We start from the raw sequence: 57,671 nt of genomic DNA on the forward strand, positions 1-57,671 counted from the left end.
GGCTCAGAGCCCCATCTGCTTGGCGATAATCTCGTTCATGATCTCCCGCGTACCACCACCGATCGACAGGATTCGGTTATCGCGATAGAGACGCTCCACCAGGCTTTCACGCATGTAGCCCAAGCCGCCCATGATCTGCACCGCGTCATAGGTCAAGCGATCGGCGACATCTGTGGCAAAGTTCTTGGCCATCGAGATTTCCTTGATCACGCTCTTGCCCGCCGCCATTTTGGATGCCTGGCGATAGGTGAACTCGCGGGACACCTCCAATTGGGTAGCCATCTCAGCAAGGCGATGTTTCTGGACCTGAAACTTACCGATAGGCTTACCGAACGCCTCTCGCTCACGCGCCCACTTCACCGCCTCCTCCAAGGCCAACTGGGCTGTCATGTTGGCCATGATGGCAAGGGACAACCGCTCGCTCTGAAAATTGGCCATTATGCAGGCGAAGCCCATATTCTCAGCACCGATGAGATTCTCCGTTGGCACTCGACAATCGTCGAAGAACAGTTCAGCGGTGTCGGACGCCCACCAACCCATCTTCTTCAGCTTGCGACCCACACTGAAACCCGGAGCCCCCTTCTCTACTAGTAGTAGGCTCACCCCACCGAATCCATCCCCACCAGTACGCACCGCCACCGTGTAGTAGTCAGCGCGCACACCGCTGGTTATGAAGGTCTTGCTACCAGTAACTCGATAGAAGTCGCCATTACGCACAGCACGAGTCTTGAGGTTGGCCACATCAGAACCGCCAGATGGCTCAGTGACCGCCAAGGCCATGATCTTCTCGCCCGCCAGCACCTGGGGCACGATGCGCTCACGCAACTCAGGCCGCCCCCACTTGATCACCGGCGGCAATCCGATATCCAACGAGCCAAGCCCAGCCACCAACCCGCCGGACCCACTGCGCATCAGCTCTTCACTGGCCGCCACCTTGGCAAAGATATCGCTCTCGTGACTGCCACCGAACACTTCCGGATAGCCGATGCCGAGGATCCCGGCAGCTCCAGCCTTGAGGTATAGCTCGCGCGGAAACTCCTCGGCCTCCTCCCATTCGGCGATATGGGGCAGAATTTCGCGGTCGACGAAGCGACGGACGGAGTCGCGGATCAGCTGATGGGTCTCATCGAAGTATTGCTGGCAGGCGGACATGGCAAAGCTCCAGGCAAGTTCAATCGAACTTACCAAGCGCTTGCTTGGCTATCAAGCCGCGAGTCACGCCATCAAATAGGGCTTTTCAGCCGCGCCTCTCCGGTAGAGCTAACAAACCATGGAGGCGACCAAGAACCTCCGGGTAGGCACCAAAAACTTGGCGGACGGGATCTGTTGTGAGTCTATTTCAACAAGCTGGAAAAGTAGCAGCTACGACGGGCGGGGACTCAATGTCCGATCGGACGACGTCCAGCGAGGGCATGGGCCAGCGTGCCGCCATCAACCATCTCCAATTCCCCGCCCAACGGAACGCCGTGGGCGATACGCGAAACCGTGATCGTCTTGGCTGCAAGCATCTGGGCAATGTAATGAGCAGTAGCCTCACCCTCGACCGTGGGGTTGGTGGCAAGGATCACCTCACTGAAGCTGCCAGCCTCGATGCGAGCCATCAGTTCGGGAATGCCAATAGCTTCCGGCCCTAGCCCATCCAAAGGCGAAAGATGCCCCTTGAGGACAAAAAAGCGACCTCGATAGCCAGTCTGTTCGACAGCAAATACATCCAGCGGCCCTTCGACCACACATAACAATGTGTCGTCACGGCGGGGGTCAGCACACTGCGGGCAAAGCTCTTCCTCACTCAGGGTACGGCAACGCTGGCAGTGCCCTACACCCTCCATCGCAGCCGTCAGGGCCTGCGCCAGACGCAAGCCACCGCTGCGGTCGCGCTCCAGCAGCTGCAACGCCATACGCTGAGCAGTCTTCTGCCCTACCCCAGGCAGGATTCGCAGAGCGTCGATCAATTGGCGGATCAGAGGACTGAAGCTCATGGATTTCTCGCAATAAAAAGCGGCCCATTGGCCGCGACCTCCCTTCTCCCATACATAGGCGAGGGACCGTGGGAGAAGTGGCACAGGCATGCACTCCTCCCCACCCCTCCCCCGTCAACGGAGAGAGGGAGCCTGAATCAGAAGGGCATCTTGAAACCGGGGGGGAGTTGCATCCCCGCCGTCATACCGGCCATCTTCTCCTGATTGTTCTGCTCGATCTTGCGCACTGCATCGTTCACAGCCGCGGCGATGAGGTCTTCAAGGATTTCCTTGTCTTCCTGCATGAGGCTGTCGTCCAGTGTCACGCGCTTGACGTCGTGACGACCGGTCATCACCACGCTCACCAGGCCGGCGCCGGACTGCCCGGTCACTTCGGCATTGGCCAGCTCTTCCTGCATCTTCTGCATCTTTTCCTGCATCTGTTGGGCCTGTTTCATCAGGCCTGCCATGCCACCCTTCATCATGGTGAATTTCCTCAGCGTTCCAGGGGTTCAATGGTATCGGCGCGAACAGAGGCGCCAAACAGTTCGATCATTTTCAGGACCAGTGGGTCGCTGGCAATGGCCTCTTCGGCCTGCCGTTGACGAGCAGCGCGCTTGCGCGCGGCGGCTTGCGCCGGCGTTTCCTGCTCAGGACGGCGAACCTCGACCTCCAGGGTCAGGTTGCGCCCATGGTATTGGTCAAGGGCGTCGTTCAAGCGGCGCTGTTGGTTCGAGTTGAACAGTGCACTCTGGGCCGGATCCAGGTGCAAACGCCAGACATCACCCTCTACCGCGACCAGTGTGCAGTTGGCTCCGATGTTGCCGGTCATACCCGAAAGACCAAGGCGCGGGAACAAGTCCAGCCACTCGGCAGCCAGCCCTGTCGCCGGCGCCGCGGCGGGCTCGACTTGCGGCTCGACAATAGCCTCCACCGTCGGGGTCAATTCATCCAGCAAGGCAATGCTTTCGGCATCTGCCTCGTAATAATCGTCGTAATCACCGGGCGGAGGCTCGTCGTCCGCGTCATCCTGGACAACCACAGCCTCAGGTAAAGACTGCGACACCACTGGCGCCGACTCAGGCTGAGTAGCGGGTATTGGCTCAGCGACCGCCAACGTTTCGACAGCAACTTCAGGCTCGGCCGGCGCCAAGTCAACAACGGTTTCGACTGGTGCAGACACTTCCCATGGCAAGTCGATCACTTCGGCCTGCGCGACAGGTTCGGGAGCAAGCTCCTCCGCTTTGTGCTGATACTGGGGTGTAGCAACTGGTTCATCAGCAACAGTGGGTTCAGCGACGACCGCCACTGGCGCCGTAGCCACAGATTGAGCCGAGATCGCAGGCGCCTCGACCATCAGAGCCGCAGCCGGTTCGCGCGACACGGCGGGCGGGACAACATCGGCCGGCGGAGCCGACGCGCCAACGGAAACCGGAGCCGACAAGACGACTCCGGCCACTGGGTTTTCCTTGGGATCAGTCGTGGCCTGACTGATCCCCGGGTCCTTTAGTATGGTCCTCGGTACGCCATCAGCATCCGCCGGACGGAACGCCAGCATCCGCAACAGCACCATTTCAAAACCACTGCGCGGATCGGGTGCGAGCGGCAGATCGCGACGACCGATCAACCCCATCTGGTAATAGAACTGCACGTCTTCACCAGGCAAGGCCTGAGCCAAGGCCAGCACGCGGTCACGGTCACCCTGGCCGTTATCGACGGCATCCGGCAGCACCTGGGCGATGGCCACGCGGTGGAGCACGTTGAGCATTTCGGAAAGTACGCCATTCCAGTCCGGACCCTGCTCAGCCAGCTGCCGCACTGCCTCAAGCAGAGCGCGCGCATCGCCCTGCAGCAGCGCGTGGAGCACCCCATACACTTGACCATGGTCGAGAGTACCGAGCATGGCACGCACATCCGCAGCCAATACCTTGCCATCGCCGAAGGCGATAGCCTGGTCGGTAAGGCTCATGGCATCTCGCATAGAACCATCGGCAGCACGGCCCAGCAGCCAGAGCGCATCCTCTTCGAATGGGACATTCTCGGCGCCCAGCACATGGGAAAGGTGCTCAACCACCCGCTCCGGCGGCATGTTCTTCAAAGAGAACTGCAGGCAACGCGAGAGGATGGTAACAGGCAACTTCTGCGGGTCCGTCGTGGCCAGCAAGAACTTGACGTGCGGCGGTGGCTCTTCGAGGGTCTTGAGCAAGGCGTTGAACGAGTGCGTGGAGAGCATATGCACTTCGTCGATCAGGTAGACCTTGTAGCGACCACGACTGGGAGCGTACTGCACATTATCGAGCAACTCGCGGGTGTCTTCGACCTTGGTGCGGCTGGCAGCGTCCACTTCGATCAGGTCGACGAAGCGTCCTTCATCGATCTCGCGGCACACCGAGCACTGACCGCAGGGCGTCGAGCTGATGCCAGTCTCACAGTTCAGGCACTTGGCCAGGATCCGCGCGATTGTGGTCTTCCCCACGCCACGCGTACCCGTGAACAGATAGGCATGGTGCAGGCGCTGGTTATCCAGGGCATTGATCAAGGCCTTCAGCACATGGGTCTGGCCGACCATTTCGCGAAACGAGCGCGGGCGCCATTTACGTGCAAGAACCTGATAACTCATTGAAAACCGTCGCGTCTGAGAAGCAGAAGGAGCTAATGCTAGCGGAGCGAACCGCAAATTGCATCCGATGCGAGTGAGCGGGCTTCTTTCTGCTCAACGCCAGTTACAGCGTCGCCGTTGGTCACGCAGCGCATCGGCGCCCTGACTGAAAAGGAGCCGATACGAAAATGTGGTGATGAAGGTTTCTGAATGGCCATTGATTTGCTGATGAAAGAGCCAGGCCCAAAGGGAGGCCGGCGTTTAGCCCTCGCCCCATAGCGGCGGGCTCATGGTCGTGTCGTACGAGGTGAACATGACGTTGAAACTTACGCTGACACGTAGGCGGGCGCTTGTGTTCACGGACACTGAATGCGGCAGCCAGGCCGGGAATATGAGAAGGGTGCCGTCGCTGACGGTTACCACCACCTGATCGGTGTTGTATGCCATCAATGCGGTGACCGGCGGACGAATGACGGCAGTTTGGGGGCGCGGGTCATGAAAGTTGATCGTGTTTGCGCCTTCCTGCGTTTGCACATAGTAGACGCCGCTCAGAAAATTGTTGGGATGGCTGTGCATCGCGTGTGCCGCCCCAGGCCCCAGAGCATTGGCCCAGCAGCCAGTGATGCGGAACGGAGCATCGACTACCTTGATAAACGCGAGCACATTGCTCACGGCGGCCTCGATGTGCGTGACCAGGGCAACAAATTCTGGCTGTTGATGTAGCACGTACCCAGATTGCCAGGCGGCGCCTGTGTAGGCTCCGGCGCCCGCCCCCATTAGCATGCGGACATGTGCGAGGAGATCCCGGTTAAGGGGTTCGTAGCACGCAAGTTCAAGCCGGCTCTGCCAGACGAAGCTCGGGAACAGGCGTACAACGTCAAAGGTGGAGGCCGGCATGGCTGCTCACCGGATACGGGAGTTACCTACCAGTTTAGTCTGAGTAAGAATGTGCCCCGCCGTGACTTTCTCCAGCCCCACCCGGCCGAGCTCGCCCCGAGCGGGCAGCACCTTGTCGAGCACAGCATTATACTCTGCACGTCTTCCGACAAAGTCATGGATGAGAAGAGAATGAACGAGGCATGCAACAGAGCCCGCATTGCATCAAGGTGCACAGCTTAAGTGTACCGAGACTCTGTTTCACTCTGCGTTTCTGGCTGATAAACCCTCGTAAAAACAAGGATTTATAGATTGGAGGTGGACCCCACCAGCCACACCCCGGCACACAATTTCACCGCTGCGGCTGCTCCCTTCCGGGCCTGACCGGGTTCACGGCTGATCGTTGCGGGGGGACCGGCAGGGCCACCATCACGAGACTCGCCAGATCGGCGAGCCGCGCCATTGTACCGGCTCCGCGCCAACTTACAACCGCTAAAAACGTTTTTGTGACAAGCACTTGCAATCACCCCACGCTTCGCGTTGCTGGACGCGGGCTCACGCTGGGTGAAGCCGGCGTAAACCCAACCCAGGTCAAAGGTCAGCACGCTTTTTCCATGCTAGGCTCGGCGGGCTTTCGCCCCTGCGACAGCCTGCAATGGCACTCTACGCGATTGCGCCTGTCTCACTCGACGTTGGACTGACCAACCCGGCCACAAGCCGGACTCACTGAATGGAGCTACACCATGGCAATCACCAAAGACCAGCTGATCACCGACATCGCAGAAGCGACCGAAAACACCAAAGCCAGCGTACGCGCTGTGCTTGAGCAGCTGAGCGAGATCGTCAACGACACTCTGGAGAACAGCGATGAGATCACCCTGCCAGGCATCGGCAAACTGAAGATCACCGAGCGCCCGGCACGCACCGGTCGCAACCCGCAGACTGGCAAGACCATCGAGATCGCTGCAAAGAAAGTGGTCAAGTTCGTGCCAACCAAGGCCCTGACCGACGCAGTCAACAAGTAAGGCCACACATGCAGAGGGCAGGCCTATTGCCTGCCCTCTCAAACGGCACTGATCATGCTCGTTACGGCACCGTCGCCGTGTTGACCACGACAGCCGGCGCAGCTCCAGCCTCGACAGCACTGGGTACTGCAGCAATCGGCGCAGCGTCAGGCAGCTCCGCCACTGCCGCCGAAATGGTAGCAACCGGCTCGGCTGCTGGCACTGACTCGGGCATTGCGGCAACCGGCTCAACTACCGGTGCGCTCCCTCCCAACTCACGCAGCTTACGAATCTGCTGGACCCTGTTCAGGTTGTCCCAGGCTGTACCGTAATGCGCTGGCGACTGTTCGATTGCGCTGCGGAAGAACTGCTCGGCCATATCCAGGTTGCCTTCCACCAGGCAGATGTAGCCGACATCATTGCTTGCTTCAGGCCGCTTCTCCACTTGCTCGAACGCGGAGATAGCTTCTTCATAGCGCGCCATCCGGGCCAGCAGGAGTCCGTAGTTGCGCCATAGTGGTTGGTAGGACGGCTCATAGCTGATACCGCGCTTATATGCCCGCTCAGCCTCGGGCCATTGACCCGCCAGGTAGTACGAGTAACCCAGGCTGTTCTGCACCAGCCCAGACCGCGGCTCGATCTGCAATGCCAGTCGATAGAACTGCTCCGACAACGGGTAGTTGCCGCGTAGATCGGAGAGCACGCCAAGGCCGTTATAGGCCTTCAAGGGAGACTTGCTATCGACCTTCAAAACCGCGACGTCTGCCAGGCTGACCTGCTGCTTACCGCCAAGGCGCTGTTGATCCTCACCCACAGCCTTGAGCAGAAACTCCTCAGCCTGTTCATGATGCCGAGCAGCCAGATTGAGTAGCCCCATTTCGGCAAGTGCGTCGAGGTTTTTCGGCTCATCATCCAACACATCGGCAAAAGCCATTTCCGCTAGCTGGGCATTACCGCGCTCACGGTGAATCCGCCCGATCCACACCAACGCCTGATAGCGTTTCGGGTCCAGTTCGATCGCGCGCAGGTATTGGAACAGCGCCTGATCCAGGTCTCCGGCCTGGTAGGCCCTGCTTGCCATCAGCATGGCCTGGTCCGGCGAGTCGACCTGTTTCTGAACCTGGTAGAGCACTGAATTGTCGCCGCTATAGAGCGAGCGGACGCCACTCGCCTTTTCCGGCCCCATTGTCTGACATCCCGACAGCACGGCCATCATGGCCAACAGCAGACTGGCTCTGTTCATGTCACAGCTTCCCGAATAGTTTGAGTATCCCTACGATGACGGGGCCAATGGCTACCAGGAAGAAACTGGGCCACAGACAGAAGATTAGTGGGAAAACCAGCTTGGTACCGATTTTTGCTGCCTGCTCTTCGGCGGCCTGGGTGCGGCGGTCGCGGAACTCCTCCGCATAGATACGCAGCGTGTCAGCCACACTGGTACCGAAGCGAATGCTCTGCGCCAGCAAGCTGACCAGGCCCTGGACATCCTCGAGACCGGTACGCTCAGCCAGATTCTTGAGCGCCTGTGCACTGGGGATACCTGCGCGGATCTCCGCATTGACCAGCGCCAACTCCTCAGCCAGCTCCACCTGGCTTACGGTCATTTCTTCGGCCACACGCTCGATGGCTTGGGGCAGTGCCAGCCCTGACTCTACGCAAACGACCATCAGGTCGAGGGCATCAGGGAAAGCAGCCCGGAGACGATTCATCCGAGCCTCCTTGCGCTTGTCCACGTACACCGCGGGGACCAACCACCCTATACCCACAGCACCGGCAGCAAACAGCAAGGCGATCGTGAGTGAAACCTTGGGCAGCAGCGGCAGTGCCAGCACCGTAACACCAAGAAGCAGCAAAGGCAGCAACAGGCGGATGGCCCAATAGACCTGCACGGCAGAAGCTGAGCGGTAACCGGCATGGGTGAGCAACGTCCGGGTTCCGGAAGTACGATTCTGTTCGTCATTGCCTAGCCGTTGTCCGACCTGCTCCAGAAGCAACTGGAGATTGCCCGGGGGCCGTTGCCCAGGCCCCAGATCAGCCTGTCCGCGCTTGATCAATGCCAGACGCCGCTGTACCGGATTCTGCAAACCGAGGATCAGCAGTCCGAAGGTGGCCACAGCAAGGATTGCACTCAAGCCGACAGCCCCGAGAAAGATAAGTCGAGCGAGCTGCTCGTTACCCACTGACGCGCTGATCAAACCAAGCAGATAGTCCATGACTTGCACCCCCCTCCGACTTCTACGACTCAGACCTGGATCCGAATGATCTTTCGAATCCAGAAAATGCCCAGGACCATGGCAACAAAAGCGGCCATCACCAGCTTCTGGCCAATCGGTTCATTGATCAGCAGCGGCAGGTATTTGGGGCTGGTCAGCATAATCCCGGCCGAAAGTACGAATGGAATCGCGACGAGCACCCAGGCAGACATCCGCCCTTCGGCCGACAGTGTCTTGACCTTCCGCTGGAATCGAAAACGCCCGCGGATCAAGCTGCTCAGCCGTTCCAGAACCTCGGTCAGATTTCCGCCAGTTTCCCGGTGGATCAGGATTGAGGTCACCAGCATCATCACCGTCATGCTGGGCATGCGCTCCAACAGGCCGAGCATTGCCCGGCGGACATCATTGCCGTAGTTGATGTCAGCGAATGTCAGCCCAAACTCATGGGCAACCGGCCCTTTGTGCTCTTCGGCCACCAGCCGAAGGGTCTCATTGAAAGGGTGTCCAGCACGCAGGGCCCGGCACATGGCGTCCAGAGCATCGGGCAAACCCTCTTCGAAGGCGGCGAAGCGCCGACTGCGATCACTGGATATCTTGAGGACCGGTATCCAGAACACCATCGCTCCCAGTATCAATGCCGCCCACCAGAGTTTCAGCAGCAGCCACACGCAAGCACTCGCCACGAGCGCCAACACCACCCCCAGGAGCAGCACCCGGTAGGCTCGATACTCATGCCCGGCCTGCTCGATCATCTGCGCCAAGCGCTCCATGAATGGTAACTGCTCAAACGCTGCCTCCAAGGGTGAGAGGCGCTTGAGGTATTTTTGCCGAAGCACCGTCTGCATGTTCGGAAGGTTACTGGCATGCTCCAGCACATCGAGCCGTGAACGTATCCGTTTGCGAATCTTGCTCGCCTCACCGAATACGGGGACGACCAGCCCCTGACTGAGGAGGAAGACAGCAACGAACACCATGCCAAGGAAGGCGAGGATGAATTCAGTGGGCAGTTGGCTCATGATCTCAACCCTCCATCCATTCCGGTCGGAACAGGTTGAGCGGCAACTCGATACCGCGTTTGGCCAGCACATCGCGAAAACCTGGAACCATCCCGGTTGGCCGGAAGTCCCCAAGCACTTCGCCATGCTCGCCAATACCACGTCGCTCGAAGCCGAAGATCTCGGTCATGGTGATGATGTCGCCTTCCATTCCGTTGATTTCCTGCACGCTGACCAGGCGCCGCTTGCCATCTTCCTGGCGCTCCAACTGGACGACGACATCAATCGCCGAGGCTATTTGCTGACGCAGGGCCTTGATCGGGAAGGTGGCGCCGGTCATGGACACCATGTTTTCGATGCGCCCCAAGGCATCGCGCGCGGTATTGGCGTGGATGGTGGTGATCGAGCCGTCGTGACCGGTGTTCATCGCCGTCAGCATGTCCAACGCCTCGGCACCACGGACCTCGCCAATGACGATCCGGTCCGGGCGCATGCGCAGGCTGTTACGCACCAGCTCGCGTTGGCTCACTTCGCCGCGCCCCTCGATGTTTGCTGGACGCGTTTCCAAGCGCACCACATGGGGCTGCTGCAGCTGCAGCTCTGCCGAGTCTTCGATGGTGACGATCCGCTCGTTGTGCGGAATGAAGCTGGACAACACGTTGAGCATGGTGGTTTTGCCGGTACCAGTACCGCCCGACACCAGCACATTCAGGCGCCCACGCACGATGGCCTTGAGCACCAGGGCGATCGCCGGGGTCAAGGTTCCCATCTGCACCAGGCTTTCGGTATTGAGCAGATCGACCGCGAAACGGCGAATGGAGATGCTCGGCCCGTCGATGGCCAGGGGCGGGATGATGGCATTGACCCGCGACCCGTCCTTCAAACGCGCGTCTACCAAGGGGGACGACTCGTCGATGCGCCGCCCCAGGCTGGAGACAATGCGGTCGATGATATTCAGCAGATGCTGGTCGTCACGGAAACGCACATCAGTGCGTTGCAGCTTGCCGTGGCGCTCGACGTATACGGAAGCGTGCCCGTTGACCAGGATGTCGGACACGCTGTGATCGGCCAGCAGGGGCTCCAGAGGTCCCAAGCCGAGTACCTCATCAGTGATCTGCTTGATGATCAGTTGGCGGCAGTTGGAACTCACGGGTGCAGAATGTTCATCCAGCAGGCGCTGGCAAATATCACGGATCTGCCGAACCGCGTCCGCTGGTTCGAGTGAATCCAGCAAGGACAGATCCATGACCTTGAGTAGCTGCTGGTAGATCTTCTCGCGCCATTCGCCTTCCACCGGGTTAAGCTGCGTCCTGGTTTCATAAAGCGTATCCGGCGTACTGACCTCCCATGCCATGAGCGAGCTGGCAGCATCGTCGTTTTCCACCTTCTGCTGGTCGGCCTCTTCTTTCTTGGCAGCCGGCTGACGCAGGCGATTCCGAAATTCGCTAAGCATGATCTACCCCCCGAACAGCCGGCCAAAGGTACGTTTCAGCAGACCCTGCCTGGCCTCTTCGGCCCCCAGCAATTCCTGCACAAGCTCCCGCAGCGCAAGGCTAACGGGAGCTTTTGGAGCATGAAGCGCCAACGGTACGCCAGCGTTCTGGCTCTCACTGACTACGGCATAGTCATTAGGCAGCTTCTGCAGGTCCGCACATCGCAATGTCTCGGCAATATCCTTCAGGGTCACCGGTGAGGCCTTGTTGTAACGGTTGACCACCACCTGCAAGCGACCGCCCTGCACGCCGAGATCGTCACGAAGAATCCGCATCAGACGGGTAGCGTCTTTCAAATGGCTGAGGCTTTGCTGAACAACGATATAAACGTGGTCGGCCTGCTCCAGCGTAACGCCGGTGATGTGGTCGATCTGCCTTGGCAGGTCCACCACTACCCAGTCATAGGTGCTGCGGGCCAGGCTCAATAACGCTTCCAGCTGCTCCAGGCGAACGTCTTGTGACAGGCAAAGCTCGCTCGAACGCCCGCCCAGCACATGCAGATTGGGGCTGAAGTGACTACAGAATCCGCGCAGCGCCACGCTATCCAGCTCATCGACCTGTTGCAGCACATCCAGATGGCTGTGCGAGGCTTGCACGTCCAGGTAGTGGGCCACGCTGCCGAACTGCAGGTCCAGGTCCAGCAGCAAGGTGCTCTTGCCCGCAGCACTGAGCTGCTGTGCAAGGTTGCAGGCCAGCAGGGTTGCTCCCGAACCGCCCTTGGCATTCATCACAGCGATGAGCTTGCCGCCTGTGGTCGTTCCGCTCCGGGACTCCACCAGCATGCGACCCAGTGCAGCACGCAGTTCCTCCTCCGAAACAGGCTCGGGGAGGAAGTCTCGGGCGCCGGCCTGCATGGCCAGCCGAATACCCTCACGCTCGTCCAATGGGCCGCATATCAGCAGCGGTGGACGCTCCTGAGCCGGTCGCTGCAGAAGCGCAGCCAACTCCTCGCGCCACAGGTGACTGACCCGCAAGAGCAGGAAGTCGGGCATCTGCTCCAAGCCATACAATGGATCCGTATGGCCGTTGGTGACCAGGCGCGTATTGACCAGCAGGCCAGACACACGCTGACAGCATCCTTGCAGATGCCGCAAGGCCTCGGCATCGCGGCTGCTGATCAGTAATCTCAGCCCCTGCTTGCTCGGTTGATTGCTTGTGGAAGACTCTCTCGACGTCAACATTCTGTATCCCCCTCCACACTTCGCCCGAGACTCTCCCGGGGCAGGGTTGCCCTGAACGCAGGCAGGGTGATCGTTTGCCCCAACGTGGGGATCATCAGATCGAAGGTAAAACCTTGCACTTCCAGGTGAACGTAACGTATGGCACGAAAGCCGTCGGTGCCCGTTTCATCGGCGGGATTGCCGACCTGGGCACCGTTCTCGTCCAGATAGGTCAGGGTCACCTGACTGGTAGCCAGCCCGCCCACCAGCTCACTTGAACCGTCGCTTCCCTCCATGTCGAAGACGGCTCTCTCGAGGATCACTTGCTCATCGATATTGCAAACCGCTGCCAGGCGGGCACCACGACGAACGACCTCATTGAGCGTGTTCACGGTGAAGTAGAGACGGCCCATCTCCAGCACGCCGAACAGCACGACAAACAAGAGCAGGCCGATGATGGCGAACTCCACGACATACACGCCCCGCATGCGCCTGATGTTCATCACAGCGCCCTCATCACGGTGGTCGCGACCAGGGGAAAGCTCAACGACATGCCATCGCCAAGTACATCCGGGAGACCACCACCCAGCAGAGGGACGAAGGTAAAGCTGGTGCTGACCTGGACATGTTCTGTACCCACAGCCGTAACCTGCACATTCGCGGTGGTCAGCCCCTGCACCACAGGCTCCGTGCCCGCAGGCACCACTGGTAAACCGTAGACCGCCAGGTTCTTGGCCTGGTTCTGCAAGTCAGTAGTCAACGCAACCTGTCCGAGCGTCGGGTTCCAGGCCTTGCCAGCCACATATCGCACGGCATCACGGTTGGCCTGCATCAGGCTGTTGTACTGGAGCAGCATGCGGCCAAACTCACCAATGGCGAACAGCAATAGCAACAACAACGGCAAGGTAATGGCGAATTCCACCATGGCCACCCCACGCTGCGCCTGTACGCCCATATATTCCTGACGTCTCATGGCGCCCCCTAGGAGTCTTTACTCACAGTGCTGGGATCAAGATAGGTTTTGTACAGCTGGATGACGACCGGCCCAACATCGTCTTCCGGTGTCGGCCCAGGCACGTTATCCCCTTCGCACTCTTTGACGAACTGGCCGAAGATCTGTGCCTCGTTGCCCTGCTGGGCGACCGTCTGCAACAGAAAGAAGCAGGCGAATCCGAGCACGGGTACAGACGTCTGGCCACCCGATTCACCGTCACAGTTGCCCACCACAATCTTCATCATCCGCCGCTCGAAGACACCGTTGGATTCGCACCCGTTGGGGCAGTTGCCAACAGCCTGGCGCCAGTCGTTGTAGTCCAGCAGGGCGGTGTTCGCGGTAGAAAGGTCTCCGCCGTTCGAGGTCACGACCTGCCCCTGGTATTCCACTCGAGCAGGTGAAACGCTGTCGTTGTAGGTCATCTTCGGATTGCTGAAGCTGGTCACCAGGTCTGGCGGATAGGAGCCGGAGCTATTGGCCATCGGCCCGGTGTATTGCCCGAAGCGCGTATTGATCCCTTGAGCGACTGGGCCCACCGAGTTGCCGGGCTCGGTTTCCACCTCGTCACCGACGGTGTTGCACTGGTCGATGCCACCAGCCAGGGCATTGCGGATATCTGCAGCACCGGTATTACTCCCCAGCCGAATCAGCTGAAAGTTACCAGGGCCAATCGCAGGCGCGTTACCAGCCGCACTCTTCAGCACCTCCAGGTCACCGAACTGATAGCCCCAGAACATGCCGGTTTCTGGGTCGTACTGGTCGGGTTCGCCACAAACCATGAGGGGCGCGATATCGCATGGGCTGGTTGGGCTGGGGCCGGCCGTGGCGATAGCAGCCACAGCTTTGTCCGGGGTGTCGCCATCACCGATGGCACCTAGGATTCCCCAGAAAAATCCAGCGAGCGGGTAATCCGGCACCGACACCCTGACGTACCTGGCGTCGGCCGGCCCCGGAAAAACGAACGGGCCGTAAACGCTGTTGGACAGCTCAACCACAGCGAATCCGGCATTACCCGCCATGGCCGTAGCCAGCTCGCCGTTGCCCGGTGCCGATGCATTGAGGCTCAGCGTCGCCAGTGCTGCATCCCGCGCCAAGGTTGAGGCATTACCCGATCCCATCACTTGCTGCAGGGTCTTGGCGCCACTCAAGGCTGCCGCATCCACCGCATTCTGCAGGCGTGTCTTGTTGAGCAGCATGTGGCTGCCATCCAGCGCCAGCGCCGCCATGGCCAGCATGGCGAGCAAGGCAATGACCACCAGCACCAGCACTGCACCCCGTTGGCGCCTCGGCGGAGAAGAGAACGACCTGGGGATACGCGGCTTCATGACCTGCTCCTCAGTTTTCAATGTTGATCTGAATCGGCTGCCCGACCTGCTCGGCATCGCCAGTCACACCCCGATAGCCGTCCATGACTCGCTCCGTGAGCGGACCATCGACGCCATCTGGAGAAACTTCCGTTCCCGGATTGGCCGCCCGCTCCTTATCAGCAATCTGCTGGTAGGTGGTCTGGTAGACGCTGTAACCCAGCGTCCCTACGCGGCCCTCTTCATAGGTCATGCACCCGGACAGCCCGGCGACCAGCAAACACAGGGGAATGATGCCTTTCATGCTCGTGGTCTCCAGCTAGTTGAGGTCATGGCCGAACTGGCCTTCGCTGACGCCGAGACTGACTGGCACCGGACGCCCAGCCTCGCGGCCCTTGGTCTTGCCGAGCAGGTAGAAATCCACATCACTCGGCTCGACGAACTTCTCGGTAGGCAGGCGCACAGCCTTGGCGTCTACTGGCTTGGCCAGGTGAGGGGTCACCAGGATCACCAGCTCGGTCTCGCCATTCTGGAACTGCTGGCTGCGGAACAGATGTCCCAGCACCGGCAGGTCACCAAGCCCCGGGAAGCGGCTGACGAAATCGCGGGTGTTCTCGCTGATCAAGCCGGCGATGGCGATGGTCTGGCCATTGCCAAGCTCGACAGTGGACTGGGCGCTGCGCTTGGTCAGCGACGGGATGATCTGAGCGACGCCATCGCCCAGGACGCTGTCCAGGCCGGTATCCAGCACCAGTGAGTTGGCATTCGACAGCTCACTGACCGAGACATTGAGGTTGAGATTGATGCGTCCGGCATCCAGCACCACTGGAAGGAACTTCACGCCCACCCCGAACTCCTTGAACTCGATAGTGATGCCATCATCCTCGGTGATCGGTACCGGGAACTCGCCGCCGGAGATGAACTCGGCCTGCTGCCCGCTCAAGGTGGTCAGGGTAGGTTCCGCCAGGACCTTGGCCGATCCATTGTCCTTGGCCGCTTCCAGCACCACGTTGAAGAGGAACTCGTCCGACAGGAACTGGGCCAGGAACCCTTTACCATTCCCGAAGAGAGTCGTCGGGTTGACATTGCCATCAGCATCGAAGCCCAGACCGTCTCCATTATTGAAGCCGCCAGTGGACCAGCGGCTGGACGAGCCAAAGTCCAGGGCGTTGAAGCGAACATCAATGCTCTTGAACAGGCTGCGCTGCATCTCCGCCACCTTGACCTCAAGCATCACCTGCTGGGTGCCGCCGACACTGAGCAGATTGATCACATCCAAGGTTTGGGCCGGCGTCGCCTTGGCCTCTGAGCCCTCCCCTTGCACCACGCTGGCGGTTTGCGCGGCATAGGTCTTGGCCACCTTGACTGCAGTGTCCATCACCGCTGCGCTGGAGACTTGGCCACGAAGGACCAGGGAGCCCTGGGCACTGAACACCTCGATGCGCTCGTTGGGCATCAGCTGATGGAGCTTGTCCTTCAGGCCACTGAGGTCATGCACCACGTCCAGGTCAAGGCTGTCGATCAGTCGGTTACTGCCGTCCCACAGCAGGACGTTGGTGCTACCCAATGAGCGCCCCAGCAGGTAGAGCTGGGTAGGGGTGGTAATCAGGATGTCAGCAATTTCCGGGTTGCCTACCGAGATCCGCTTGACCGGCGCACGCGTGTGAAGCACTCGCGACTTGTAGATAGGCACCTGGATACTGCTGGTATTGGCCGCCGGCATCGCGGATACCACCGGGCCCGACTCGGCAGCGATCAAAGGAGCCGGATGCATCGCCCAGGCCAGCAGGAACACCGCAACAGAACCAACTTTCCGAATGCTTCGCATATCCCTCTCCTTGTGTCACTGGTCACTGCCCTGGGCAGCCGGATGTCCGACTCCAAACAAGGTAGACCTAAAGCTGAGCCTTCACGGTATTCACTTCGGTGCCACGAATGATGGTCACGCCCCCTACCCCGCCGCTGCGCCGCACGACCGGCTTGGGTGCCACGACCGCAGGTACCGGCTTCTCTACAGCTGCAACGGCCGGCTGTTCCGGTTTCTTCTGATCATCCAGCGGATTGCGCAGGGCTAACTGCAGCTTCCCCTCAGTCATGGCCTTGACCAGAACCTCTGCCTCTTTGGGGGTCATTTCCAAGGTCACAGCGCGAACCACCACCGGCTGGGTCTTGTCGGTGCTGGCGGTCTGGTCTACAGCCAGCACGCGCAGGTCTTCGAGAATGGTCTTGGACTCGGCATCCGAGTTGTTGCCACCAATTTTCTTGGTGGCCAGCACGTCAACCCGATTGCCTGGCAGCAGGAATCCGCCGACTCCCACCACGTCATCAACCCGCACCGACACCGCGCGCTTGTCAGACGCGATCAGCGAAGCCAGGGTGCTACCCCCGAGGTGTTCAGCCAACCGGGCCCCGCGCACGATGTCCCCGCGCAGCATGGAGAAGGTGGCAATCTTGCCGACCACCTTTTCAGTGGAGTCGAAGGCATCATCCGGCACCGTGCCCTTGGGCATGCGTACCAGGGTCACTTGTTGGGCCTCGACCATCTGCCCGAAGGGAATTTCCACCGTGGCGACGACCACGGCCTGAAGGTTGTCATCCGGTGTGGCATTGAGCTTGGCGCTCAGCCAATTGTTGGCCATCCAGGCGGCGCCCAGGCCAAGAACCAGGGACAGGGCAACGAGGGTCAAGGTACGCGCACTCATGTCTAGATCTCCTCAGCCAAGCGAATCGAGCTGGACGAAGTAGTTCTGCCAGGCCCATTCCAGCTCACGGGGTGACAGCGGGCCGGAATCGTCCAGGTAGCGCTGGCGATCCAGCGCCATCCCGAGCAGGTCCCGTGGGTGGCAAGGCACTAATGGCATGCCTTGAGGTTCATAGAGCCCCATCAGCACATAACGCAACAGGACTGGGTCGAAGGGGATGCCCAGACGCTCGGTTTCCTGGCGCCAGATGCGTTCGTACTCTTCCGGCTGCAGGTAGTTGAAGTGCAGCTTGTAGCCAATGCGCCGCAGGAAGGCCTCATCGGCTAGCTCCAGTGGGTTCAGGTTGGTGGAGAACACCAGGACCAGGTCAAAGGGCAGCTCGCAATGGCGCCCGCCCCCCAGATTGAGGAAGTCGCGCTTCTCCTCCATCGGGACGATCCAGCGGTTGAGCAGCTGGGCCGGCGCCATGCGCTGACGCCCCATGTCGTCGATGATGAACAGGCCATTGCTGGCCTTGAGCTGCAGGGGCGCCTGGTAGAGCCGCGAAGACGGGTCGTAGCGAATATCCAGTTGCTCCATGCTGAGCTCACCGCCGGTGATCACGATGGGCCGTTTGCAGCAGACCAGACGCCGGTCGATTCCCTCGTCCAGCAGCAACTTGTTCTGCTGCGGGTTGTCATCCAGGCGCTGGTGAACCTGCGGGTCATAGACCTCGATCACCGCCTCATTGACAGCGATGGCATGGGGGACCCAGATGGCTTCGGCGAACAGGCGGATCAGCCGACTGCTGATATAGGTCTTGCCGGTACCTGCCGGCCCGTAGATCATGATGGCGCGGCCTGAGTTGAGGGCGACCCCCAGCTTGTCCAGCATGCTGTCGGCCAGCACCACACCCTGGAAAGCCGAATGCATGTCTCGTGCAGTGACCCTTCCGTGGTGAATGGTCTGCACCTTGAGCAGCGAGCGATAGGCGCTCACCGGAAACGGTGCGGCACCGATATAACCGCTGCGCCCAAGTGCATCACGAGCGGCACCGCGACCACGCTCGGTCAGACCGTAGCGCATGGATTGACCACCCGTCTGGCCAAGCACTTCGATGCGCCCATCCTTGCGCAGGAAAGCGAGGATTTCCTCCAGTACCGTCCCTGGTAACGCCAGGCGCTCCACCAGGCGCGACATGTCGAGTACACCGGCATCATGCAAGTGCTTGCACACCAGATCGCCCAGGAAATTATCGGCGAGGCCGGTATCTCGGACGGTGCGCGGTTGCGGAGCCAAGCGCTGCACCGACTCCCTCTCGTTGGGGAAGGCATCGCTGTCGCTGATCGCATACATGATTCGCCTCCTGGCTCAAAGCCCCAATGGCTGCCAGAAAATACCGGTCAAGGATCCGAGCAGGATTGCGACCGAGTAAGGGAACGGCTTGCCTGCAGCCTCGTCAGATGCAGGCGCCAGGTAAGTGCGAGTCCTCAGCATCAACCCATACCGCCCAAGGGTCTGGAACATCTGCCCACGGAAAAGCACGATCAGGAATCCGCAAATGCCGCCGGCAATCAGGCTGTAGAAGGCGATCCATGCGGCATCCTGGTAGAGGAAGAAGCTGCCGACCATAGCCATCAGCTTGACGTCACCGGCCGCCATGCCCCCCAGGATGTAGAGGGGGAGAAAGAGGACGAAGCCGGTCAGCATGCCCAGCAAACCTATGCTCACCCCGCTCAACCCAAGGGAATGAAACTGGCTGCCGAGCCCCAATACGATCCCCGTCAACACCAGGAGGTTCGGGATGCGGTGGCGGCGAAGATCGCTCACCACCGCAATCACCAGCAGCCCTAGCAGCAGAATGACGGGGTACATTTGCTCTATGGACATCGCTGCGCCTCTCTAGACAGGTATCACGGGGCGCAATCGTCGCCCATGACAGCGTTGCCCAGACAGGTAATCTGCTCAGCTACGTTTTCACCGAGGGTGATGAATGCGGCAACAGCGCCCAGGGTCACCAGGCCACCTGCTACGGCGTACTCGACGATGGTCAGTCCATCTTCGTCTTTCACAAATTTCATCACCGATTGTTTGATTGCTTCAAAAGTCATTTCGCCCACCTCACTCACGTTTGTCTTTGCAAGGATTCAGCGGCACTGCTCGCCCCGCCTGTGATGGACCCTAGACCTGCCCAAAATCAGCGGTTAGGAGTTTTTTGCGGATCGATAGGACTTTTTTGCGGATTACAACGGAGCGGAAATCAATGGAAGTCAGGCCGGATGCGGTCTGGGCAGGCGTGGCACCCTGCATAAAAAGAACCAAGGTGATTGGTCGGGCGACGAACGGAGTGGTCGTGCGGAAATCCCCTAGAAATGGGGGTCCCGGGCCTGGCTAGAACAGAATGTGCAGGGAAACCTGACGGACAATAAGGGTTCGTTCTTTACACTGGTGGCACAGTGGCAATACTGCATCTCGGGGAAGGGACAATAACGAGTGCAGGGTTCGATCATGCAGTCCTACTCAGCCGGTAGACCAATCTTGCTTTGGCTTGACCTGACGCGCGATAAGTCAACACACAAGCTCATGCAGCAGTTCGAGGATTACTGCGAATGCAGGCGGGGCGACGTTTCGCTACCTGCTGGCTGGGAAGGCTCCAGGCAGGTGGACATGCTTTGCATCCACTTCGACAAGCCCGACGCGAACGGCCTGAACCTTCTGCTGGAAATCAAGCGGACAAACCCATCGATCCCGATCACCATGTTCACCGTGCAGCACTCCGAAGAGCTCGCCGTGTGGGCCATGCGCGCCAGGGTATGGGAATACATGGTGCTGCCGCTCGCCGGCGAGGATAAAAGCCGCTATCTCCATTCGCTTCGGCAACTTCGCGAAGTACGGCGGGACGTTCCCAGCCTGGGCAGGAAGCCACTGGTTGACCACAACCCTTCCCTGCCGGGCAGCATCCGCCTGACGTCGAACCATCAGAAGCACAAGGCGCTGGGCAGGATCATGCCGTACATCGACCAGAACTTTCGCGAGAGCATCGACCAGAAGGAACTGGCCCGACGTTGCGGCATGACGCCCTTTCGCTTCAGCCGCCTGTTCAAGGAGGTCAACGGCGTCGGCTTCATGGAATACGTCCTCGGCAAGCGCATGGAGTTCGCCAAGGACCTGCTGGCGAACAGCCAGATGCCCGTCACCAGCATCGGCTACGAGGCAGGATTCAAGGATCCGTCCTACTTCGCCCGCGCCTTCAAGCAGTTTGCCGGCTGCACGCCCAGCGAGTTCCGGCAACGCCTGCGTCAGGAAGAAAGCGAGAGCGAGGTACTCGATGATGCCACCGCTGCGAAGCTGGAACAGGTGATCAAGAGCATCACGGCCTAACGGCCTCCGCCCAGGTCTGCCAGCCGGGCAATCAACCCGGCCTCATCCAGTACCTTGACGCCCAGTTCGCTGGCCTTGGCCAGCTTGGAGCCAGCCCCGGGGCCCGCAACCACACAGTGAGTGCGCGCGGAAACCGAGCCGGCCACTTTGGCGCCCAAGGCTTCCAGCTTCTCTTTGGCCAGATCACGGCTCATGGTCTCCAGGGTACCGGTCAGCACCCAGGTCTGGCCGGCGAGTGGCAACCCTTCCACGATCTTCTTTTCGCTCTCCCAATGCATGCCGAAGTCGCGTAGCTGCACGTCGATGGCCCTGGCCCGCTCGATGTTTCCAGCATCACTGAAGAACTCGCGCAGCGCCTGCTTGGCCTTCTCGTTCAGCCCCTTCATCACGCTCAGCTCCAGCCAGTCCCGGCTCAGCGCAATCACGCCATCGAGGCTGCCACCCTTGTCCGCCAGGTTCTTCGCGCCAGTGGCCGCGATGCCCGGGATATTCAGCTTGTCGATGAATCCCGCCAACGTTGTGCAAGCCGCAAATTCGGCCGACACATCACCCTCGTCCTGCAAGGTCACGCCTCGCGCCAACAGGTCGCGAATGACCTGCTGGTTGTGCTCGTCGGCGAAGAAACTGTGAATCTCGTGGGCCACTTCCAACCCCACATCCGGCAGGTAGGTGAGCACTTCCGGCAAGGCACGCTGGATGCGCTCGAGCGAGCCCAGGGCACGCGCCAGGAGCTTGGCGGTTTCCTCACCCACGTCAGGAATGCCAAGTGCGTAGATGAAGCGCGCCAGGGCCGGCGTGCGGCTGTCTGCTATCGCGCCAAGCAGGTTCCGAGTCGAGAGGTCGGCGAAACCCTCAAGTACCACGACCTGGTCATAGGTCAGGGTGTAAAGGTCGGCTGGCGAAGCAACCAATCCAGCATCCACCAGCTGCTCGACGATCTTGTCGCCCAAGCCTTCGATATCCAGGGCACGACGCGAGGCGAAGTGGATGATCGCCTGCTTTAGTTGGGCTCCACAGGCCAGGCGACCGACACAACGGTACACCGCGCCCTCACTGACGGTTTCCTTGCCCTTGCCACGCTTGACCAGTTGGGTCCGCTCCACTGCCGACCCGCACACCGGGCAGTGTTCGGGGATATGCACGGGGCGCGCGCCTGCGGGGCGACGCTCAGCCACCACCTGCATGACCTGCGGAATCACATCGCCAGCACGACGAATGATCACGGTGTCACCGATCATCAGGCCCAGGCGGGCTACTTCGTCCATGTTGTGCAACGTGGCGTTGGAGACGGTCACGCCTGCCACCTGGACGGGTTTGAGACGTGCAACCGGGGTCACCGCGCCAGTGCGGCCCACCTGGAACTCAACGTCCAGCAACTCGGTGAGTTCCTCGCGCGCCGGAAACTTGTGGGCAATGGCCCAGCGAGGCTCACGGGCGCGGAAGCCCAGCTCGCGCTGCCAGGCCAGGTTGTTGACCTTGAAGACCACGCCGTCGATCTCGTAGGCGAGGCTATCGCGACGCTCGCCGATAGCCTGGTAATACTCGCGGCAACCCGTCGCGCCTTTGGCCAGCTTCAACTCTCGGCTAATGGGCATGCCCCAGGTCTTGAGCGTTTGAAGAACTTCGTACTGGTTGCCAGGCAATTCGCCATCTACACGGCCAATGCCGTAGGCGCAGAACTCCAGCGGGCGGCTGGCGGTTATCTTCGCATCCAGCTGGCGCAGGCTGCCGGCAGCCGCGTTGCGCGGGTTGGCAAAGGTCTTGCCGCCGCTTTCCGCGGCGCGGGCGTTCAGCGCATCAAAGCCGGCGCGGGACATGAATACCTCGCCACGAACCTCCAGCACCACCGGCCAGCCCTCGCCCTGGAGCTTGAGCGGCACATTGCGAATGGTCCGGACGTTGCTGCTGATGTCCTCGCCCGTCGTGCCATCGCCACGAGTGGCCCCTCGCACCAACAGGCCATTTTCGTAAAGCAGGCTGACGGCAAGGCCATCCAGCTTCGGCTCGCAGGTGTATTCCACGTCGACGCCGCCGCCAAACAGGTCGCCGGCCGGCAGCAGGTCCCCCAGCCCCTCCCGCACGCGCCGGTCGAAGTCCAGGAGGTCCTGCTCTTCGAAGGCGTTGCCGAGGCTTAGCATCGGTACCTCATGACGCACTTCGCCGAATGCTGCCAAGGCAGCGCCGCTGACCCGCTGGGTCGGGGATTCGGGGGTCACCAGCTCGGGATGCTCCGCCTCCAGGGCCTGCAGCTCACGGAACAGGCGGTCGTACTCGATGTCCGGAACGCTCGGCTGGTCCAGTACGTAGTAGCGGTAGTTGTGCTCATCCAGTTCGGCGCGCAAATGGAAAATGCGCTGGGCGGCAGTCTGGGCGTCGGTCATGGTTCTGGCTCTTTCTCTTGAAACAAAAGGCTATGTCAACGTTAGCTGTTGCCAGGTCAGAGGCGTCAAACGGAGCGCGCCGTAGGAGCGAGCTTGCTCGCGAATCCGCGACATTCGCCAGCAAGCTGGCTCCTACAAGGAGCTCAGACATTCGCCAGCAAGCAGGCTCCTACTAGGAACTCAGTCGGAGACAACGCTTAGTGCCGGCATAGCCAAACGAAAAGAGCAGCCGGGGCTGCTCTTTTGGTCACTGGCGCGTGCTCAGCGTTTCTGGGTCAGGTGCTTGCGCTCGAACTCGACGATGCGCTGGCGGTAATGCTCGATGGTTTGCGCAGTCATCACGCTACGTTGGTCGTCCTTCAGCTCGCCATTCAGTTCCTGGGACAGCTTGCGGGCAGCGGCCACCATCACATCGAAGGCCTGCTTCGGATGACGAGGGCCAGGCAGGCCGAGGAAGAAGCTGACGGCGCGGGTGCTGAAGTGGTCAATGTCGTCCAGGTCGAAGGTACCCGGCTTGACACCATTGGCCATGGAGAAAAGCACCTCGCCATTACCCGCCATGCTTTCGTGACGATGGAAGATGTCCATCGAACCAAAGCGCAGGCCACTTTCCAGGATGTTCTGCAGCAGAGCCGGGCCCTTGAAGCCATCGACGTCGCGGGCGACCACGTTGATCACCAGCACTTCTTCGACTGGCACGTCTTGGGCTTCAGGCTGGGCCTTGGGATGCGACTTGCCGTTCTTCTTGCCCTCATCGACGGGCGTCAGCAGGGTCGGCACTGGCTCGTCGAGGTTAAGGTCGCCTTGCTGCGGCTCGCCACGACGCTTGTTGAGATCGCGCGCACTCAGCGACGGCAGGTCCTCCTCGTCGAGCGATGGTTCTTGATGCTGCTTGTCCTTGACCCGCACCGGGCCCAGCAGGTTTGGATCTTCTTCGTCATCCGGGGCATTGGACAAGCTGCGGTCCAGTTTGAACTTGAGCTTGCCTTTGCCGCCGCTCATGCGGCGCCAGCCATCGAACAGAATGCCGGCAATTACGATGATGCCAATGACGATCAGCCACTCGCGCAGACCGATATCCATGTAGTCCTGTATCCCCTGGTAAAAATGACAAAAGGTAAAGAAAGGACATCCCGTCCCCTGAAACGTGGCGCCCAACTCCATGTTCTGAATGGCGTTTTCCACGTGCAACAAATTTGGGCATTAAGCTAGCACGGCCAGCCCAGCAGAGAAACCTCTGATAGGGCCCTACACGGCTCGATGGGTGAATTTGTCCCGAAGAACCTACACACCTGCCGATCAGGCTTCGACCAACGACAAGGCCTCCTCCACGTCCACCGCCACCAGGCGCGAGCAACCCGGCTCGTGCATGGTCACGCCCATCAACTGGTCAGCCATTTCCATGGCGATCTTGTTGTGGGTGATATAGATGAATTGCACTTTCTCCGACATCTCCTTCACCAACCTTGCATAACGACCGACGTTGGCGTCATCCAACGGGGCATCCACTTCATCCAGCATGCAGAAGGGTGCCGGATTGAGCTGGAAGATGGCGAAGACCAACGCCAGCGCCGTCAGCGCCTTCTCGCCACCGGAGAGGAGATGGATGGTGCTGTTTTTCTTGCCCGGCGGGCGCGCCATGATAGCGACGCCTGTATCCAGCAGGTCTTCGCCGGTCAGTTCCAGATAGGCATGCCCGCCGCCGAAAACCTTGGGGAACAACGCCTGGAGGCCAGCGTTGATCTGGTCGAAGGTTTCCTTGAAGCGGTTGCGGGTTTCCTTGTCGATCTTGCGGATGACATTTTCCAGCGTCTCCAACGCCTCCACCAGGTCATCGTTCTGCGCGTCCAGGTAGCGTTTACGCTCGGATTGTTGTTGGTACTCGTCGATCGCCGCCAGGTTTATCGGCCCCAGACGCTGGATGCGCGCAGCAAGGCGCTCCAGCTCTTCTTCCCAACCGGCCTCGGTAGCCTCACCGGGTAAGGTGGCGAGCACGCCGTGCAGGTCGTAGCCATCTTCGTGAAGCTGGTCCTGCAAGGCCTTGCGGCGCACGCTCAGGGCCTGCCATTCGAGACGCTGCTGCTCCAGCTGGCCACGCAAGAGCTGCGATTGCTGCTCGGCCTGGGAGCGGCGTTTCTCGGCATCGCGCAGTTCGCGGTCGGCATCTTCCAGCGTCAATCTCGCCTGCTTCAATTCCTCTTCGACGCTCATGCGTTTTTCCAGCAGCTCTTCCAGCTTCATGCGCAGCTCTTCGAGCGGTGCGGCGCCCTCCTCCAGGTTGAGGCTGAGCTGCTCGCGGCGCTCGTTGAGACGCTCGAACTGCAGGGCGAGGCGCTCCAGGGCCTGACGAGTGGAATCGTGCTGCGCCTTCAGCGAGCCGACTCGCACGGCCAACTGGTGGGCATGATCCTTGTGCTGCCGAGCTTCCTGACGGATGCGATCAAGCCGTTCGCGAAGGCCGTCACGCTGCGCCAATAGCTGCTCGCGCTGCTCGGTGTCGCTGGCCATGGCATCCAGGGCGTCTTGCAGGGTCAGGCGCGCTTCGCCCAACTGCTCGTGTTCGAGGGCGCGCTGCTCATCCAGTTCGCGCAGCTCATCCTCGAGGCGACGCCGACGCAGCGTCAGCTGCTCGATCTTGGCTTGCTGGGCAGAAAGTTGCGCCTTGAGCTCACCCTGGCTACGGGATTCTTCCTGCAACAGACGGCGTTGCTGCTCGCGGGATTCCTCTTGCTGGCGCTGACTGTCGCGCAATTGTTGCAGGCGCTCTTCAAGCAGCTCCAGCGAAGCCTCGCGCTCCTCGCGCTCGGCCTGCAGGCGCTCCAACTCTTGCCCGCGCGCCAGCAACCCGCTCTCGGCCTCGCTGGCACGGCGCACGCGGAGGAAGTGGCGGCCAACCCAATAGCCATCGCGGCTGATCAGGCTTGCGCCCTCCCCCAGACTCGCGCGCTGGGCCAATGCCTGGTCCAGGCTCTCCACCGGAATGACCTTGGCCAACCAGGGTGCCAGGTCGATCGGCGCTTCCACCTTGTCCAGCAACGTTCCAGGCGCTCTAGCTCCGCTATGTGCGGCGTTCACCAGGCGCAGCTCACCCTGGCTGAACCCGCTCAGGTCGAGGCCAGCGAAGTCGTCCAGCAGTACCGCTTGCAGATCGGCGCCCAGCACCGTTTCCACCGCCAGCTCCCAGCCCTGCTCGACGCGCAGACCTTCCGCCAAGCGCGGTCGCTCAGCCAGTTGTTGATCACGCAGCCATTCGGCAGCGCCCGTGCCGGGATTCAGTGCGGCCTGCTGCAGCGCCTCCAGAGACGCAATGCGCCCATTCAGACGTTGCAGCTCGCCTTGGGCCTGCTGTTGAGACTGGCTGGCCTGTTGCAGCTCTTCGCGTAACGTTTCGAGTTGCTCCACCAGTGCCAACTCGGCGACCTGCAGCTCCTCCAGACGCATTTCGCTGACGGCCAGTTGTTCGCTGAGATCAAGTGCTGCGGCATCTTCCGGGTCGGCGGCCAGTTGGGCACGCTCCTCGTTGAGCCTACGTCCGCGTTCGTGCAGGCGTTCCAGGCTCTGCTCGAGCTGCTGGATCCGCGACTGTTGCACTTCCGCCTGACGGCGCGGCTCGGCGCTGCGCTGGTTGAACCCATCCCACTGCTCCTGCCAGGCGTGCATGCCGCCTTCAGCCTCTTCGAGCTGGGCCGTGGCTTCTTCAGCAGCGGCGGCGCTCATTTCCTGCTCGGGGCCGAGCATGTCCAACTCTTCGCTGAGTGTGGCCAGCAAGGTACGATCGTGCCCGAGATGGGATTCGGTTTCCTGGCGCGAGCGCTCGGCATCACGCAGGTCATCCTGCAACTGGCGAAGCCGCTGCTGGCCGTGCTGGATACTCTGCTCGACGCGGGCAATATCGCCGCCCACGGAATAGAAGCGACCCTGCACCTGGTTGAAGCGCTCGGACAATTCATGGTGGCCGTCACGCAGGCGCTCGATGCTGGCATCGGCATTGCGCTGCTCGGCCACCAGGGCCTCGAAACTGACCTCCTGGTTGCCGATCACCGCTTCGCGCTGACCGACCTGCTCATTCAGCGCACGCCACTTCAGTGCGGCGAGTTGGGCCTTGAGCTGGCGCTCCTCAGCCTTGTATTCCTGGTACTTCTCGGCGGACTGCGCCTGGCGGTGCAGGCGCTCGAGCTGGCGTTCGAGCTCTTCACGCAGGTCAGACAGGCGTGCCAGGTTTTCCTGGGTGCGGCGGATGCGGCTCTCGGTTTCGCGGCGGCGCTCCTTGTACTTGGAGATGCCGGCGGCTTCCTCGATAAAGTTGCGCAGGTCCTCGGGCTTGGCCTCGATCAGCTTGGAGATCATGCCCTGCTCGATGATCGAATAGCTGCGCGGCCCGAGGCCAGTGCCGAGAAAGATGTCGGTGATGTCACGACGACGGCACTTGGTGCCGTTGAGGAAATAGGTGTTCTGCCCGTCGCGGCTGACGCGGCGGCGAATGGATATCTCGGCGAAAGCCGCGTATTCCCCAACCAGGCTGTTGTCGGAGTTGTCGAAGATCAGCTCGATACTGGCCTGGGCCACTGGCTTGCGGGTGTTGGAGCCGTTGAAGATGACGTCGGTCATCGACTCGCCGCGCAGGTTCTTCGCCGAACTCTCACCCATCACCCAACGTACGGCGTCGATGATGTTCGACTTGCCGCAGCCGTTGGGGCCGACCACCGCCGCCATGTTGCTGGGAAAGCTGACCGTCGTCGGGTCGACGAAGGACTTGAACCCGGCCAGCTTGATGCTCTTCAACCGCATCGGCGCGCCCTGCTCAACGCTCGGCCAGGGCTGCGAGCACCAGCGCGCAGTTCTGTTTGCCGTAACCGATCAATACTTCACGGATCCTGGCGGGATCGCGGGCAATCACCGCCTGCAGCAACTCGGCGAACACCTCGATGAACTGCCCCATCTCGCCTTTACGACGCTCCAGGGCAATGTGGTAGGTGCGGCTGATGGCCGGCTGCAGGTTGTCCAGGGTCTGCTGCAAGTACGGATTGTCGGCAAAAGGATAGGCGGCCTGCATGATCGAGAAACTGGCGTCGACGAATGCATTGATGTCCTGCTTCAGCAAGCTATCGGCCAGACGCTGCTGGATGACCAGGAAAGGCGCAAGATCGGCCTCGACTCGCCAGCGCTCGGCCACGGCATTGCCCAACAGGATGTAGAGCTCCATTACCAAGGTGTAGAGGCTACGCACATGCTGCGGGGTGAGCTCGGAGACCTGAGCACCGCGGCGCGGAAGGATATTGATCAGGTGGCGGCGTTCAAGGATCAGCAGCGCCTCTCGCACCGAACCGCGACTGACATTCAGCGACTGGGTGACTTTCTGCTCCTGAATGCGCTCCCGCTCCTTCAGCTCCCCGCGAATGATGCGTTCGGCCAGGTGGTGGGCAATCTGCTCAGCGAGGCTGTCCGGTGCCTTGAACGTCATGGTTTTCCTTCGAACTTGAAAACGGCTGCACAGTGCGCCGAGGGGTTTCCACGGCAACGCTCCAGCGCCGACAGTACTACGGGTACCGGCAGGGAATGCAAGAGCGTGCGGGGTGTTGCCAGGCGCTGTAGCAGAACGCGTACAGGCGGCGAAGTGTAACACAGGGTGTTATGGGCTAAAGGTGACCGGTCGCGAGGTTTCAAACCTGAAGACCGAGCGCGGAACGGGTCGACCGGCGCAATGATCGTCCGACAATCCAACATCAGTACACCGCCCCACCTGCTCCTCCTCCACCTGCAACGCCACTCCGACCACCACGTCGTTGCCAAAGGGCGCTACCAGGTGTTGCAGCATTTCGAAGACAACCCCCAGCGGCCCAATGGCTATGCGGGCATGATCGTCCTCGCACTGATTCCGCCGCCGTGGCGTCGCGTCATGCCCCCAAGGTCCGGGCCCACTGTGCCGGCGCGGGGCACCAGCTGACCCAATCGCAGCAGGCTTGCCCGCTCCCTCAGCTGATGCCTCCCCTGCCTCCCTCAAGCTAAAGCCCCCTGCACGAGCGCTTTGGCGTTTCTACACTGTCAAATAGGTGGCACGAATTGCGCTTGTGCTTGATCTAGAGCGGGTACGTAGGGCTAATAACTGAAACACATGAATATTTCCTGACTCAAGAGTCAAATATTTATTGACCCCAAAGTCAGACAATCTTAAATTTGCCGCCATACGAGCCCTCGTAAAAACAATAAGTGCCTGGAGGTCGTCCTTGATCCAGTTTTTACTCAATCGGGAGCTGCGCACCGAGCATGCCCTCGACCCTAATGTCACGGTGCTCAACTACTTGCGTGAGCATGTCGGCAAACCCGGTACCAAAGAAGGCTGCGCCTCCGGCGACTGCGGTGCGTGCACCGTGGTGGTCGGCGAGTTGGAGGGCGATCGCGTCCGCTACCGCACCCTCAACTCCTGCCTGACCTTTGTCTCCTCGCTGCACGGCAAGCAGCTCATCACCGTCGAAGACCTCAAACACCAAGGTCAACTGCATTCCGTGCAACAGGCCATGGTGGATTGCCACGGCTCGCAGTGCGGTTTCTGCACGCCGGGCTTCGTCATGTCGCTATTTGCCTTGCAGAAGAACAGCAACGGCTACGACAAGGCGCAGACCATGGAAGCGCTGGCCGGCAACCTATGCCGCTGCACCGGATACCGTCCGATCATCGATGCCGCCGAACAGGCCTGCTGCCAGAAGCAGCCGGACCAGTTCGATGCCGCTGAAGCCCAGACCGTGGCCCAGCTGAAAGCCATCGCCCCGCGCGAAACCGCCGAACTGAACAGCGGCGACAAGCGCTGCCTGGTGCCACTGACAATCGCTGACCTGGCCGATCTCTACACCGCCAACCCACAGGCGCGCCTGCTGGCCGGCGGCACCGACCTTGCCCTGGAAGTCACCCAGTTCCATCGCGAGCTGCCGGTGATGATCTACGTCGGCCATGTCGAGGCCATGAAACGCATCGACGAGACTGCTGACTTCATCGAAATCGGCGCAGCCACCCCTTTGTCGGACTGCTACGAGACCCTGGCCCGGGAATACCCGGACTTCGGCGAGCTGCTGCACCGCTTCGCTTCCCTGCAGATTCGCAACCAGGGCACCCTGGGCGGCAACATCGGCAACGCATCGCCCATAGGCGATGCCCCGCCGCTGCTGATCGCGCTCGGAGCCGAGATCGTCCTGCGCAAAGGCAACCAGACTCGCATCCTGCCACTGGACGAGTACTTCCTCGACTACAAGGTCACTGCCCGCCAGGAGGCCGAGTTCATCGAGAAGGTGCGCGTGCCGCGTGCCCGCAAGAACCAGGCATTCCGCGCCTACAAGGTGTCCAAGCGCCTGGACGACGACATCTCTGCCGTCTGCGCTGCCTTCAACCTGATCATCGAGAATGGCGTGGTGCGCAAGGCGCGAATCGCCTTCGGAGGCATGGCCGGGATTCCCAAGCGCGCCAGCGCCTGCGAGCAGTCCCTGATCGGCTCCGCCTGGTACCCGGGCACCATCGAGCGTGCCTGCGAAGCATTGGCCAAGGACTTCACCCCTCTGACGGACTTCCGCGCCAGCAAGGAATACCGTCTCCTGGCCGCGCAGAACCTCCTGCGCAAGTTCTTCCTAGAGCAGCAATCACCAGAAGTCGAGACCCGGGTGACCGCTTATGTCTAACAAACACCACATCAAGACCCAGGCCGAACTGGCGGAACTGTTCCGCGCTGACATCACCACCGGCGTCGGCCGCAGCGTGAAGCACGAAAGCGCGCCCAAGCACGTTACCGGCGAAGCGGTGTACGTCGACGACCGCCTGGAATTCCCCAACCAGCTGCACGTTTACGCCCGTATGAGCGACCGCGCCCATGCGCGCATCACGCGCATCGACACCACGCCCTGCTACCAATTCCCGGGCGTCGCCATCGCCATCACCGCTGAAGACGTTCCCGGCCAGCTGGACATCGGTCCGGTAGTCGCCGGCGACCCGCTGCTGGCGGACGGTAAGGTCGAGTATGTCGGTCAGGTGGTTCTCGCCGTGGGCGCCGACAGCCTGGAAACCGCACGCAAGGCGGCCATGGCGGCCATCGTCGAATACGAAGACCTGGAGCCGGTGCTCGACGTGGTCGATGCCCTGCGCAAGAAACATTTCGTGCTCGACAGCCACCAGCACAAACGCGGTGACTCCAGCACAGCCCTGGCCAACTCGAAGAACCGCCTGCAAGGCAACCTGCACATCGGCGGCCAGGAGCACTTCTACCTGGAAACCCAGATCTCCTCGGTGATGCCTACCGAGGACGGCGGAATGATCGTCTACACCTCCACGCAGAATGCCACCGAGGTGCAGAAGCTGGTGGCCGAGGTGCTCGGCGTGCCAATGCACAAGATCGTTATCGACATGCGCCGCATGGGCGGTGGCTTCGGCGGCAAGGAGACCCAGGCCGCCGGCCCGGCTTGCCTATGCGCGGTGATCGCCCATCTGACCAAGCGCCCGACCAAAATGCGCCTGCCGCGCATGGAAGACATGACCATCACCGGCAAGCGCCACCCCTTCTACGTCGAGTACGACGTGGGGTTCGACGACGATGGCCTGCTGACCGGCATCGAACTGGAACTGGCAGGCAACTGTGGCTACTCCCCGGACCTGTCCGGCTCCATCGTCGACCGTGCGATGTTCCACTCGGACAACGCCTACTTCCTCGAACACGCCACCATCAATGGCCACCGCTGCAAGACCAATACTGCGTCCAACACGGCCTACCGGGGCTTTGGTGGTCCGCAGGGCATGGTTGCGATCGAGGAGATCATGGACGCCATTGCCCGCAATCTGGGCAAGGACCCGCTGGAGGTGCGCAAGCTCAACTACTACGGGAAGGACGAGCGCAACGTCACCCACTACTACCAGACCGTAGAGCACAACATGCTCGCCGAGATGACCGCCGAGCTGGAGGCCAGCAGCGATTACACCAAACGTCGTGAGGAAATTCGCGTCTTCAACGCCAAGAGCCCGGTATTGAAGAAAGGTCTGGCAATGACACCGGTGAAATTCGGTATCAGCTTCACCGCTACCTTCCTCAACCAGGCCGGCGCACTGGTGCATATCTACACCGACGGGAGCATCCACCTGAACCACGGCGGCACCGAGATGGGTCAGGGGCTGAACACGAAAGTCGCCCAGGTGGTGGCTGAAGTGTTCCAGGTCGACATCTCGCGCATCCAGATCACCGCGACGAACACCGATAAGGTGCCCAACACGTCACCGACCGCGGCTTCCAGCGGTACCGACCTGAACGGCAAGGCCGCACAGAACGCCGCCGAGACCATCAAGCAACGCCTCGTGGAGTTCCTCGCCACCCACTTCAAGGTGACGACCGAGGACGTCGAGTTCAAGAACGAGCAGGTTCGCGTGCGCAACCAGTTCCTCTCCTTCGAGGAAATGATCCAACTCGCCTACTTCAACCAGATCTCGCTCTCCAGCACCGGTTTCTACCGCACCCCGAAGATCTACTACGACCGCGACAAGGCCAGCGGCCGCCCCTTCTATTACTTCGCCTACGGCGTCGCCTGCGCCGAAGTGATAGTCGACACCCTGACCGGCGAGTACAAGATGCTGCGCACCGACATCCTGCATGACGTTGGTGCCTCGCTGAACCCGGCCATCGACATCGGCCAGGTAGAAGGCGCGTTCGTCCAGGGCATGGGCTGGCTGACCATGGAAGAGTTGGTGTGGAACGCCAAAGGCAAGCTGATGACCAACGGCCCGGCGAGCTACAAGATCCCGGCCATTGCCGACATGCCGATCGACCTGCGGGTGAAACTGGTGGAAAACCGCAAGAACCCGGAGCAGACCGTGTTCCACTCCAAAGCCGTGGGCGAACCGCCGTTCATGCTTGGAATCGCCGTCTGGTGCGCCATCAAGGACGCAGTGGCCAGCCTCGCCGATTACCGGGCACAGCCCGCGATCGACGCACCGGCGACCCCGGAGCGCGTTCTCTGGGGCGTGGAACAGATGAGGAAATTGCAGCAACCGGTCACGGCCGCCGCCCAGGCGGAGACCGAACCGGCTTAACCCGTAGGAGCCAGGGGAACGCCGAGTTCTTGCTGGCGAGAGTGTCGCTTCCAACGACACGCAATTCGCCAGCAAGCTGGCTCGTACATAGAGAAAAAACGGTGCAGAACAATGACAACACCCACCGATCGACCAAAGACAACGCAGCCCGACACTGACGCCGTGCTGCTGGAAACGCTGCCGGCCCCGGTCCGTCCCAAGGACGGTTGGCGGCTGTCGCGCTCAACCAAGCCCCTGCACAGTTGGAGACTGAGTAAATGAGCTGGATCAGTGCCCTTGCAGACCTGCAGCAGCGCGGCGAGCCCTGCGTCCTGGTGACCATCATCGAAGAACGTGGCTCAACCCCGCGTAATGCCGGCTCGAAGATGGTCGTCACCGCTGATCGTATTTTCGAAACCATCGGCGGCGGCCACCTTGAGTTCAAGGCTATGGGAATCGCCCGCGAGATGCTCGAAAGCCGCCGCCAGGACACTCGACTGGAGCGCTTCAGCCTGGGAGCCAGCCTGGGCCAATGTTGCGGCGGCGCCACTGTGGTGCTGTTCGAGCCCATGGGCCAGCCACAAGCCCACATCGCCGTGTTCGGCGCTGGTCACGTCGGCCGCGCCCTGGTTCCTCTACTGGCCAGCCTACCGTGCAAGGTGCGCTGGATCGACTCGCGAGAAAACGAGTTCCCCGAGCAGATTCCTGCTGGCGTCGAGAAGGTGGTCAACGAGGAAGTGATCGACGAAATCGCCGACATGCCGACGGGTAGCTACTACATCGTCATGACCCACAACCATCAGCTCGACCTCGAGCTGACCGCCGAGATTCTCAAGCGCAATGACTTCGCCTACTTCGGCCTGATCGGCTCGAAAACCAAGCGCGTCAAGTTCGAACACCGCCTGCGCGAGCGCGGCTTCCAGGCCGACGTGGTGCAGCGTATGCGCTGCCCTATGGGCATCGCCGAAGTCAAAGGCAAACTGCCGGTGGAGATAGCCATCTCCATCGCCGGCGAGGTGGTCGCGACTTACAACGCCAGCTTCGGCCAGGAAGTGAAGAAGGGCGAGACCGTCGCCAAGCTGACTCCCTCCTCCCGCCGCGAGCAAGCCTGACATTTTTCCCTTCTCCCCCCGGGAGAAGGTGGCGCGAAGCGCCGGATGAGGGAAGCCTCGCACTGCAGATGTGCGCCACTCCCCCACCCCAGCCCTCTCCCGGAGGGAGAGGGGGATACAAGCCGAACCGAACACGATCTGAACGAGACCGATATGACCCGTCACGTAACCGCCTTCCGCTCCGCCATCCTGCACAGCATTGCCGACCCAGCACAGGTGGGCATCGAAGAGTCCTATCAGTATTTCGAGGATGGCCTGCTGGTCGTCGAGGATGGCCGCGTAGCCGCCGTGGGTGATGCCGAGGCGCTGCTGCCGACGCTGGCAGCAGAAACCGAGGTGCGCGAATACCACGACGCGCTGATCACCCCCGGCTTCATCGACACTCACATCCATTTCCCGCAGACCGGCATGATCGCCTCTTACGGCGAGCAGCTTCTCGACTGGCTGAACACCTACACCTTCCCCACCGAAAAGCAGTTCGCTGACAAGGCACATGCCGCCGACGTGGCCGGCATCTTCCTCAAGGAGCTGCTGCGCAACGGCACCACCACCGCCCTGGTATTCGGCACCGTGCACAAGGAGTCCGTGGACGCCTTCTTCGAGGCGGCCCAATCTCTCAACCTGCGGATGATCGCTGGCAAGGTGCTGATGGATCGCAATGCGCCGGACTACCTGACCGACACCGCCGAATCCGGCTATGCCGACAGCAAGGAATTGATCGAGCGCTGGCACGGCAAGGGCCGCCTGCATTACGCGGTGACCCCGCGCTTCGCCCCCACCAGCACGCCCGAGCAACTGGAACTGGCCGGCAAGCTGTTTGGTGAGTACCCGGACCTGTACATGCACACCCACCTCTCCGAGAACCGCAAGGAGATCGAGTGGGTCAAGGAGCTGTTCCCGGAGCGCAAGGGCTACCTGGACGTCTATGACCACTTCAAGCTGATCGGCCAGCGCGCGGTCTTTGCCCACGGCGTGCACCTGTGTGATGAAGAGTGCAAGCGCCTGGCGGAAACCGGCTCGGCCGTGGCCTTCTGCCCCACCTCCAACCTGTTCCTCGGCAGCGGTCTGTTCGACCTGCAGAAGCTGGAAGAACATGGCGTACGCGTGGGCCTGGGTACCGATGTCGGTGCCGGCACCAGCTTCTCCCAGCTGCAATCGCTGAACGAGGCCTACAAGGTCATGCAGCTACAGGGCAAGAAGCTAGATCCTTTCAAGTCGCTGTACCTGGCGACCCTCGGCGGCGCCCGCGCGCTGTACCTGGATGACAGCATCGGCAACTTCCAGGCTGGCAAGGACGCGGACTTCGTGGTGCTCGACTACAAGGCCACGCCACTGCTGGATTACCGCCTGCAGCAAGCTCGTAGCCTGGAGGAGAGGCTGTTTGCCCTGACCATCCTCGGCGACGACCGCACCGTGAAGGAAACCTTCGCGGCGGGACAGAGCGTGCATCAGCGGGGTTGAAAAGCCGGGGCCGCTTTGCGGCCCTTTGCGAATGGATTCGCACCCACATGACGTGTGCGGCTCAAGCCTTTTCTGGTGGCTGCTCAAGCTTCACGGGGGCGAATTCATTCGCAATGCAGGCCAAAGGCCTGCTCTGGCACTGGCAACCGCTCGCCCAACAAGAAGCCCGCATCTGCGTAATGCTGTTCACTTAGGCATTGGCGGCAGCGCATATGAGGAGGGGCGTGACCGGCCTTCGGAGCAGTCTGCCACCTCGGAGCCCGTATGAAGGCCCTGTAGGAGCGAGCTCTGCTCGCGAAGGAGGCGGGTTCGCGAGCAGAGCTCGCTCCTACGAGAGATACCCGCCCCAACAGAAACAACTGCGTGATGATGTAAAACCAAAAACGCCGCTCTCCTGCTGAAGGAAAAGCGGCGTTTTTTCTTATGTGAACAGAATTACCGCATCTGCGGGGCTTGTTGTTGGGACAAGTCAGGCGCTGCGCGAGCCGCCGCGCCCGGGCTTCTTCTTGGTCTGCAGGAGATGCGAGAACACCGCGTGCAGATCGTCCGACGCACCCCCTTCGTCAAGGTTGAGCTTCTCGTCGATATGATCCATGTGGTGCATCATCAGCATCACCGCGCGCTCGGCATCGCGGGATTCGATGGCGTCGATCAGGCGATTGTGCTCGTCGAAGGAACAGTGCGAGCGGCTGCCGCTTTCGTACTGGGCAATGATCAGCGACGTTTGCGACACCAGGCTGCGCTGGAAGCTCACCAGCGGAGCGTTCTTCGCCGCCTCGGCGAGCTTCAGGTGGAACTCGCCCGAAAGGCGAATACCGGCTCCACGGTCGCCGCGGGAAAAGCAGGCCTGCTCCTCGTTGACCATCTGCCGAAGCTCCTGCAACTGCTCGACAGTAGCGTGCTCGACGGCCAGCTCGGTGATCGCGCGCTCTACCAGGCGGCGCGCGTAAAAGATCTGCCGCGCTTCTTCAACGCTGGGGCTGGCCACCACTGCGCCGCGGTTAGGCCTGAGCAGAACCACGCCTTCATGGGCCAGGCGGGAAAGCGCGCGGCGGATGATGGTTCGGCTTACGCCGAAGATCTCACCCAGGGCTTCTTCACTGAGCTTGGTGCCGGGAGCCAGGCGTTGTTCGAGGATGGCATCGAAAATGTGTGCATAGACGACATCGTCTTGCGTGCCGCTGCGAGTGCTTTTGGCGATGCGCGGCTGCTTCTTGAGTGGCTGCAACTGTTCGTTCATGGGGGCTCGCGTGTGATAACAGCGGTCTACCGGGGCGTTCATTTGCCCCTCTCCACCAAGGCTGAGGGGTAATTCAGCGCGGAGAACCAGGGAAAATTTACCAGATATTGTACACAATCAGAGTGCCTTGCACAGTTTCACCGCCACAAGAGCACCATTCCTGACCAGTTGCACAGATTTTTGGCGCTGTTCCCGCATTTACGGTCACGGCACCCTCAACGGGCCGGGAAATCCCCCCCTCCGTTCTACATTTTTTTGTCATAAGACGCCGTCTCGCCCCATGCATTTGATGCTGTAGCACAACCTCTCCGACTCCCTCTCTCTTCCCAGGCATTCCATCAAGGCATTGTTTTTAAAAGCTTTTTAATCAAAGCAAGCAAGCGAATTGTCTCACCAGAAACTTGCCCCTCAAGTCAGAAATTCTGATTAGGATGATTTTCGCAACACTGAAAACATTATTTGTTTTTTTTGTATACAAAGGCATAATCGCGCCGTGAACTTCCTGACTCATGAGTCAACAAATCAAGGAAGCGCACCATGCCCGCACCTGCCTCAGAGAGTCCGGAGCCCACTCCAGGTTCTGGGTGATCAAAACAAAAGAATTGAGGAGTACCACGCCTGTGGAAAGCATCAAACAACAAGAACAAGGAACGTACGCTGCGCCCCCAACCACCAATGGGCTGCTAGAACGTCTTTTCAAGCTCAGCCTGCACCGCACCACCGTGAAGACCGAACTGGCCGCAGGTCTCACAACGTTCATCACCATGGCCTACATCATCTTCGTCAACCCCAACATCATGGCCGATGCTGGAATCGACCATGGTGCGGCCTTCGTCGCCACCTGCCTTGCAGCGGCTTTCGGCTGCTTCCTGATGGGTCTGTACGCCAACTGGCCCGTGGGCCTGGCGCCAGGCATGGGCCTTAACGCGTTTTTCACCTACACCGTGGTCAACACCATGGGCTACAGCTGGCAGATCGCGCTGGGTGCGGTGTTCCTTTCCGGCGTGCTGTTCATGATCCTGACCTTCTCGCGCATTCGCGAATGGCTGCTCAACAGCATCCCCAGCAGCTTGCGCTTTGCAATGGGCGCGGGGGTCGGGCTGTTCCTCGGGCTGATCGGCCTGAAGACCGCCGGCATCGTCGTCGCCCACCCGGCCACCCTGGTGCACATTGGCGACCTCACCTCTCCGGGTCCACTGCTGGCCGCCATCTGCTTCCTGATGATCGCGGTGCTGGAATACCGCCGCGTGTTCGGCGGTATCCTGATCAGCATCCTCACCGTCACCCTGATCGGCGTCGGCCTGGGCATCGTCAAGTTCGGCGGAGTGTTCTCCATGCCGCCGAGCCTGGCTCCGACCTTCCTGGCCATGGACATAACCGGTGCCTTCGAAGTGTCCATGATCAGCGTGATCCTGGCCTTCCTCTTCGTGCATATGTTCGACACCGCCGGCACCCTGATGGGCGTCGCCCAGCGTGCCAACCTGGTTCAGGAAGACGGTCGCATCGAGAACCTGTCCAGGGCCATGAAGGCTGACAGCGCCTCCAGCGTGTTCGGCGGCGTACTCGGTGTACCGCCGGTGACCAGCTATGTGGAAAGCGCCGCCGGCGTCGCCGCAGGTGGTCGCACCGGTCTGACTGCCGTGACCGTTGGCTTCCTGTTCATTGCCGCGATGTTCTTCGCCCCGCTGGCCGGCATGATCCCCGCCTACGCAACTGCCGGTGCGCTGATCTATGTGGCCATGCTGATGATGGGCGGCATGGCCCACATCGACTGGAAGGAACACACCGAGACCATCCCAGCCATCGTCACTGTGATCATGATGCCGCTGACCTTCTCGGTCGCCGACGGCATCGCCCTGGGCTTCGTGACCTACGTGGCCATGAAGGCCTTCACGGGCAAGTACAAGGACGTATCCGTCAGTTTGTATGCACTGTGCGTGATCTTTGTAGCCAAGTTCATCTTCCTGTAAGCTCCAACTCAGCTAGACCGGGCCCTGCCGCGATGCGGCAGGGCCTTTTCATTTAAGGAGGAGAGAGCCTGTGAGCCTGGAAACCTGGCTGCTATATAGCAGCGCCGCGCTGATCGTCATCCTGATCCCCGGGCCGCTGTCCCTGCTGATGGTCAGCAACAGCCTCAACTACGGCCTGCGCCGCTCGGCCCCGGCGTTTCTGGGAGGGGTTTCCGCTTCCATCTGCCTGCTCAGCGCCTCCGCCCTTGGCCTGGGCGCCCTGCTGCTGGCCTCGGAGAAGCTCTTCAGCGCCCTGAAGATCGTCGGCGCCCTTTATCTCTTCTATCTCGCCTGGCAAAGCTGGCAAGAGTCGCGGCACGCCGCCCAACAGGCCACCGCCGAAGAACAACCGGTGAACCCGGGCTTTCACGCCATGTTCTGGAAGGCCTTCGGCCTGGGCGCCAGTAACCCGAAAGACATCCTGTTCTTCGCCGCCTTCCTGCCGCAGTTCCTCAGCGCCGAGCGCCCATTGCCGACCCAGTTGCTGGTCATGATCGCCACCTGGGCCATGCTGGACCTGGGCTGCAAGCTGTTCTACGGCCTGAGCGCCCAGAGCGCGGCCCGCTATCTGCGTTCGGGAAAAGGCCACGTCTGGTTCAACCGCACCAGTGCAGCGCTGTTCAGCGGTGCTGGCGCAGCTTCCTTGTTATCACGCTGAGCTTTTCCACTGTCGGGGCGGCGGGAGCACATTCCGCCCCCACCCGCCCGCCCCCACAAGGGCATGGCGGATTTCCGCCAAAAATTATCTAAAGCACGGCGGCATTCCGCCACCAATTACCTCCAGGCTTTTCCGATTCGCCCCTCTTCCCTGCATCAGCTCTGGGCCTCGCGCCTCTGGCATGTTGCTTGCCACTGCTTCGTCAGCGAGCCAACAAGAACAAGCCCAGCCGCGCATAATCTCCACCTGACCGTGCCAAGGTACGGTTGCCGCCTAGACTTCCTCTTGTTGCTTCGCCAATACAGCGCCCCTGCGCTTTACTCAGCCAAGAACAATAAGAGGATGCACCAATGTTCAAACCTGCTCTGAAAGGACTCGCCTGCGCACTCGCACTGGCCGCTGCCGGCCTCGCCCAAGCGGCTGACCCGATCGTGATCAAGTTCTCCCACGTGGTGGCGGAACACACTCCGAAGGGGCAAGGCGCCTTGCTGTTCAAGAAGCTCGCGGAAGAACGACTGCCCGGCAAAGTGAAGGTCGAGGTCTACCCCAACTCCTCGTTGTTCGGTGACGGAAAGGAAATGGAAGCCCTGCTGCTCGGCGATGTGCAGCTGATCGCGCCCTCCCTGGCCAAGTTCGAGCAATACACCAAGCAGGTGCAACTGTTCGACCTGCCCTTCCTGTTCAACGACATTCAGGCCGTGGACCGCTTCCAGCAGAGCCCGGATGGCCAGACCCTGCTCAAATCCATGGAAAGCAAGAACATCACCGGCCTTGGTTACTGGCACAACGGGATGAAGCAGCTGTCCGCCAACAAGCCGTTGCGCGAACCCAAGGATGCCCGCGGCCTGAAGTTCCGCGTTCAGGCCTCCGCCGTGCTGGAGGAGCAGTTCAAGGCTGTGCGTGCCAACCCGCGCAAGATGAGTTTCGCCGAGGTCTATCAGGGCCTGCAGACCGGCGTGGTCAACGGTGCCGAGAACCCCTGGTCGAACATTTACTCGCAAAAAATGCACGAGGTGCAGAAGTACATCACTGAGTCCAACCATGGCGTACTGGACTACATGCTGATCACCAACACCAAGTTCTGGACTGGACTGCCAGCCGACGTTCGCAGCGAGCTGGAAAAGATCACTCAGGAAGTTTCAGTCGAAGTAAACAAACAGGCCGAAGCCCTCAATCAGGGCGACAAGCAGCGAATCATCGAGGCCAAGACCAGCGAAATCATTGAACTCACCCCCGAGCAGCGCAACGAATGGCGTGAGGCCATGAAGCCGGTGTGGAAGAAGTTCGAGGGCGAGATCGGTCCTGACCTGATCAAAGCCGCTGAAGCCGCCAACCAGGCTCAATGATCCGCACGCCACCGGGGCTGGCTCTGCCCGCCCCTCGCGGCACGACGCTTCAGCCATCGGGAGATGCCATCCATGAACGCCTTGCGGCGCGTCTGGGACCACTTCGAGGAAGCCTTCATCGCCTTCCTCATGGCGGCCATGACGCTGGTGACCTTCGTCTACGTCATCCTCAACAATCTTTACACCCTGTTCTACAACCTCGCTGACCGCTGGGAAGCCGCCAGCGATACGCTCTTCGCCATCGGCGACAGTATCCTCGCCATGGCCCAGGCCATGACCTGGAGCAACTCGCTGACCAAGGCGCTGTTCGCCTGGCTGATCTTCTTCGGTCTCGCCTACGGTGTGCGCACTGCTGGCCACATTGGCGTCGACGCGTTGGTCAAGCTCACGCCTCGGCGAGTCCAGCGCCTCATCGGCATCATCGCCTGCCTCTGCTGCCTGGGTTATGCCGGCCTGCTCAGCGTAGCCAGCTTTGAGTGGGTGCAGACCCTGTTCACCGCAGCCATAGGCGCCGAAGACCTGGGCCACTATGGCGTGCAGCAATGGCACATCGGCCTGATCGTGCCGCTGGGCTTCGCCATGGTGTTCATCCGATTCGCGGAGATCCTCGTACGCCTCCTGCAGAATCGCCAGACGGGCCTGGGCCTGGCCGATGAGGCCGCCGAAGTGCTCAAGCTGACCGAACACGACGAGCCGCACAAGGAAGACAAGCCATGACCGTCCTGTTCCTCTTCTTCCTGCTGTTCCTGCTGATGTTCATCGGCGTGCCCATTGCCATCTCCCTCGGCCTCGCGGGCTCGATGACCATCATCCTGTTCAGCCCCGACTCGGTCCGCTCATTGGCGATCAAGCTCTTCGAGACCTCCGAGCACTACACGTTGCTAGCCATTCCCTTCTTCCTGCTGGCCGGCGCCTTCATGACCACCGGGGGGGTGGCTAAACGCCTGATCGACTTCGCCAACGCCTGCGTCGGCCATATTCGGGGCGGCCTGGCAATCGCCGCCGTGCTGGCCTGCATGCTGTTCGCTGCACTTTCCGGCTCTTCACCCGCCACGGTGGCAGCCGTCGGCTCGATCGCCATCGCCGGCATGGTCCGCTCCGGCTATCCGCAGGCGTTCGGCGCTGGCATCGTCTGCAACGCGGGCACCTTGGGAATCCTCATCCCGCCATCGATCGTCATGGTGGTTTATGCCGCCGCCACCGAAACCTCGGTGGGCAAGCTGTTCATGGCCGGCGTCGTGCCCGGGATCATGCTCGGGGTGGTACTGATGATCGCGATCTACATCGTCGCCGTGAAGAAGAACCTGCCCGCCCTACCCCGCGCGACCTTCCGCGAGTGGCTTTCCGCGGCACGCAAGGCTATCTGGGGCCTGCTGCTGATGCTGATCATCCTCGGCGGCATCTACTCCGGGATGTTCACACCCACGGAAGCGGCGGCTGTGGCCGCAGTGTATTCGGCCTTCATCGCCCTGTTCGTCTACAAGGACATGACCCTGAGCGAAGCGCCGAAGGTGCTGCTGGAGTCCGGCAAGCTGTCCATCATGCTGATGTTCATCATCGCCAACGCCATGCTCTTCGCCCACGTGCTGACGACCGAGCAGCTACCGCAACAGATCACCGCCTGGGTGATTGACGCAGGCCTGACACCGGTGACTTTCCTGCTGGTGGTGAACATCGTGCTGCTGATCGCCGGAGCGTTCATGGAGCCATCGGCGATCATCCTGATTCTGGCGCCCATCCTGTTCCCCATCGCCATGAAGCTGGGCATCGACCCCATCCACCTCGGCATCATCATGGTGGTGAACCTGGAGATCGGACTGGTAACACCGCCGGTTGGCCTTAACCTCTTCGTCACCTCAGCAGTGACCGGGATGCCACTGACCGCGACAATCCGCGCCGCCATGCCCTGGTTGATGATCCTGCTGGCATTCCTGGTCCTGGTCACCTACGTGCCCTGGATATCGCTAGTACTGCCGAACTGGCTGGGCATGACCTGATCCCTTGCGCATCTCCCCGTGATGCGTTTCAGCCCGGCCTTGTGCCGGGCTTTTTTTATAATTGGGCGTAGCAGTGTGCGCGGGCGCCCTGGTTTTTCTCAGACAAAAAAAGCCCGCAGTGTGAGCGGGCTAGAAGGACTCGTTGAGTCGAGGGTAACGAGAACCGTAATACTAGCTGCCCCGATACGTGGAGTAACTGTAGGGCGAAATCAGCAGCGGCACGTGGTAGTGATCCTGCTCGGCGGAAATGCCAAAGCGCAGCACTACGACATCCAGAAAAGCGGGCTCAGGCAGCTTCACCCCACGGGCGCGGTAGTAATCGCCGGCATGGAAGTGCAACTGATAGACGCCGCTCTGGTAGTCGGCGCCCTGCAGCAGAGGCGTATCGCAGCGGCCGTCATCGTTGGTGTTGGCGGTGGCAACCAGCTCCATGCCTGCGCCTTCTACGCGGTAGAGCTCGATCTTGATGTCACGGCCAGGGCAGCCGTGGGCGGCATCCAATACATGCGTGGTCAAACGTCCCATTGCTCGCTGGGCGCCTTCAGGGCCGGTCGATCAGGCCGCTGACGAGACGCCACACCTCCTCTGCTTGTTGAAATCGGTGCATGGACAGGGCCAAAAGCCCTGGTTCGGTGCGCAGAATAACATGCGCCCATTGAAATGTAAGACATAAACAAAGAAAATTGTACACAATATCAACCTCCAATCCGAATACCTCAACCGAGGTATAGCCGATCTTTGGTTTGCGAGTGGAAAGGCCAGGCTCCGGGCTTTACGCCACCAGGACTTGACCGACCGGGCAAGTTTCTTGCTTGGACAGGTGGCAACGAATTTGACAAAGTTTTGATTTACAAAACGCAAATCAATTTGTATACAATCACCCCATCCGTGATCGCACCTCCATTCCAGGGCGGCGATGACCGTCCAACAGACTAGAAAGGAAGACTGCAGTGAGCGCTGATTACCCACGCGACCTGATCGGTTATGGCAACAACCCTCCGCATCCGCAATGGCCGGGTGAGGCCCGTATCGCGTTGTCCTTCGTGCTGAACTACGAGGAAGGCGGCGAACGCAACATTCTCCATGGCGACAAGGAGTCAGAAGCTTTCCTGTCCGAAATGGTGGCCGCCCAGCCGCTGCAAGGCGCGCGCAACATGAGCATGGAGTCTCTATACGAATATGGCAGCCGTGCTGGAGTCTGGCGTTTGCTCGACCTGTTCAAGCGTCATGACATTCCGCTGACCATCTTCGCCGTGGCCATGGCTGCGCAACGCCATCCCGACGTGATCCGCGCCATGGTCGAAGCCGGCCATGAGATCTGCAGCCACGGCTACCGCTGGATCGACTACCAGTACATGGACGAGGCCCAGGAGCGCGAGCACATGCTCGAGGCCATCCGCATCCTCACCGAACTGACCGGAGAGCGCCCGGTGGGCTGGTACACAGGCCGCACCAGCCCCAATACCCGTCGCCTGGTGATGGAGGAAGGCGGCTTCCTCTATGACTCCGACACCTATGACGACGACCTGCCCTACTGGGAACCCAACAACCCCACTGACAAGCCGCACCTGGTCATCCCCTACACCCTGGATACCAACGACATGCGCTTCACCCAGGTGCAGGGCTTCAACAAGGGCGACGACTTCTTCCAATACCTGAAGGACGCGTTCGACGTGCTTTACGCCGAAGGTGCCGCTGGCGCGCCGAAGATGTTGTCGATCGGCATGCATTGCCGCTTGCTGGGTCGTCCGGCACGCATCGCCTCCCTGGCGCGTTTCATCGACTACGTGAAGGGCCATGAAAAAGTCTGGTTCGCCCGCCGCGCCGACATCGCCCGCCACTGGCACGCCACCCACCCTTTCAAAGAGCAAGCGAAATGAGCCGCTTCCAGACCTGCACTCCGTCCTGCCTGTCCCGCGAGGCCTTCGTCACGACCTTCGCCGACATCTACGAGCACTCGCCCTGGGTAGCCGAGAAGGCCTTCGACCTGGGTCAGGACACTAGCATCGACGACATCGACGGCCTGCATCAGCGCATGGCCGACTTGTTACTCAGCGCCAGCCGTGAAGCCCAGTTGGCGCTGATCAACGCTCACCCGGACCTGGCTGGCAAGGCCGCCGTCCGTGGCGAGTTGACTGAAGCCAGCACCTGCGAACAGGCCGGTGCCGGCATCCACCAATGCACGGCTGAAGAGTTCGCCCGCTTCACCGCGCTGAACGACGCCTACAAGGCCAAGTTCGGGTTTCCTTTCATCATGGCGGTGAAAGGCAGCAACCGGCACCAGATCCTGGCGGCATTCGAGGAGCGCATCCACAACTCCCCCGAAGCCGAGTTTTCCAGGGCGTTGGTCGAGATCAACAAGATCGCGCTGTTCCGTCTGCAGCAAATGTAAGTCGCAGGCGCACCGCTCCCTCCATATCGCCCTCAATTCAAGGCAGACAAAACAGATGAAAAGCTACGCCGTCCCGTTCGAGAAGTACGTCAACCTCGCCGACGCCCGTCTCGGCACCAAGGCCATCTTCGTCACCGACGACTGGTTCGCTGACGTAAACCGACTGTTCCAGCCGACTCCGGCTGTCTGGAAGGAGGGCGTTTTCGATGATAACGGCAAGTGGATGGACGGCTGGGAATCCCGCCGTAAGCGTTTCGAAGGCTACGACTACGCCGTAATTCGCCTGGGCGTACCGGGCTTGATCAAGGGCGTGGACATCGATACCAGCCACTTCACCGGCAACTTCCCGCCGTCCGCCTCGCTGGAAGGTTGCTTCGTCGCAGAAGGCGACCCGACCGACGCTACCGAGTGGACCGAAGTACTGCCGTCCGTGGAGCTGAAGGGCAACAGCCACCACTACCACGAAATCGCCAACGCGCAGGCCTTCACTCACCTGCGGTTCAACATCTATCCCGACGGTGGCGTTGCCCGCCTGCGCGTGTACGGTATCCCGTTCCGCGACTGGTCCGCGATCGGCGACAACGAGCAGGTCGACCTGGCAGCAGCGCTGAATGGCGGTCGCGCCCTTGCCTGCTCCGACGAGCACTTCGGCCGCATGGGCAACATCCTTAACCCGGGCCGTGGCATCAACATGGGCGATGGCTGGGAAACCGCCCGTCGCCGTACCCCGGGCAACGACTGGGTGATCGTCGCCCTAGGCCATCCGGGCGAAATCGAGCGTATTGTGGTGGATACCCTGCACTTCAAGGGCAACTACCCGGACAGCTGCTCGATCCAGGCGGCCTACGTCAAAGGCGGCACCGACAGCCAAATCGAGACCCAGAGCCTGTACTGGCGCGAGCTGCTGCCGAGCCAGAAACTCTCGATGCACGCCGAACATGAGTTCGCCGAGCAGATCAAAGCCCTTGGCCCGGTGACCCACGTGCGCCTGAACGTGTTCCCGGATGGTGGCGTAAGCCGTCTGCGCCTGTTCGGCAAGGTGGCGAAGTAAGCGTTTGACCCTTTCTCCCGCTGGGAGAAGGTGCCCCGAAGGGGCGGATGAGGGATGCTCCGTGCAATGCATGGCGTCCCTCACCCCTGCTCCCTCTCCCGGAGGGAGGGGGGATGAACTGAACTGAACAAGTAGAACAGCCATGCGTACCCTGAAGATCGAGCCCCTGACCAAAGAAGCCTTCGCCCCCTTCGGAGATGTGATCGAAACCGAAGGCAGCGAATACTTCATGATCAACAACGGCTCCACCCGCCGCTACCACAAGCTGGCAACCGTGGAGACCGCGCAGCCGGAGGACCGGGCGATCATCAGCATTTTCAGCGCCGAGTCCCTGGAAATGCCGCTACGCATACGCATGCTGGAGCGCCATCCGCTGGGCAGCCAAGCGTTCATACCGCTGCTCGGCAACCCCTTTCTGGTCGTGGTCGCGCCACTTGGCGATGTACCTGTACCGGGCTTGGTCCGTGCCTTCCTCAGCAATGGCAGGCAGGGCGTTAATTACCATCGCGGCGTCTGGCACCACCCGGTGCTGACGATCGAAAAGCGGGATGACTTCCTGGTGGTTGATCGCAGTGGTTCCGGGAACAACTGCGACGAGCATTACTTCACTGAGGACGAGCAACTGCTCCTCGACCCCCACCACTAATAAGAGAAGCCCAACGATCGGCGTGCCGGTCGGCGGGAAAGAGGTAACAACTGTGGAAGCACATTTGACCGAATGGCTGAACCTGAGCATCCGCTGGGTTCACATGATCACCGGCATCGCCTGGATCGGCGCATCCTTCTATTTCGTCTGGCTGGAGAACAACCTCAATCGCAAGAACCCGCGCGATGGGCTCTCGGGGGACCTCTGGGCTATCCACGGCGGTGGCATCTACCACCTGGAGAAATACAAGCTCGCCCCGCCGAAAATGCCGGACAACCTGCACTGGTTCAAATGGGAGGCCTATTTCACCTGGTTGTCGGGCGTTGCCCTGCTGACCGTGGTGTTCTACCTGAACCCGACCTTGTACCTGATCGCCCCCGGTAGCGACCTGGCCCCCGCAGCGGCCATCGCCATCGGTGCCGGCGCCCTGATCGCAGGCTGGTTCATCTACGACTTCCTGTGCGATTCGCCACTGGGCAAGACCCCCGCCCTGCTCGGCCTCGTACTGTTCGTACTGATCGTCGGCGCCTCCTGGGGCTTCACCCAGGTATTCAGCGGCCGTGGTGCGTACATCCATGTCGGCGCCCTGATCGGCACCATCATGGTCGGCAACGTGTTCCGCATCATCATGCCGGCCCAGCGCGCGCTGGTTAAGGCAATCGAAGAGAACCGCACTCCGGACCCGGTGCTTCCGGCCAAAGGCCTGCTGCGCTCGCGCCACAACAACTACTTCACCCTGCCGGTGCTGTTCATCATGATCAGCAACCACTTCCCGAGCACCTATGGCAGCCAATACAACTGGCTGATCCTGGCCGGGATCGCGGTGATCGCAGTATTGGTACGTCACTACTTCAACACCCGCCACGACAGCAACAAGTTCGCCTGGACCCTGCCGGCCGGCGCCCTGGGCATGATCTGCCTGGCCTTCGTCACCGCGCCCAACTACAAGCAAGCCGAACCGAGCCTGGCTGTAGAGCACAGCAACGAAGCCGCAGCATCTGCTACCAGCGAAGCGCCGGCTGCTGCTGCCCAGGAATCTGCTGCACCTGCTGCTGCACCTGCCCAGGCCAGCAATGGCTCCACCAGCTTTGACAAGGTCCATAGCGTCATACAGGAACGCTGCACTGTTTGCCATTCAGCCAAACCCACCAGCCCGATGTTCACCGCGGCACCGGGTGGTGTGATGCTGGACACTCCGCAGCAGATCCAGATGCTCGCTCCGAAGATCCAGGCCCAGGCTGTTGCTAGCCAGATCATGCCACTGGGCAACATCACCCAGATGACTCAGGAAGAGCGTGACCTGATCGGCCGCTGGATTGCCCAGGGCGCCAAGACCCAGTAAGCGATACCACGGCGGGTCCTGACCCCAAGCAGGACCCGTTTTTAATAAGCCTGCCTCGAGGCGGGCTTCTTTTTACCAGCAGTACCCCCGGCTGGGCAGGACTCGCCCAGCTCGCTACATGAATACCCGGCGATGCAGCATCCACCCGGTGCGGCGTCGCCTAAGCGACTAAAAAGAACAAAAGCGCCGAGGTGTTGCATGACCGCTCAGAATGAGCCAGCTACCCCCCTTTCGCCCGCTGACCAGCGGCTGCCCCTGATGCAGCTCTTCCTGGTCGGCATCCAACATGTCCTCCTGATGTACGGCGGTGCCGTCGCTGTGCCACTGATCGTCGGCCAGGCCGCCGGCCTGTCACGCGAGGAAATCGCCTTCCTGATCAACGCCGACCTGCTGGTGGCCGGTATAGCCACCCTGGTGCAATCCCTCGGCATCGGCCCCATGGGCATTCGCATGCCGGTGATGATGGGAGCCAGTTTCGCCGCCGTCGGCAGCATGGTGGTGATGGCCGGCATGCCCGGAGTCGGCCTGCAAGGGATCTTCGGCGCAACGATCGCCGCGGGCTTCTTCGGCCTGCTGATCGCGCCCTTCATGTCGCGCATCGTTCGTTTCTTCCCACCCTTGGTGACCGGCACGGTGATCACCTCGATCGGCCTGACGCTGTTCCCGGTAGCCGTCAACTGGGCAGGAGGCGGTAGCAAGGCCGCGCAGTTCGGCGCGCTGGAGTACCTGGCCATTGCGGCCCTGGTGCTGGGTGCGATCCTGCTGGTCAACCGTTTCCTCAAGGGCTTCTGGGTCAACGTATCGGTGCTGATCGGTATGAGCCTAGGTTACCTGTTGGCAGGAGTCTGCGGCATGGTCGACCTCAGCGGCCTGGACAAGGCGCCCTGGTTCCAGGTAGTGGAGCCAATGCATTTCGGCATGCCCAAGTTCGAACTGGCCTCCATACTGTCCATGTGTCTGGTGGTGGTGATCATATTCGTCGAGTCCACCGGCATGTTCCTCGCCCTGGGCAAGATCACCGGACGTGAAGTCTGCCCCAAAGCCCTGCGCCGTGGACTGCTCTGCGATGCCGGAGCGTCGTTCTTCGCGGGCTTTTTCAACACCTTTACCCACTCCTCGTTCGCCCAGAACATCGGCCTGGTGCAAATGACTGGTGTGCGCAGCCGATACGTGACTGCAGTCGCCGGCCTGTTCCTGGTGGTATTGAGCCTGCTGCCCAAGGCTGCGTTCCTGGTGGCTTCGATTCCGCCGGCCGTGCTCGGCGGTGCCGGTATCGCCATGTTCGGCATGGTCGCTGCCACTGGCATCAAGATCCTCCATGAGGCGGACATCACCGATCGCCGCAACCAGCTGCTGGTCGCCGTCAGCATCGGCATGGGCATGGCACCGGTCGTCCGCCCGGAGTTCTTCGCCCAACTTCCACACTGGATGGAACCCATCACCCACAGCGGTATCGCCATGGCCACCGTCAGCGCCCTGACGCTCAACCTGCTGTTCAACATTCTCGGCGAGAAGGATCGCAGCCAGCACTGCGCGGCTCACTGAGCGTATTTGCTCCCATCCGGTTGAACCCAAGAGGTTTATCCGGGACTCCATAGCCCGCCTACCCGGCGGGCTCTTTTAGACCTTGCCGTCTTTGACCGGCCCGCGCCCGCGCGGGGTCGCCGGACAGGTTCGGCTTGCCGGAGGCTCCATGCGCAGGAATTCATGAATTGCTGAACCTCTTGCTCGACATTCTCGGCGATTAAGGCCCTGCCCGCATGGGTAGCTACGCCGAAACGCATTGCGACCTCTTCACGCTTCCAGAAATACAACAAGAAGGAGAATCTGAATGCTTCGTTACCGCAGACTGGCGCTTGGCGCCGCTTTGATCGCCGCCAGCCCGGCTGGCTTTGCCGCTGACCAAGGCAAGTTCTTCGAATGGATGAACAACAGTGTCGGCTTCCGTTATGGCCAACAGTTCACCAACCCGAACAACCCGGACAAGTTCGCCAAACGTGTGTACAGCTTCACCCACGCTGACGGGTACCGCTATGGCAGTAACTTCTTCAACCTGGACGTGTTCCTCTCCGACAGCCGCGACCCGCGCAAGGGTACCGACCACGGCGGCAGTGAGGTCTACGCGGTGTATCGACACCAGCTGTTCGCTTCGCGGGTGTTCGACCAGCCGCTGGGGACCGGCCTCTTGAAGGACTACGCCTTCACATTTGGCTTCGATGCCAACCGCAACAACAACCGCGCCTCGGCCAAGAAACGTGCCCTCGTGTTCGGCCCGACGCTGAAGTTCAACGGCGCCGGTGTCCTCGACCTCAGCCTGATGTACTACCGCGAGAAGAACCATTCGGGAATTCCAGGCGCGCGCCATCCGGACCACACGTTCGATACTACCTACATGGTCAACCTGACCTGGCTCAAGCCTTTCCAGCTTGGCGACCACAACGCCAAGTTCCAGGGCTTCGTCAACTACGTCGGGGAGAAAGGCGAGGACTACTTCGACAAAGACACCGCCCCAGAAACGCTGATGCGCACCTCGCTGATGGTGGCCGCGCTGCCTGGCGCCAAGACCAAGCCGAACCTCTGGCTCGGTGTCGGCTACGAGTACTGGCACAACAAGTTCGGCGTGGATGGAGGCCGGGGCAGCCGGACCTCGACGCCAACGGTAAACCTGGAATTCACCTTCTGACCTGGAGCCCGCCGCAAGGCGGGCTCTTCCCATCTTCCGCCAGCTGAAGGGCAACAGCGTCACAGAAACAGAACAGTGCTGCGGTGGCATGCACCCCTCCCCTTCGGCCCAAAGGGACGGCGCATTGTGCCATCCCCCGGCCCTGTCGCTCCTGGCGATCAGAAATGCACCTTGACCAGCAGGCTGGCGGTGTTCTGGTTGGTGCCGTCGAGAATCTCATCGCCGAGGAAACTCTCGCTGTCGATGCCGTACTTGTCCTTCCAGTAGTCGTACTCGAAACCGACGTAGAGCTGCTTCTCACCCCAGCCCATCGACTTGCCCAGGTCGTACTTCACCTGCGGGTTGAAGTGCAGGTTGGCGTGGTAGGTGCCGCGATCGTTCTCGTCGTTGTCCACCACCCAGTCCATGAAGCCGTCGATCAGGATGTCGGAGTTGCCCACCGGGATGGTGTAGCTCCACACCGGAGTGATCTGCCAAACGTCGTCACCAGGACGGCTGCCATCGGTCTGGCGGTTGTAGAAGTTGACCTGGAAGTAATCGAAGCCGGGAATGGCCAGGTCGAAACCAGGGCCAATCAGGTAGGACTCGACGTCGCCTTCGCCGAACTCGTAGGTCATCGCCAGCAACACGTCAGTAACCGGGCCGAACTGGATCTTCTGGTCGAAGATCTTGCCCAGCGACAAGCGCGGCTGGAATTCCCCGTAGTAGGTGTTGTCGCCGACGAGAGCATCCTTGTCACCGTTGTAGAAAATCTTGTCGAGGAAGAAGAAGTTGTCGCCGTACTTCCAGCCATCGGCATGCTCGAAGGTCACGGTTTGCTGGATTTCCGGGTTGATCTTGAAATCCTGGCCGTAGAGGTAGGTCAGGCTGTTGTTCTGCCAGAACAGCAGGTCGTCGGCCGTGGCCTGGCCGCCCGCCAGGAGGCCGGTCGAGAGGGCGAGGCAGTGCGGCAGATACTTCAATTTCATGGGGTTTCCCTTGTTGTAGTGGGTTTCAGGTTTTTCCGACCCGCACCCACCCCCGACCCGCCCCGGAGCATGGAGGACAGGCAAGGAACAGCTGCGGAACTGGAGAGGGTTTAGCGCCTCGCGTCAGCCGGAATATCCGGGGCTGATCTGGCGGCCAATGTCGGACGGGCTGTCTTCAGCATTGCGCTGTTCGGCTTCGTCTTGCGGGTTCTGCAGGGCCTCGATCATCGAGGCCTCGGGTTCGAATTCGTTTTCTTCGATCTCCACATGCTCATCCGGCAGGGTGAAACTCAGCAGGATGGCGCTGAATGCCCCCACCGCCATTGGCGATTCGAAAATGCTCTGCAAGGCCTTGGGCAGTTCGTGAAGCACCTCCGGCACACCGGCAAAGCCAAGGCCAAGGCCAAGGCCAAGCGCCATGATGATGGGCGACAGGCGTAGCAGCGGATTGTCGAAGCGATAGAAGATGACAATGGCCCCCAGCACGAGTCCAGCCAGACCCAGGTTGCTCAGCGAGCCAAGGTCGGCTGCACCAAAGCCCCCGGCCATATCTGTCATGGACATCTTGAGCAGCAACAAAACCACGAGAGAGATGATGGTGCCCTGCATGTACAGGAGGCCGGAACCGACCGGGCCGAAGCGGCGCACCTGGACGAAAGCGCCGAAGACGGACACGGGCAACGCCATGCTGATCAGGTACGGAATTTCACTTTGCAGCCCGAGCATACTGCCGACGATCAGGGTCGGCGTGGTGATGCCAACGAAGCTTGCGAGGACGAGCTGGATGGCGGCAAAGGTTGAAGCTCTGAATCCAGCTGTGTCGTTCAACCCGTAGATGAGGTCGGGGCGATCTACGGACAGATCGGATGCACTCATGAGTAAAGCCTGCCTATTGTTTTTGTCGGTCATGGGCTTACAGGGTGTTCACACCCTGGGTTCTATCTCAGTCAAAAACTGATTCAGAAGTCAGGTTTTCCGACTATATACACGTTGTGAACATCTCTAACAACATTTTCCACATTAATTGTGTACAAATATTGTTTCAGTAGAGCCAATCCCATCCCCCGATCTCAGAGGACTTCCCGCATATCGAGACAGAACGCTATCTCCGTAGAGGACGTAGAGCCTTACGCAGCTGCGTGCTGGCCATTCATCAATCACTGATCAGGTTGCGCGTGTGATAGCTGATCAGAACGGCATGCCATCGGCTGGATTAGCTGCGCTAGCGCAATCCAGCCGACAGATCCGTGCAGGCCGTCAGGGCGTAGCCTTTTCCCGCTGTCGCTTGAGGAAGTCCACCTTCCACTGCTCCATCCCGAGGTATTCGGTATCGAGGTTGGCCTCCACCTGGTAGCGCGCCTTGAGCGTCGCCACCTCGTCCCGGTGTTCAGTGAGAAAGTGGTCAAAACGCCCGATCAATTCGGGGTACTTGACGCTGGAGAGGTTGAAAGTACCTCGGGTGTGCGGCAGCTTGGGGTCAAACACCAGGGCGCCGGGGCGAGCTCTTATGTTGTCCAGGTAGAAGGTTGCGACCACCACGTTGTAGTAGGCACCGTCAGCCTCCCGCTTCATGGCTTGCTTGATCATCTGCGCCAGGCCTGTGCTGCGCACCACCTGGGTCTGCCCGCCCTGGATGCGGTCCTGGTAGCTCCAGGGTGTCCAGCCGTCCACCACCGCAAGGCGCGCGAGCCGGTCCAGCCCCCGGCCCTGCCGCTCCGGTGCAACCAGCACACCGTCCACATACGCCACCACAGGCTGGCTGTAGCTAACCGTCCTGCCCTGTTTCAGATCAGGGGCCCAATTGACATTGTCCGGGTACTTGAAGTCGACACTGCCATTGAGCAGGTGCTGAGTCAGCTGCTTGACCGGTAGTGGCTGATAGCGAATATCCAACTTGTTCTCGCGGGCGAACAGATCCAGCAAGTCGCGAGCAAAGCCCCGATATTCGCCGCTTTCGTCCACCCAGTAGTGAGGCTGGAAATCCTGGGGCTCGACCCCGACCACAAGGGTCTCAGCCTGACTGCAATCGATGTAACAGACGCCGGCAAGCAGCCAGCCAAACGCAAGAGGCTTCATGACCTTCTCCTTGTTCTTATTGAGACGCAGACCTGCAGGAGCGAGCCTGGCCCGCCCCTGCAGGTTTCTTACTCCCCAGAGACCAGTTGACGAGCCAACTGGTTGTGGCGCTCCAGTACCCGCGGCAGGTCGACCGTCATCAACTGGCCATCGCGGACGACCACCTTGCCGTTGATCACGCTGGTGGACACATGGGTCGGCGTGCAGAAGACCAGGGCCGCCAGCGGATCGTGCAGCGCGCCGGCATAGGCAATGTGGTTCAGGTCGAAGGCGACGAAGTCGGCGACCATGCCCGGCGCCAACGCACCGATATCGTTACGGTTGAGCACCTTGGCACCGCCCAGGGTGGCGATTTCCAGGGCTTCGCGAGCCGTCATGGCATCGGGGCCGAAGCCAACCCTCTGCAGCAGCAGGGCCTGTCGCACCTCGCCGATCATGCTGGCGCCGTCGTTGGAGGCCGAACCATCCACGCCGAGTCCCACCGGCACACCGGCATCGCGCATGCGCCGCACCGGAGCTATGCCCGAGGCCAGGCGCATGTTCGAGCAGGGGCAGTGAGCAACGCCGGTACCGGTACGGGCGAACAGCTCGATACCATGTTCGTCCAGCTGTACGCAGTGGGCATGCCAGACGTCATGACCGACCCACCCCAGATCCTCGGCGTATTCGGCCGGGGTCATGCCAAACTTCTCGCGGCTGTACGCGATGTCGTTGACGTTCTCCGCCAGGTGAGTGTGCAGCGACACCCCGTACTGGCGCGCCAGTACCGCGGCTTCGCGCATCAAGTCGCGGCTCACCGAGAAAGGCGAGCACGGTGCCACCACCACTCGCAGCATCGAGCCGTGGGAGGCGTCGTGATAGTCCTCGATCAGGCGCTGGGACTCCTTGAGGATGTCGGCTTCCTTCTCCACCACCGAGTCCGGCGGCAGGCCGCCCTGACTGCGGCCGACGCTCATGCTGCCGCGCGCGGCGTGGAAGCGCATGCCGATCTCGCCAGCGGCGTGGATGCTGTCGTCCAGCTTGCAGCCGTTCGGATAGATGTACAGGTGGTCGCTGGAGGTGGTGCAGCCGGAAAGGATCAGCTCGGCCATCGCGGTCTGAGTGGAGACCTGGATCATCTCGGGCGTCAGCCGCGCCCAGATCGGGTAGAGATTCGTCAGCCAGTTGAACAACTCGCCGTCCTGCGCCGCCGGCACCACCCGCGTCAGGCTCTGGTACATGTGGTGGTGGGTGTTGACCAGGCCGGGGATGACGATCTTTCCAGCAAGATCCAGCACCTCGTCCGCCGTCTGCGGCAGTTCGGCACTCGACCCGACCTGGAGGATGCGGTTGTCCTCGATGAACATCCCTCCTTGCCGGATTTCCCGTCGCTGGCCGTCCATGGTCACCAGCAAGTCGGCGTTCTTCACCAAGAGTGTTCTGGGCATGCGTGTTCTCCTTGGCCCTTGCGGGCACAATTACTTTCGGAATCTGGTTCAAGAGGGATCGAGGTTCTCGTGGACGCCCTGGCAAGGCGCTTCACTGAAGACAGGACGATCAGTACGGCGAGATGGAGCAACGCCGCCAGGGCTAACACGAGGGCGTTGATCAGCCGCCGGTCATGCTCATGAAGCGGATTACCTGGACCTGTTCGGACGCATCGAAGTGATGTCGCTCCGGCTTGAGCCTGAGCGCTTCGATCAGCGCAGCGCGCAGCCGCTCGCCATCGCCAGGATGACGGCGGATCAACGCTTTGAGGTCCAGCGCACCTTCGTGCCCAAGGCAGAGCACTAGCTTGCCTTCGGCCGTGACGCGCACACGGTTGCAGTCGCCGCAGAAATTGCGGCTATGGGGGGAGATGAAACCGACCTGGGTGTCGCTGCCGACCACCTGCCAATAGCGGGATGGCCCACCGGTACGGTGACTGCTGGGCACTAACTGGAAGCGCTGCTCGACCCGCTCGCGCACATCTTCGCTGGTGCACAAGGTGACCTTGCGCTCGTGACTGGAGATGCTGCCTAGCGGCATCTCCTCGATGAAACTGATGTCCAGGCCGCGATCGACGGCAAAGGCGACCAGGTCCTGAACCTCATCGTCATTGCGCCCCTTCTGCACCACGGTATTGAGCTTGATGCGACGGAAACCGGCAGCGCGCGAGGCGTCGATGCCGGACAGAACCTGGCCGAGGCGGTCGCGGCGGGTGAAGGCTGCAAACCGCTCGCGTTGCAGGGAGTCGAGGCTGATGTTCAAGCGGGTGACGCCTGCTTCGCGAAGCTCATGGGCCATGTGCCCGAGCTGCGAGCCGTTGCTGGTGATAGCCAGGTCATCCAGTTCGCCGCGGGCGCCGAGGCGCGTCAGCAGGGAGGTCAGGCCCTTGCGCACCAACGGCTCACCGCCGGTGATGCGAATGCGCCGGACACCCAGGCCAATGAAGGCATCGGCGACGGTATAGAGCTCTTCGAGGCTGAGGATCTGCGCGCGAGGAGCGAAGACCATGTCCTCGCTCATGCAATAGGTGCAACGAAAGTCGCAGCGGTCGGTGACCGACAGACGCAGGTAAGTGATTCGTCGACCGAAAGGGTCGAGCAATTGTGTGTCTTGCATGGGTGAAGTCTGCCGCAACACGCACCGGTCAGGACACCGGCGACATGGACGGATGCCGAATAGAAACAGAAAACATTTTTTTTGTATACAGGAATCTCTCTCCGGCCTTCGCTTGAGAGCCCCGCGAAGCCGGTGATACCATGCCCGACCTCTCGCCGGCCGGCCTTTCCGGCCTCCCGGACGAGTCCAACAAGGAGCCGATGTGAGCAGCATTCGCGAGCGCAACAGAGACCTCATCCTGCGCGCGGCCAGCGAGGAATTCGCCGACAAAGGGTTCGCCGCCACCAAGACGAGCGACATCGCGGCCAAGGCTGGCCTGCCCAAACCCAACGTCTATTACTACTTCAAGTCGAAAGAAAACCTCTACCGCGAGGTCCTCGAGAGCATCGTCGAGCCGCTGCTGCAAGCGTCTGCGCCTTTCAAGCAGGCCGGACACCCATATGACGTGCTCACGGCCTACATTCGCTCGAAGATCCGTATCTCCCGCGAACTGCCTTATGCATCCAAGGTATTCGCCAGCGAGATCATGCATGGCGCGCCACATCTTTCCGCCGAACAGACCCAGCAACTGAACGACCAGGCCAGACACAACATCGAGTGCATCCAGCGCTGGATCGACCAAGGGCTGATGGCCAAGGTCGACCCGCACCACCTGCTCTTCAGCATCTGGGCCGCAACCCAGACATACGCCGACTTCGACTGGCAGATCTCCACCGTCACCGGCAAGGCCACCCTCAGCGACGCCGACTACGATGCCGCGGCCGAGACCATCATCCGACTGGTAATCAAGGGCTGCGAAGTGGAAGAAAGGCCACAGGCCAGGAGCGCCTGAGGCCCCTCCAACAAAGCAACGCCAGCCTCTGCGCTCTAAACCTCGGCAACCCTTCGGGCTGCTCAGCGAATGAATTCGCTCCCACAAAAGAGCAGCAACCCTCACTCACCTTGCAGGGGGGGTGAGCTTCAACCCATCCCGAATTTCACCCCCGGCTAGCGCTACCGGGGGACCAAAAGACTTCGCCCCCACAGGGCAGGCGCT

General features: G+C 60.9%; 49 protein-coding genes, 1 other RNA gene and 1 pseudogene. 20 read left to right on the top strand and 31 right to left on the bottom strand.

What is annotated here, in order from left to right:
* Positions 1-3: 3 nt before the first annotated feature.
* From OXH74_RS23540 to ffs, 6 genes are all read right to left on the bottom strand, one after another.
* Entirely contained in the window at positions 4-1,152 is a 1,149-nt protein-coding gene (locus tag OXH74_RS23540; RefSeq protein ID WP_375739104.1) for an acyl-CoA dehydrogenase family protein, read from the bottom strand.
* A 227-nt stretch (positions 1,153-1,379) separates the two neighbouring features.
* Positions 1,380-1,979, bottom strand: coding sequence for a recombination mediator RecR (gene recR, locus OXH74_RS23545; RefSeq protein ID WP_375739105.1), 600 nt, complete (start codon positions 1,977-1,979; stop codon positions 1,380-1,382).
* A 137-nt stretch (positions 1,980-2,116) separates the two neighbouring features.
* Entirely contained in the window at positions 2,117-2,443 is a 327-nt protein-coding gene (locus OXH74_RS23550) for a YbaB/EbfC family nucleoid-associated protein (protein WP_215373041.1), read from the bottom strand.
* 11 nt (positions 2,444-2,454) lie between these two features.
* Positions 2,455-4,578, bottom strand: coding sequence for a DNA polymerase III subunit gamma/tau (gene dnaX, locus OXH74_RS23555; protein ID WP_375739106.1), 2,124 nt, complete (start codon positions 4,576-4,578; stop codon positions 2,455-2,457).
* Between the two features lie 240 nt (positions 4,579-4,818).
* Positions 4,819-5,454, bottom strand: a complete 636-nt coding sequence (locus OXH74_RS23560) for a 2OG-Fe(II) oxygenase family protein (RefSeq protein WP_375739107.1) — start codon at positions 5,452-5,454, stop codon at positions 4,819-4,821.
* A 302-nt stretch (positions 5,455-5,756) separates the two neighbouring features.
* An RNA gene (gene ffs, locus OXH74_RS23565) (signal recognition particle sRNA small type) lies at positions 5,757-5,853 on the bottom strand.
* Between the two features lie 323 nt (positions 5,854-6,176).
* Here ffs and OXH74_RS23570 point away from each other — a divergent pair.
* Positions 6,177-6,458 (top strand): HU family DNA-binding protein, encoded by a 282-nt coding sequence (locus OXH74_RS23570; protein ID WP_215373047.1) that lies wholly within the window; start codon positions 6,177-6,179, stop codon positions 6,456-6,458.
* 61 nt (positions 6,459-6,519) lie between these two features.
* Here the strand turns inward: OXH74_RS23570 and OXH74_RS23575 are convergent, their stop codons facing one another.
* From OXH74_RS23575 to OXH74_RS23640, 14 genes are all read right to left on the bottom strand, one after another.
* Positions 6,520-7,680, bottom strand: coding sequence for a tetratricopeptide repeat protein (locus tag OXH74_RS23575; RefSeq protein ID WP_375739108.1), 1,161 nt, complete (start codon positions 7,678-7,680; stop codon positions 6,520-6,522).
* Position 7,681: 1 nt separating this feature from the next.
* Complete coding sequence (locus OXH74_RS23580) at positions 7,682-8,650, bottom strand: type II secretion system F family protein (protein WP_375739109.1); 969 nt, start codon at positions 8,648-8,650, stop codon at positions 7,682-7,684.
* 29 nt (positions 8,651-8,679) lie between these two features.
* Positions 8,680-9,666 (bottom strand): type II secretion system F family protein, encoded by a 987-nt coding sequence (locus tag OXH74_RS23585; protein WP_375739110.1) that lies wholly within the window; start codon positions 9,664-9,666, stop codon positions 8,680-8,682.
* A gap of 4 nt (positions 9,667-9,670) precedes the next feature.
* Entirely contained in the window at positions 9,671-11,098 is a 1,428-nt protein-coding gene (locus tag OXH74_RS23590; RefSeq protein WP_375739111.1) for a CpaF family protein, read from the bottom strand.
* Positions 11,099-11,101: 3 nt separating this feature from the next.
* Positions 11,102-12,319: an AAA family ATPase gene (locus OXH74_RS23595; RefSeq protein ID WP_375739112.1), complete on the bottom strand. Its 1,218-nt coding sequence runs from the start codon at positions 12,317-12,319 to the stop codon at positions 11,102-11,104.
* Positions 12,313-12,801, bottom strand: coding sequence for a TadE/TadG family type IV pilus assembly protein (locus OXH74_RS23600; protein WP_375739113.1), 489 nt, complete (start codon positions 12,799-12,801; stop codon positions 12,313-12,315). Before OXH74_RS23600 ends, OXH74_RS23595 begins: the two co-directional genes overlap by 7 nt.
* On the bottom strand, positions 12,801-13,271 hold the full coding sequence (locus tag OXH74_RS23605; RefSeq protein ID WP_375739114.1) for a TadE/TadG family type IV pilus assembly protein: 471 nt from the start codon (positions 13,269-13,271) through the stop codon (positions 12,801-12,803). The genes OXH74_RS23600 and OXH74_RS23605 overlap by 1 nt, the downstream gene beginning before the upstream one ends.
* A gap of 8 nt (positions 13,272-13,279) precedes the next feature.
* On the bottom strand, positions 13,280-14,617 hold the full coding sequence (locus tag OXH74_RS23610) for a pilus assembly protein TadG-related protein (protein WP_375739115.1): 1,338 nt from the start codon (positions 14,615-14,617) through the stop codon (positions 13,280-13,282).
* A 10-nt stretch (positions 14,618-14,627) separates the two neighbouring features.
* Complete coding sequence (locus OXH74_RS23615) at positions 14,628-14,900, bottom strand: hypothetical protein (protein WP_375739116.1); 273 nt, start codon at positions 14,898-14,900, stop codon at positions 14,628-14,630.
* Between the two features lie 15 nt (positions 14,901-14,915).
* Entirely contained in the window at positions 14,916-16,424 is a 1,509-nt protein-coding gene (locus OXH74_RS23620; RefSeq protein ID WP_375739117.1) for a type II and III secretion system protein family protein, read from the bottom strand.
* Between the two features lie 67 nt (positions 16,425-16,491).
* The gene (gene cpaB, locus OXH74_RS23625) at positions 16,492-17,298 is read right to left on the bottom strand and encodes a Flp pilus assembly protein CpaB (RefSeq protein ID WP_375739118.1); all 807 of its coding nucleotides are present in this window, start codon (positions 17,296-17,298) and stop codon (positions 16,492-16,494) included.
* Between the two features lie 12 nt (positions 17,299-17,310).
* The gene (locus OXH74_RS23630; protein ID WP_375739119.1) at positions 17,311-18,633 is read right to left on the bottom strand and encodes an AAA family ATPase; all 1,323 of its coding nucleotides are present in this window, start codon (positions 18,631-18,633) and stop codon (positions 17,311-17,313) included.
* Between the two features lie 15 nt (positions 18,634-18,648).
* Positions 18,649-19,167, bottom strand: a complete 519-nt coding sequence (locus OXH74_RS23635; RefSeq protein WP_375739120.1) for a prepilin peptidase — start codon at positions 19,165-19,167, stop codon at positions 18,649-18,651.
* A 23-nt stretch (positions 19,168-19,190) separates the two neighbouring features.
* Positions 19,191-19,388: a Flp family type IVb pilin gene (locus OXH74_RS23640; protein ID WP_375739121.1), complete on the bottom strand. Its 198-nt coding sequence runs from the start codon at positions 19,386-19,388 to the stop codon at positions 19,191-19,193.
* A 397-nt stretch (positions 19,389-19,785) separates the two neighbouring features.
* On the opposite strand from OXH74_RS23640, the gene OXH74_RS23645 reads away from it, so the two are divergent.
* Positions 19,786-20,658 (top strand): DNA-binding response regulator, encoded by an 873-nt coding sequence (locus OXH74_RS23645; RefSeq protein WP_375739122.1) that lies wholly within the window; start codon positions 19,786-19,788, stop codon positions 20,656-20,658.
* Here the strand turns inward: OXH74_RS23645 and ligA are convergent.
* From ligA to OXH74_RS23665, 4 genes are all read right to left on the bottom strand, one after another.
* Positions 20,655-23,039 (bottom strand): NAD-dependent DNA ligase LigA, encoded by a 2,385-nt coding sequence (gene ligA, locus OXH74_RS23650; RefSeq protein ID WP_375739123.1) that lies wholly within the window; start codon positions 23,037-23,039, stop codon positions 20,655-20,657. The genes OXH74_RS23645 and ligA overlap by 4 nt on opposite strands.
* A 261-nt stretch (positions 23,040-23,300) precedes the next feature.
* Entirely contained in the window at positions 23,301-24,122 is an 822-nt protein-coding gene (gene zipA, locus OXH74_RS23655) for a cell division protein ZipA (RefSeq protein ID WP_215373089.1), read from the bottom strand.
* A gap of 216 nt (positions 24,123-24,338) precedes the next feature.
* Positions 24,339-27,827 (bottom strand): chromosome segregation protein SMC, encoded by a 3,489-nt coding sequence (smc, locus tag OXH74_RS23660; protein ID WP_375739124.1) that lies wholly within the window; start codon positions 27,825-27,827, stop codon positions 24,339-24,341.
* A 13-nt stretch (positions 27,828-27,840) separates the two neighbouring features.
* A complete protein-coding gene (locus tag OXH74_RS23665) occupies positions 27,841-28,500 on the bottom strand; it encodes a GntR family transcriptional regulator (RefSeq protein WP_375739125.1) in 660 nt (219 codons plus the stop codon).
* 276 nt (positions 28,501-28,776) lie between these two features.
* On the opposite strand from OXH74_RS23665, the pseudogene OXH74_RS23670 reads away from it, so the two are divergent.
* From OXH74_RS23670 to guaD, 5 genes and pseudogenes are all read left to right on the top strand, one after another.
* Positions 28,777-29,045: pseudogene (locus OXH74_RS23670) on the top strand (hypothetical protein); the annotation flags it as partial.
* 218 nt (positions 29,046-29,263) lie between these two features.
* Positions 29,264-30,703 (top strand): xanthine dehydrogenase small subunit, encoded by a 1,440-nt coding sequence (gene xdhA / locus OXH74_RS23675; RefSeq protein ID WP_375739126.1) that lies wholly within the window; start codon positions 29,264-29,266, stop codon positions 30,701-30,703.
* The gene (gene xdhB / locus OXH74_RS23680; RefSeq protein WP_375739127.1) at positions 30,696-33,092 is read left to right on the top strand and encodes a xanthine dehydrogenase molybdopterin binding subunit; all 2,397 of its coding nucleotides are present in this window, start codon (positions 30,696-30,698) and stop codon (positions 33,090-33,092) included. The genes xdhA and xdhB overlap by 8 nt, the downstream gene beginning before the upstream one ends.
* A gap of 257 nt (positions 33,093-33,349) precedes the next feature.
* Positions 33,350-34,183, top strand: a complete 834-nt coding sequence (gene xdhC / locus OXH74_RS23685; RefSeq protein WP_375739128.1) for a xanthine dehydrogenase accessory protein XdhC — start codon at positions 33,350-33,352, stop codon at positions 34,181-34,183.
* 153 nt (positions 34,184-34,336) lie between these two features.
* Complete coding sequence (gene guaD, locus OXH74_RS23690; RefSeq protein ID WP_375739129.1) at positions 34,337-35,644, top strand: guanine deaminase; 1,308 nt, start codon at positions 34,337-34,339, stop codon at positions 35,642-35,644.
* Between the two features lie 469 nt (positions 35,645-36,113).
* On the opposite strand, the gene OXH74_RS23695 is transcribed toward guaD, so the two are convergent.
* Complete coding sequence (locus tag OXH74_RS23695) at positions 36,114-36,884, bottom strand: GntR family transcriptional regulator (protein WP_375739130.1); 771 nt, start codon at positions 36,882-36,884, stop codon at positions 36,114-36,116.
* Positions 36,885-37,504: 620 nt separating this feature from the next.
* On the opposite strand from OXH74_RS23695, the gene OXH74_RS23700 reads away from it, so the two are divergent.
* The 5 genes from OXH74_RS23700 (at position 37,505) to dctM (ending at position 42,894) form a co-directional block, all read left to right on the top strand.
* Positions 37,505-38,854 carry an NCS2 family permease gene (locus OXH74_RS23700; RefSeq protein ID WP_375739131.1) on the top strand — a complete coding sequence of 450 codons (1,350 nt, stop codon included), beginning with the start codon at positions 37,505-37,507 and terminating at the stop codon, positions 38,852-38,854.
* Positions 38,855-38,924: 70 nt separating this feature from the next.
* A complete protein-coding gene (locus OXH74_RS23705; protein ID WP_375739132.1) occupies positions 38,925-39,551 on the top strand; it encodes a LysE family translocator in 627 nt (208 codons plus the stop codon).
* A 350-nt stretch (positions 39,552-39,901) separates the two neighbouring features.
* Positions 39,902-40,897, top strand: a complete 996-nt coding sequence (gene dctP, locus OXH74_RS23710) for a C4-dicarboxylate TRAP substrate-binding protein DctP (protein ID WP_375739133.1) — start codon at positions 39,902-39,904, stop codon at positions 40,895-40,897.
* A gap of 72 nt (positions 40,898-40,969) precedes the next feature.
* Positions 40,970-41,614, top strand: coding sequence for a TRAP transporter small permease (locus OXH74_RS23715; RefSeq protein WP_215373121.1), 645 nt, complete (start codon positions 40,970-40,972; stop codon positions 41,612-41,614).
* Positions 41,611-42,894 (top strand): C4-dicarboxylate TRAP transporter large permease protein DctM, encoded by a 1,284-nt coding sequence (dctM, locus tag OXH74_RS23720; protein WP_375739134.1) that lies wholly within the window; start codon positions 41,611-41,613, stop codon positions 42,892-42,894. Before OXH74_RS23715 ends, dctM begins: the two co-directional genes overlap by 4 nt.
* Before the next feature lie 171 nt (positions 42,895-43,065).
* On the opposite strand, the gene uraH is transcribed toward dctM, so the two are convergent.
* The gene (gene uraH / locus OXH74_RS23725) at positions 43,066-43,419 is read right to left on the bottom strand and encodes a hydroxyisourate hydrolase (protein ID WP_215373148.1); all 354 of its coding nucleotides are present in this window, start codon (positions 43,417-43,419) and stop codon (positions 43,066-43,068) included.
* A gap of 425 nt (positions 43,420-43,844) precedes the next feature.
* Here uraH and puuE point away from each other — a divergent pair, with 425 nt between their 5' ends.
* From puuE to OXH74_RS23760, 7 genes are all read left to right on the top strand, one after another.
* A complete protein-coding gene (puuE, locus tag OXH74_RS23730; RefSeq protein WP_375739135.1) occupies positions 43,845-44,774 on the top strand; it encodes an allantoinase PuuE in 930 nt (309 codons plus the stop codon).
* Positions 44,771-45,286: a 2-oxo-4-hydroxy-4-carboxy-5-ureidoimidazoline decarboxylase gene (gene uraD / locus OXH74_RS23735; protein ID WP_375739136.1), complete on the top strand. Its 516-nt coding sequence runs from the start codon at positions 44,771-44,773 to the stop codon at positions 45,284-45,286. The genes puuE and uraD overlap by 4 nt, the downstream gene beginning before the upstream one ends.
* Before the next feature lie 55 nt (positions 45,287-45,341).
* Positions 45,342-46,337 (top strand): allantoicase, encoded by a 996-nt coding sequence (alc, locus tag OXH74_RS23740; RefSeq protein ID WP_375739137.1) that lies wholly within the window; start codon positions 45,342-45,344, stop codon positions 46,335-46,337.
* Between the two features lie 142 nt (positions 46,338-46,479).
* Complete coding sequence (locus OXH74_RS23745) at positions 46,480-46,983, top strand: ureidoglycolate lyase (RefSeq protein ID WP_215373177.1); 504 nt, start codon at positions 46,480-46,482, stop codon at positions 46,981-46,983.
* A 52-nt stretch (positions 46,984-47,035) separates the two neighbouring features.
* Positions 47,036-48,325: a urate hydroxylase PuuD gene (locus tag OXH74_RS23750; RefSeq protein WP_375739138.1), complete on the top strand. Its 1,290-nt coding sequence runs from the start codon at positions 47,036-47,038 to the stop codon at positions 48,323-48,325.
* Positions 48,326-48,523: 198 nt separating this feature from the next.
* Positions 48,524-49,870: a nucleobase:cation symporter-2 family protein gene (locus tag OXH74_RS23755; RefSeq protein WP_375739139.1), complete on the top strand. Its 1,347-nt coding sequence runs from the start codon at positions 48,524-48,526 to the stop codon at positions 49,868-49,870.
* 286 nt (positions 49,871-50,156) lie between these two features.
* On the top strand, positions 50,157-51,008 hold the full coding sequence (locus tag OXH74_RS23760) for a nucleoside-binding protein (protein WP_375739140.1): 852 nt from the start codon (positions 50,157-50,159) through the stop codon (positions 51,006-51,008).
* A gap of 158 nt (positions 51,009-51,166) precedes the next feature.
* Here OXH74_RS23760 and OXH74_RS23765 read toward each other — a convergent pair whose 3' ends face one another.
* The 5 genes from OXH74_RS23765 to moaA all read right to left on the bottom strand — a co-directional run bounded on the left by OXH74_RS23765 (position 51,167) and on the right by moaA (position 56,635).
* Positions 51,167-51,976, bottom strand: coding sequence for an outer membrane protein OmpK (locus tag OXH74_RS23765; RefSeq protein WP_215373187.1), 810 nt, complete (start codon positions 51,974-51,976; stop codon positions 51,167-51,169).
* A gap of 123 nt (positions 51,977-52,099) precedes the next feature.
* Positions 52,100-52,852 (bottom strand): hypothetical protein, encoded by a 753-nt coding sequence (locus tag OXH74_RS23770; protein ID WP_375739141.1) that lies wholly within the window; start codon positions 52,850-52,852, stop codon positions 52,100-52,102.
* Positions 52,853-53,233: 381 nt separating this feature from the next.
* Complete coding sequence (locus OXH74_RS23775; protein WP_375739142.1) at positions 53,234-54,052, bottom strand: substrate-binding periplasmic protein; 819 nt, start codon at positions 54,050-54,052, stop codon at positions 53,234-53,236.
* Positions 54,053-54,120: 68 nt separating this feature from the next.
* Positions 54,121-55,479, bottom strand: coding sequence for an 8-oxoguanine deaminase (locus OXH74_RS23780; protein WP_215373193.1), 1,359 nt, complete (start codon positions 55,477-55,479; stop codon positions 54,121-54,123).
* Positions 55,480-55,639: 160 nt separating this feature from the next.
* Positions 55,640-56,635 (bottom strand): GTP 3',8-cyclase MoaA, encoded by a 996-nt coding sequence (gene moaA, locus OXH74_RS23785; RefSeq protein ID WP_375739143.1) that lies wholly within the window; start codon positions 56,633-56,635, stop codon positions 55,640-55,642.
* Between the two features lie 202 nt (positions 56,636-56,837).
* Between moaA and OXH74_RS23790 the strand changes: the two genes are divergently transcribed.
* Positions 56,838-57,467: a TetR/AcrR family transcriptional regulator gene (locus OXH74_RS23790; RefSeq protein WP_375739144.1), complete on the top strand. Its 630-nt coding sequence runs from the start codon at positions 56,838-56,840 to the stop codon at positions 57,465-57,467.
* Positions 57,468-57,671: the final 204 nt, after the last annotated feature.

Origin of the sequence: Metapseudomonas boanensis, from assembly GCF_042232855.1 — a bacterium.
Taxonomy (GTDB): domain Bacteria; phylum Pseudomonadota; class Gammaproteobacteria; order Pseudomonadales; family Pseudomonadaceae; genus Metapseudomonas; species Metapseudomonas boanensis.

Coding starts and splice junctions, on each gene's coding strand:
- OXH74_RS23540 (WP_375739104.1), bottom strand. CDS start 1,152: ATGTCCGCCTGCCAGCAATACTTCGATGAGACCCATCAGCTGATCCGC.
- recR (WP_375739105.1), bottom strand. CDS start 1,979: ATGAGCTTCAGTCCTCTGATCCGCCAATTGATCGACGCTCTGCGAATC.
- OXH74_RS23550 (WP_215373041.1), bottom strand. CDS start 2,443: ATGATGAAGGGTGGCATGGCAGGCCTGATGAAACAGGCCCAACAGATG.
- dnaX (WP_375739106.1), bottom strand. CDS start 4,578: ATGAGTTATCAGGTTCTTGCACGTAAATGGCGCCCGCGCTCGTTTCGC.
- OXH74_RS23560 (WP_375739107.1), bottom strand. CDS start 5,454: ATGCCGGCCTCCACCTTTGACGTTGTACGCCTGTTCCCGAGCTTCGTC.
- OXH74_RS23570 (WP_215373047.1), top strand. CDS start 6,177: ATGGCAATCACCAAAGACCAGCTGATCACCGACATCGCAGAAGCGACC.
- OXH74_RS23575 (WP_375739108.1), bottom strand. CDS start 7,680: ATGAACAGAGCCAGTCTGCTGTTGGCCATGATGGCCGTGCTGTCGGGA.
- OXH74_RS23580 (WP_375739109.1), bottom strand. CDS start 8,650: ATGGACTATCTGCTTGGTTTGATCAGCGCGTCAGTGGGTAACGAGCAG.
- OXH74_RS23585 (WP_375739110.1), bottom strand. CDS start 9,666: ATGAGCCAACTGCCCACTGAATTCATCCTCGCCTTCCTTGGCATGGTG.
- OXH74_RS23590 (WP_375739111.1), bottom strand. CDS start 11,098: ATGCTTAGCGAATTTCGGAATCGCCTGCGTCAGCCGGCTGCCAAGAAA.
- OXH74_RS23595 (WP_375739112.1), bottom strand. CDS start 12,319: ATGTTGACGTCGAGAGAGTCTTCCACAAGCAATCAACCGAGCAAGCAG.
- OXH74_RS23600 (WP_375739113.1), bottom strand. CDS start 12,801: ATGAACATCAGGCGCATGCGGGGCGTGTATGTCGTGGAGTTCGCCATC.
- OXH74_RS23605 (WP_375739114.1), bottom strand. CDS start 13,271: ATGAGACGTCAGGAATATATGGGCGTACAGGCGCAGCGTGGGGTGGCC.
- OXH74_RS23610 (WP_375739115.1), bottom strand. CDS start 14,617: ATGAAGCCGCGTATCCCCAGGTCGTTCTCTTCTCCGCCGAGGCGCCAA.
- OXH74_RS23615 (WP_375739116.1), bottom strand. CDS start 14,900: ATGAAAGGCATCATTCCCCTGTGTTTGCTGGTCGCCGGGCTGTCCGGG.
- OXH74_RS23620 (WP_375739117.1), bottom strand. CDS start 16,424: ATGCGAAGCATTCGGAAAGTTGGTTCTGTTGCGGTGTTCCTGCTGGCC.
- cpaB (WP_375739118.1), bottom strand. CDS start 17,298: ATGAGTGCGCGTACCTTGACCCTCGTTGCCCTGTCCCTGGTTCTTGGC.
- OXH74_RS23630 (WP_375739119.1), bottom strand. CDS start 18,633: ATGTATGCGATCAGCGACAGCGATGCCTTCCCCAACGAGAGGGAGTCG.
- OXH74_RS23635 (WP_375739120.1), bottom strand. CDS start 19,167: ATGTCCATAGAGCAAATGTACCCCGTCATTCTGCTGCTAGGGCTGCTG.
- OXH74_RS23640 (WP_375739121.1), bottom strand. CDS start 19,388: ATGACTTTTGAAGCAATCAAACAATCGGTGATGAAATTTGTGAAAGAC.
- OXH74_RS23645 (WP_375739122.1), top strand. CDS start 19,786: ATGCAGTCCTACTCAGCCGGTAGACCAATCTTGCTTTGGCTTGACCTG.
- ligA (WP_375739123.1), bottom strand. CDS start 23,039: ATGACCGACGCCCAGACTGCCGCCCAGCGCATTTTCCATTTGCGCGCC.
- zipA (WP_215373089.1), bottom strand. CDS start 24,122: ATGGATATCGGTCTGCGCGAGTGGCTGATCGTCATTGGCATCATCGTA.
- smc (WP_375739124.1), bottom strand. CDS start 27,827: ATGCGGTTGAAGAGCATCAAGCTGGCCGGGTTCAAGTCCTTCGTCGAC.
- OXH74_RS23665 (WP_375739125.1), bottom strand. CDS start 28,500: ATGACGTTCAAGGCACCGGACAGCCTCGCTGAGCAGATTGCCCACCAC.
- xdhB (WP_375739127.1), top strand. CDS start 30,696: ATGTCTAACAAACACCACATCAAGACCCAGGCCGAACTGGCGGAACTG.
- xdhC (WP_375739128.1), top strand. CDS start 33,350: ATGAGCTGGATCAGTGCCCTTGCAGACCTGCAGCAGCGCGGCGAGCCC.
- guaD (WP_375739129.1), top strand. CDS start 34,337: ATGACCCGTCACGTAACCGCCTTCCGCTCCGCCATCCTGCACAGCATT.
- OXH74_RS23695 (WP_375739130.1), bottom strand. CDS start 36,884: ATGAACGAACAGTTGCAGCCACTCAAGAAGCAGCCGCGCATCGCCAAA.
- dctP (WP_375739133.1), top strand. CDS start 39,902: ATGTTCAAACCTGCTCTGAAAGGACTCGCCTGCGCACTCGCACTGGCC.
- OXH74_RS23715 (WP_215373121.1), top strand. CDS start 40,970: ATGAACGCCTTGCGGCGCGTCTGGGACCACTTCGAGGAAGCCTTCATC.
- dctM (WP_375739134.1), top strand. CDS start 41,611: ATGACCGTCCTGTTCCTCTTCTTCCTGCTGTTCCTGCTGATGTTCATC.
- uraH (WP_215373148.1), bottom strand. CDS start 43,419: ATGGGACGTTTGACCACGCATGTATTGGATGCCGCCCACGGCTGCCCT.
- uraD (WP_375739136.1), top strand. CDS start 44,771: ATGAGCCGCTTCCAGACCTGCACTCCGTCCTGCCTGTCCCGCGAGGCC.
- alc (WP_375739137.1), top strand. CDS start 45,342: ATGAAAAGCTACGCCGTCCCGTTCGAGAAGTACGTCAACCTCGCCGAC.
- OXH74_RS23745 (WP_215373177.1), top strand. CDS start 46,480: ATGCGTACCCTGAAGATCGAGCCCCTGACCAAAGAAGCCTTCGCCCCC.
- OXH74_RS23755 (WP_375739139.1), top strand. CDS start 48,524: ATGACCGCTCAGAATGAGCCAGCTACCCCCCTTTCGCCCGCTGACCAG.
- OXH74_RS23760 (WP_375739140.1), top strand. CDS start 50,157: ATGCTTCGTTACCGCAGACTGGCGCTTGGCGCCGCTTTGATCGCCGCC.
- OXH74_RS23765 (WP_215373187.1), bottom strand. CDS start 51,976: ATGAAATTGAAGTATCTGCCGCACTGCCTCGCCCTCTCGACCGGCCTC.
- OXH74_RS23770 (WP_375739141.1), bottom strand. CDS start 52,852: ATGAGTGCATCCGATCTGTCCGTAGATCGCCCCGACCTCATCTACGGG.
- OXH74_RS23775 (WP_375739142.1), bottom strand. CDS start 54,052: ATGAAGCCTCTTGCGTTTGGCTGGCTGCTTGCCGGCGTCTGTTACATC.
- OXH74_RS23780 (WP_215373193.1), bottom strand. CDS start 55,479: ATGCCCAGAACACTCTTGGTGAAGAACGCCGACTTGCTGGTGACCATG.
- moaA (WP_375739143.1), bottom strand. CDS start 56,635: ATGCAAGACACACAATTGCTCGACCCTTTCGGTCGACGAATCACTTAC.